This window comes from Pseudomonas sp. DCB_AW, assembly GCF_026240895.1.
GTDB classification, from domain to species: domain Bacteria; phylum Pseudomonadota; class Gammaproteobacteria; order Pseudomonadales; family Pseudomonadaceae; genus Aquipseudomonas; species Aquipseudomonas kermanshahensis.
The window spans coordinates 1-46,799 of the sequence record NZ_JAPFCE010000040.1; the positions used below are offsets into that span (position 1 = coordinate 1).

Annotated in this window: 45 protein-coding genes and 1 pseudogene; 20 read left to right on the forward strand and 26 right to left on the reverse strand. The window is 63.0% G+C overall.

Annotated elements, in window-relative coordinates; all coding sequences use genetic code 11:
* The 3 genes from OO306_RS19320 to OO306_RS19330 all read right to left on the reverse strand — a co-directional run.
* A partial coding sequence (locus OO306_RS19320) for a hypothetical protein (RefSeq protein WP_265969651.1) occupies window positions 1-103 on the reverse strand: 103 nt, incomplete at its 3' end.
* A gap of 103 nt (window positions 104-206) precedes the next feature.
* Window positions 207-1,103, reverse strand: coding sequence for a D-hexose-6-phosphate mutarotase (locus tag OO306_RS19325; RefSeq protein WP_265969643.1), 897 nt, complete (start codon window positions 1,101-1,103; stop codon window positions 207-209).
* A gap of 72 nt (window positions 1,104-1,175) precedes the next feature.
* Window positions 1,176-1,574 (reverse strand): acyl-CoA thioesterase, encoded by a 399-nt coding sequence (locus OO306_RS19330; RefSeq protein ID WP_003253317.1) that lies wholly within the window; start codon window positions 1,572-1,574, stop codon window positions 1,176-1,178.
* Window positions 1,575-1,930: 356 nt separating this feature from the next.
* Here OO306_RS19330 and OO306_RS19335 point away from each other — a divergent pair, with 356 nt between their 5' ends.
* From OO306_RS19335 to OO306_RS19370, 8 genes are all read left to right on the forward strand, one after another.
* Window positions 1,931-3,220: an MFS transporter gene (locus OO306_RS19335; RefSeq protein ID WP_027592124.1), complete on the forward strand. Its 1,290-nt coding sequence runs from the start codon at window positions 1,931-1,933 to the stop codon at window positions 3,218-3,220.
* Window positions 3,221-3,434: 214 nt separating this feature from the next.
* The gene (locus OO306_RS19340; RefSeq protein WP_027592125.1) at window positions 3,435-4,433 is read left to right on the forward strand and encodes a phosphate ABC transporter substrate-binding protein PstS; all 999 of its coding nucleotides are present in this window, start codon (window positions 3,435-3,437) and stop codon (window positions 4,431-4,433) included.
* 139 nt (window positions 4,434-4,572) lie between these two features.
* Entirely contained in the window at window positions 4,573-6,861 is a 2,289-nt protein-coding gene (locus OO306_RS19345; RefSeq protein WP_265969644.1) for an ABC transporter permease subunit, read from the forward strand.
* A gap of 17 nt (window positions 6,862-6,878) precedes the next feature.
* The gene (gene pstA / locus OO306_RS19350) at window positions 6,879-8,549 is read left to right on the forward strand and encodes a phosphate ABC transporter permease PstA (protein ID WP_265969645.1); all 1,671 of its coding nucleotides are present in this window, start codon (window positions 6,879-6,881) and stop codon (window positions 8,547-8,549) included.
* A gap of 72 nt (window positions 8,550-8,621) precedes the next feature.
* Window positions 8,622-9,455 (forward strand): phosphate ABC transporter ATP-binding protein PstB, encoded by an 834-nt coding sequence (pstB, locus tag OO306_RS19355; RefSeq protein WP_027592128.1) that lies wholly within the window; start codon window positions 8,622-8,624, stop codon window positions 9,453-9,455.
* A 94-nt stretch (window positions 9,456-9,549) separates the two neighbouring features.
* Window positions 9,550-10,320, forward strand: coding sequence for a phosphate signaling complex protein PhoU (phoU, locus tag OO306_RS19360; protein WP_027592129.1), 771 nt, complete (start codon window positions 9,550-9,552; stop codon window positions 10,318-10,320).
* A 165-nt stretch (window positions 10,321-10,485) separates the two neighbouring features.
* The gene (locus OO306_RS19365) at window positions 10,486-11,376 is read left to right on the forward strand and encodes a response regulator (RefSeq protein ID WP_027592130.1); all 891 of its coding nucleotides are present in this window, start codon (window positions 10,486-10,488) and stop codon (window positions 11,374-11,376) included.
* 235 nt (window positions 11,377-11,611) lie between these two features.
* On the forward strand, window positions 11,612-12,508 hold the full coding sequence (locus OO306_RS19370; protein WP_265969646.1) for a peptidoglycan DD-metalloendopeptidase family protein: 897 nt from the start codon (window positions 11,612-11,614) through the stop codon (window positions 12,506-12,508).
* Window positions 12,509-12,524: 16 nt separating this feature from the next.
* Here the strand turns inward: OO306_RS19370 and OO306_RS19375 are convergent, their stop codons facing one another.
* The 3 genes from OO306_RS19375 to phoB all read right to left on the reverse strand — a co-directional run bounded on the left by OO306_RS19375 (window position 12,525) and on the right by phoB (window position 16,047).
* Window positions 12,525-13,865: a hemolysin family protein gene (locus OO306_RS19375; protein ID WP_027592132.1), complete on the reverse strand. Its 1,341-nt coding sequence runs from the start codon at window positions 13,863-13,865 to the stop codon at window positions 12,525-12,527.
* A 139-nt stretch (window positions 13,866-14,004) separates the two neighbouring features.
* A complete protein-coding gene (gene phoR / locus OO306_RS19380) occupies window positions 14,005-15,312 on the reverse strand; it encodes a phosphate regulon sensor histidine kinase PhoR (RefSeq protein ID WP_027592133.1) in 1,308 nt (435 codons plus the stop codon).
* A gap of 45 nt (window positions 15,313-15,357) precedes the next feature.
* Window positions 15,358-16,047 (reverse strand): phosphate regulon transcriptional regulator PhoB, encoded by a 690-nt coding sequence (phoB, locus tag OO306_RS19385; RefSeq protein WP_003253341.1) that lies wholly within the window; start codon window positions 16,045-16,047, stop codon window positions 15,358-15,360.
* Between the two features lie 172 nt (window positions 16,048-16,219).
* On the opposite strand from phoB, the gene OO306_RS19390 reads away from it, so the two are divergent.
* Window positions 16,220-16,588 (forward strand): hypothetical protein, encoded by a 369-nt coding sequence (locus OO306_RS19390; protein ID WP_238210105.1) that lies wholly within the window; start codon window positions 16,220-16,222, stop codon window positions 16,586-16,588.
* 202 nt (window positions 16,589-16,790) lie between these two features.
* On the opposite strand, the gene ubiA is transcribed toward OO306_RS19390, so the two are convergent.
* Window positions 16,791-17,681, reverse strand: coding sequence for a 4-hydroxybenzoate octaprenyltransferase (gene ubiA, locus OO306_RS19395; protein ID WP_027592135.1), 891 nt, complete (start codon window positions 17,679-17,681; stop codon window positions 16,791-16,793).
* Window positions 17,681-18,238, reverse strand: coding sequence for a chorismate lyase (locus OO306_RS19400; RefSeq protein WP_027592136.1), 558 nt, complete (start codon window positions 18,236-18,238; stop codon window positions 17,681-17,683). Before OO306_RS19400 ends, ubiA begins: the two co-directional genes overlap by 1 nt.
* Window positions 18,239-18,407: 169 nt before the next feature.
* Between OO306_RS19400 and OO306_RS19405 the strand changes: the two genes are divergently transcribed.
* The 4 genes from OO306_RS19405 (at window position 18,408) to OO306_RS19420 (ending at window position 20,768) form a co-directional block, all read left to right on the forward strand.
* Entirely contained in the window at window positions 18,408-18,575 is a 168-nt protein-coding gene (locus OO306_RS19405) for a rubredoxin (protein WP_027592137.1), read from the forward strand.
* A 34-nt stretch (window positions 18,576-18,609) separates the two neighbouring features.
* The gene (locus OO306_RS19410) at window positions 18,610-19,758 is read left to right on the forward strand and encodes an NAD(P)/FAD-dependent oxidoreductase (RefSeq protein ID WP_099430808.1); all 1,149 of its coding nucleotides are present in this window, start codon (window positions 18,610-18,612) and stop codon (window positions 19,756-19,758) included.
* A 188-nt stretch (window positions 19,759-19,946) separates the two neighbouring features.
* Window positions 19,947-20,246, forward strand: a complete 300-nt coding sequence (locus tag OO306_RS19415; protein ID WP_265969647.1) for an HU family DNA-binding protein — start codon at window positions 19,947-19,949, stop codon at window positions 20,244-20,246.
* Window positions 20,247-20,393: 147 nt separating this feature from the next.
* Window positions 20,394-20,768, forward strand: a complete 375-nt coding sequence (locus tag OO306_RS19420; protein ID WP_027592140.1) for a helicase — start codon at window positions 20,394-20,396, stop codon at window positions 20,766-20,768.
* Window positions 20,769-20,899: 131 nt separating this feature from the next.
* On the opposite strand, the gene OO306_RS19425 is transcribed toward OO306_RS19420, so the two are convergent.
* The 6 genes from OO306_RS19425 to exbB form a co-directional block, all read right to left on the reverse strand.
* Window positions 20,900-22,303 (reverse strand): aminoacyl-tRNA deacylase and HDOD domain-containing protein, encoded by a 1,404-nt coding sequence (locus tag OO306_RS19425; RefSeq protein WP_099430806.1) that lies wholly within the window; start codon window positions 22,301-22,303, stop codon window positions 20,900-20,902.
* Between the two features lie 78 nt (window positions 22,304-22,381).
* Complete coding sequence (recG, locus tag OO306_RS19430; protein WP_027592142.1) at window positions 22,382-24,460, reverse strand: ATP-dependent DNA helicase RecG; 2,079 nt, start codon at window positions 24,458-24,460, stop codon at window positions 22,382-22,384.
* A gap of 3 nt (window positions 24,461-24,463) precedes the next feature.
* Window positions 24,464-25,390 (reverse strand): hydrogen peroxide-inducible genes activator, encoded by a 927-nt coding sequence (locus OO306_RS19435; RefSeq protein ID WP_027592143.1) that lies wholly within the window; start codon window positions 25,388-25,390, stop codon window positions 24,464-24,466.
* Between the two features lie 94 nt (window positions 25,391-25,484).
* A complete protein-coding gene (locus OO306_RS19440) occupies window positions 25,485-26,216 on the reverse strand; it encodes an energy transducer TonB (protein WP_027592144.1) in 732 nt (243 codons plus the stop codon).
* Window positions 26,213-26,641 (reverse strand): TonB system transport protein ExbD, encoded by a 429-nt coding sequence (gene exbD, locus OO306_RS19445; protein ID WP_013974803.1) that lies wholly within the window; start codon window positions 26,639-26,641, stop codon window positions 26,213-26,215. The genes OO306_RS19440 and exbD overlap by 4 nt, the downstream gene beginning before the upstream one ends.
* Before the next feature lie 3 nt (window positions 26,642-26,644).
* Window positions 26,645-27,616: a tonB-system energizer ExbB gene (gene exbB, locus OO306_RS19450; RefSeq protein WP_265969648.1), complete on the reverse strand. Its 972-nt coding sequence runs from the start codon at window positions 27,614-27,616 to the stop codon at window positions 26,645-26,647.
* 192 nt (window positions 27,617-27,808) lie between these two features.
* Between exbB and OO306_RS19455 the strand changes: the two genes are divergently transcribed.
* Entirely contained in the window at window positions 27,809-28,666 is an 858-nt protein-coding gene (locus OO306_RS19455; RefSeq protein ID WP_265969649.1) for an NAD-dependent epimerase/dehydratase family protein, read from the forward strand.
* 130 nt (window positions 28,667-28,796) lie between these two features.
* On the opposite strand, the gene OO306_RS19460 is transcribed toward OO306_RS19455, so the two are convergent.
* The 5 genes from OO306_RS19460 to OO306_RS19480 form a co-directional block, all read right to left on the reverse strand.
* Complete coding sequence (locus OO306_RS19460; protein WP_099430803.1) at window positions 28,797-29,522, reverse strand: hypothetical protein; 726 nt, start codon at window positions 29,520-29,522, stop codon at window positions 28,797-28,799.
* 55 nt (window positions 29,523-29,577) lie between these two features.
* Window positions 29,578-29,958 carry a RidA family protein gene (locus OO306_RS19465; RefSeq protein WP_027592149.1) on the reverse strand — a complete coding sequence of 127 codons (381 nt, stop codon included), beginning with the start codon at window positions 29,956-29,958 and terminating at the stop codon, window positions 29,578-29,580.
* Window positions 29,959-29,981: 23 nt separating this feature from the next.
* Window positions 29,982-32,090, reverse strand: coding sequence for a bifunctional GTP diphosphokinase/guanosine-3',5'-bis pyrophosphate 3'-pyrophosphohydrolase (gene spoT, locus OO306_RS19470; protein WP_027592150.1), 2,109 nt, complete (start codon window positions 32,088-32,090; stop codon window positions 29,982-29,984).
* 59 nt (window positions 32,091-32,149) lie between these two features.
* The gene (rpoZ, locus tag OO306_RS19475) at window positions 32,150-32,413 is read right to left on the reverse strand and encodes a DNA-directed RNA polymerase subunit omega (RefSeq protein WP_012312123.1); all 264 of its coding nucleotides are present in this window, start codon (window positions 32,411-32,413) and stop codon (window positions 32,150-32,152) included.
* Window positions 32,414-32,592: 179 nt separating this feature from the next.
* Window positions 32,593-33,465, reverse strand: a complete 873-nt coding sequence (locus OO306_RS19480; protein WP_027592151.1) for a LysR family transcriptional regulator — start codon at window positions 33,463-33,465, stop codon at window positions 32,593-32,595.
* Between the two features lie 205 nt (window positions 33,466-33,670).
* Here OO306_RS19480 and OO306_RS19485 point away from each other — a divergent pair, with 205 nt between their 5' ends.
* The 3 genes from OO306_RS19485 to OO306_RS19495 all read left to right on the forward strand — a co-directional run bounded on the left by OO306_RS19485 (window position 33,671) and on the right by OO306_RS19495 (window position 37,486).
* Window positions 33,671-35,053 (forward strand): glutamine synthetase family protein, encoded by a 1,383-nt coding sequence (locus OO306_RS19485; RefSeq protein ID WP_027592152.1) that lies wholly within the window; start codon window positions 33,671-33,673, stop codon window positions 35,051-35,053.
* A gap of 4 nt (window positions 35,054-35,057) precedes the next feature.
* Window positions 35,058-35,831 carry a gamma-glutamyl-gamma-aminobutyrate hydrolase family protein gene (locus tag OO306_RS19490; RefSeq protein WP_265969650.1) on the forward strand — a complete coding sequence of 258 codons (774 nt, stop codon included), beginning with the start codon at window positions 35,058-35,060 and terminating at the stop codon, window positions 35,829-35,831.
* A gap of 113 nt (window positions 35,832-35,944) precedes the next feature.
* Window positions 35,945-37,486: an APC family permease gene (locus tag OO306_RS19495; RefSeq protein ID WP_027592154.1), complete on the forward strand. Its 1,542-nt coding sequence runs from the start codon at window positions 35,945-35,947 to the stop codon at window positions 37,484-37,486.
* Window positions 37,487-37,599: 113 nt separating this feature from the next.
* Here the strand turns inward: OO306_RS19495 and gmk are convergent, their stop codons facing one another.
* Together gmk and OO306_RS19505 are read right to left on the reverse strand one after the other, a co-directional pair.
* Complete coding sequence (gene gmk / locus OO306_RS19500) at window positions 37,600-38,220, reverse strand: guanylate kinase (RefSeq protein WP_027592155.1); 621 nt, start codon at window positions 38,218-38,220, stop codon at window positions 37,600-37,602.
* A 13-nt stretch (window positions 38,221-38,233) separates the two neighbouring features.
* Window positions 38,234-39,097 (reverse strand): YicC/YloC family endoribonuclease, encoded by an 864-nt coding sequence (locus tag OO306_RS19505; RefSeq protein WP_085272162.1) that lies wholly within the window; start codon window positions 39,095-39,097, stop codon window positions 38,234-38,236.
* Between the two features lie 225 nt (window positions 39,098-39,322).
* Here OO306_RS19505 and rph point away from each other — a divergent pair, with 225 nt between their 5' ends.
* A complete protein-coding gene (gene rph, locus OO306_RS19510; protein WP_027592157.1) occupies window positions 39,323-40,045 on the forward strand; it encodes a ribonuclease PH in 723 nt (240 codons plus the stop codon).
* 61 nt (window positions 40,046-40,106) lie between these two features.
* Here the strand turns inward: rph and OO306_RS19515 are convergent, their stop codons facing one another.
* On the reverse strand, window positions 40,107-40,886 hold the full coding sequence (locus OO306_RS19515; RefSeq protein ID WP_003253401.1) for an exodeoxyribonuclease III: 780 nt from the start codon (window positions 40,884-40,886) through the stop codon (window positions 40,107-40,109).
* 80 nt (window positions 40,887-40,966) lie between these two features.
* Between OO306_RS19515 and pyrE the strand changes: the two genes are divergently transcribed.
* Window positions 40,967-41,608 (forward strand): orotate phosphoribosyltransferase, encoded by a 642-nt coding sequence (gene pyrE / locus OO306_RS19520; RefSeq protein ID WP_008091580.1) that lies wholly within the window; start codon window positions 40,967-40,969, stop codon window positions 41,606-41,608.
* A 178-nt stretch (window positions 41,609-41,786) separates the two neighbouring features.
* Here the strand turns inward: pyrE and argB are convergent, their stop codons facing one another.
* The 4 genes and pseudogenes from argB to coaBC all read right to left on the reverse strand — a co-directional run bounded on the left by argB (window position 41,787) and on the right by coaBC (window position 45,904).
* Complete coding sequence (argB, locus tag OO306_RS19525; RefSeq protein WP_027592158.1) at window positions 41,787-42,692, reverse strand: acetylglutamate kinase; 906 nt, start codon at window positions 42,690-42,692, stop codon at window positions 41,787-41,789.
* A 30-nt stretch (window positions 42,693-42,722) separates the two neighbouring features.
* Window positions 42,723-44,090, reverse strand: a pseudogene (locus tag OO306_RS19530) (phosphomannomutase/phosphoglucomutase); the annotation flags it as partial.
* Between the two features lie 141 nt (window positions 44,091-44,231).
* Window positions 44,232-44,687 carry a dUTP diphosphatase gene (dut, locus tag OO306_RS19535; RefSeq protein ID WP_027592160.1) on the reverse strand — a complete coding sequence of 152 codons (456 nt, stop codon included), beginning with the start codon at window positions 44,685-44,687 and terminating at the stop codon, window positions 44,232-44,234.
* Window positions 44,688-44,692: 5 nt separating this feature from the next.
* On the reverse strand, window positions 44,693-45,904 hold the full coding sequence (gene coaBC, locus OO306_RS19540; protein WP_027592161.1) for a bifunctional phosphopantothenoylcysteine decarboxylase/phosphopantothenate--cysteine ligase CoaBC: 1,212 nt from the start codon (window positions 45,902-45,904) through the stop codon (window positions 44,693-44,695).
* Between the two features lie 127 nt (window positions 45,905-46,031).
* On the opposite strand from coaBC, the gene radC reads away from it, so the two are divergent.
* A complete protein-coding gene (gene radC / locus OO306_RS19545) occupies window positions 46,032-46,712 on the forward strand; it encodes a DNA repair protein RadC (protein WP_186681492.1) in 681 nt (226 codons plus the stop codon).
* Window positions 46,713-46,799: the final 87 nt, after the last annotated feature.

A 46,799-nucleotide genomic window follows, 5' to 3' on the forward strand; every position in this document is an offset into this window, starting at 1 on the left:
GCACATAGCCGTCGAGGAACGGGCCACCGGCGGAATAGACCGTCAGTTTGCGATGGAACGCATTGAGTGGCGCATCTTCGACGGAGCGTTTGGGGACAGACATTGGACTTACCTCCTCCCACAGGTACTTCACCCATTTCGAATGCGGTGCAGTACCTGTGGGAGCGGGTTTACCCGCGAACAGGCCCGCAAAACCACTGCAAAACTCAGATCATTTCACAACCAATCTGCACGCCCAGCGAATGGCTCGCGCCAGGCTTCAATTCCACCACGTCATCCCACACATTCGCCGTCTCGATGCACAGCATCCGCTGCCAGCCATCATCCGCCATGTCCGGCAGCTCCCGCGCCCGCTCGGTCCACGGGTTCCAGATCACCGCCGAGCGCGAGCCACTGCTGGTCAGGGTAATCCGCCGCGCCCAGTGGGGGTCGACAATGCTCAGGGTTTGCGGGGTAGCCAGGTAGATCCGGTCAGTCTCCCCGGCAAATGCCAGCGCACCTTGCTGCTGGCGCTGCTCCCAGTCGGCCAAGGTCTCGATGTAGCTCAACCCCTCCACACCCTCGACCCGCGCCTGGCGCACGTCGCTGACGGCGAAGTAGCTGTGCAGGGCTTGGCTGATGGTCACACTGTCGTTGCCGAGGTTATAGCTGGTCAGCGTCACGTTCAGCTGTTCGCCCAGCTCGATCAGCAGCTTCAGCTCGACCTCATGCGGCCAGCCGGGCAAGTCACCTTGAGCCGCAGGCAGCTCGAATTCGATCTGAATTGTGTCGCCGACCTGCTCGGCCCTGTTCAACTGCCAGTCGCGACCCCGCACCAGCCCATGAGCGGGGGCTTGTTCGCCCTTGTACATATTTTGTACAGACGCGGGGTTGCGCTGCAGGTTGCCAAACCACGGCCAGCACACCGGTACCCCAGCGCGCACGGATTTGCCCTGGCGGAAAATGGCCTGGTCGCTCAGCCACAGCAGCGGCGGTTCGCCCACACGCTGGTAGCTGAGGATCTGCGCGCCCTGCTGGGCGATCAGTAGTTCGGCATGCTCGCTGGTGATGCGCCAGCAATTGAGTTCGCCGTGTTGCTCGGTGTCGACCTTGAAAGTAGCCATTGCACTCGTCTCATTGATTGCCCTGTGGGCCTTGGACCCGGGCACGTGCAATGAGTTTACCGCCGGCGTAGCTCAGCGACGAGGCACAGAGCGGGTGCGGCCACTGCCGTCGATGGCGACGAAGACGAATACCGCTTCGGTCACCTTGCGCCATTCGCTGGACAGCGGGTCGTCGCTCCACACTTCGACCATCATCTGGATCGAGCTGCGGCCGATTTCCAGGGTCTGGGTATAGAACGACAGCTGGGCGCCCACGGCGACCGGGACCAGGAAGGCCATGCGATCGATGGCCACCGTGGCCACACGGCCACCCGCGACACGGCTGGCCATGGCAGTGCCGGCCAAATCCATCTGAGCGACCAGCCAGCCGCCAAAGATGTCACCAAAGCCGTTGGTCTCACGAGGGAGTGCGGTGATTTGCAAGGCCAGGTCGCCTTGCGGGATTGGATCTTCTTGTTCGAGCTCAATCATGCGATGGGGCCTCTGACCCGTGACGCTTTCGTTGGTGTGGCGCAAAGGCCGGGTAAACGATTCAGCTGGAAACATACTACGCCGATTTCGTTTCACTGGGCGGCCGTAGGGAAACTCTGCGAAACCGCCTGACATGCAGACCGGCGTTTTCGCACAACATCCCACGCTAGGAGCAACCTTTTCCTACGAACGGCCAGTATATAGAGCATAACGGCCAGCGACGACCGCGCATTCATGAATATCTGTATGGTTTTTGTATCGCTTTCGGCGCGCCTCGGCAATTTGCTATCTTCGCTCGTCTACCAATCCAGAAGTCGCGCGCCAAGCGGCCTGCATGACCTACAAGAGAAAGATCGATGACCTCCGTGCCGAGCAGTATCGAGCAGCCTTCACGGCCGCTGACCCGCAGCGACTACAAGACCCTTTCACTGTCCGCCCTGGGCGGTGCACTGGAGTTCTACGACTTCATCATCTTCGTGTTCTTCGCCACGGTGGTCGGCAAGCTGTTCTTCCCTGCCGACATGCCGGAATGGCTGCGCTTGATGCAGACGTTCGGCATCTTCGCCGCCGGCTACCTGGCGCGGCCACTGGGCGGCATCGTCATGGCGCACTTCGGTGACCTGCTCGGGCGCAAGAAGATGTTCACCCTGAGCATCTTCATGATGGCGCTGCCCACCCTGATCATGGGCCTGCTGCCGACCTACGCGCAGATTGGCCTGTGGGCACCGGTTTTGCTGCTGCTGATGCGCGTGATTCAGGGCGCGGCGATTGGTGGCGAAGTGCCCGGCGCCTGGGTGTTCGTCTCGGAGCACGTACCAGCGCGCAATACCGGCTACGCCTGCGGCACGCTGACCGCCGGGCTGACCTCGGGCATTTTGCTCGGCTCGCTGGTCGCGACCCTGATCAACAGCATTTACACCCCAGGTGAAGTTGCCGATTACGCCTGGCGTATACCGTTTTTGCTGGGGGGTGTGTTCGGCCTGTTCTCGGTGTACCTGCGCCGCTGGCTGCACGAAACCCCAGTGTTCGCCGAGATGCAGCAGCGCAAGGCCCTGGCCGAAGAGCTGCCGCTGCGTGCCGTGCTGCGTGATCACCGTGGCGCGATCATCTTGTCGATGCTGCTGACCTGGTTGCTGTCGGCCGGCATCGTGGTGGTGATCCTGATGACCCCGGCGCTGCTGCAGAGCTTCTACCAAATCAGCCCAACCGACTCGCTCAAGGCCAACAGCCTGGCCATTGTGCTGCTCAGCCTCGGCTGCATCGGTGCCGGTAGCCTGGCCGACCGCATCGGCGCTGGGCGTGTGTTCATCGTCGGCAGCCTGCTGTTGCTGGCGAGCTCCTGGACCTTCTACCACAGCCTGCCGACCCGCCCCGACCTGCTGTTCCCGCTGTATGCGCTGACCGGCCTGTGCGTCGGTATCGTCGGCGCCGTGCCCTATGTGATGGTCAAGGCCTTCCCACCGGTGGTGCGTTTCAGCGGCTTGTCGTTCTCTTACAACGTCGCCTACGCCATCTTCGGCGGGCTGACGCCGATGGTGGTGACCGCGCTGTTGAAGGTCAGCCCAATGGCGCCGGCCTATTACGTGGCGGGGCTGTGTGCTGTCGGGCTGGCCGTAGGCGTTTATCTGTTCGCCAATAAGCGCTGATCGGCTTGCATCAATTGCCTCCCTCATTGGGGGAGGCGAAGAGCCTGAGCGGTTACCCCGCGCCTCCTTGCAACATCTTGAAAAGGCCATCCCCGGCACCCGGTGATGGCCTTTCATCCAATTGTCACATTGAAGTCATATCGTATTCATGCGGCCTGCAGATACTTGGGCCCGATCCATCCAACACCCCCAATATTCCTGCTAGGAGCAAGGCATGAAACTGAAGCGTTTGATGGCGGCCCTTACCTTCGCCGCCGCTGGCGTTGCAACCGCCAATGCGGTAGCCGCTGTCGACCCAGCAATCCCGACCTACACCAAGACCACCGGTGTTTCGGGCAACCTCTCCAGCGTCGGTTCGGACACCCTCGCCAACCTGATGACCCTGTGGGCCGAGGCCTACAAGAAGGAATATCCGAACGTAAACATCCAGATCCAGGCCGCCGGCTCCTCCACCGCGCCACCCGCGCTGACCGAAGGCACCGCCAACCTGGGCCCGATGAGCCGCAAGATGAAGGACGTCGAGCTGCAGGCCTTCGAGCAGAAGTACGGCTACAAGCCGACCGCCATCCCGGTCGCCGTTGACGCCCTGGCTGTATTCGTCCACAAGGACAACCCGATCAAGGGCCTGACCATGGCTCAGGTCGATGCGATCTTCTCGTCCACTCGCCTGTGTGGCGCCAAGGCCGATGTCAAAACCTGGGGCGACCTGGGCGTGACCGGCGACCTCGCCAACAAGCCAGTGCAGCTGTTCGGCCGTAACTCGGTATCGGGCACCTACGGCTACTTCAAGGAAGAAGCCCTGTGCAAAGGCGACTTCAAGCCTAACGTCAACGAACAGCCTGGCTCGGCTTCGGTCGTGCAGTCGATCAGCTCCTCGCTGAACGGCATTGGCTACTCGGGCATCGGCTACAAGACCGCTAGCGTCAAGACCGTAGCCCTGGCCAAGAAAGAAGGCGGCGAGTTCATCGAAGACAACGAAGAAAACGCCCTGAACGGCAAGTACCCGCTGTCCCGCTTCCTGTACGTCTACGTCAACAAGGCCCCGAACAAGCCTCTGGCCCCGCTGGACGCCGAGTTCATCAAGCTGGTGCTGTCGCAAGCTGGCCAGCAGGTCGTGGTGAAGGATGGCTACATCCCGCTGCCGGCCAAAGTGGTCGACAAGACCCTGGCTGACCTGGGCCTGTCCCACGCTGGTAACGTCGCAAAGAAGTAAGTAACTGAGGAAGCGGCCGGTGCCTAAGCCCGGCCGCTTCCACGAATTCTCAGTCCGAAGCCAGAACCCCTGAGCGTCGGGCTTTCTTGCGTCACTGCATTGTCATGTTTTTGTCATACGGGACCGCTAGGGTGTGCGCATGAATGATCTGGCCAACTCCACCATGACCCAAAATTCCCAACCCGTGCGGATTGACTTCAATACGCCCGAGTTGCAACGCAAGCGCCGCATGCGTGCGCTCAAGGACCGCCTGACCCGCTGGTATGTACTGGTGGGCGGGCTTGCCGTATTGGCGGCTATTACCCTGATTTTCTTCTACCTGGCCTACGTGGTGCTGCCGCTGTTCCAGGGCGCCGAGCTGACCAGCAAGAAGGCCCTGGAGCCGACCTGGCTGCAACAGGATGCCGGCAAGCCGCTGATGATCGCGCTTGAAGAGCAAAACCTGGTGGGCATGCGGGTTTCTGACAAGGGGCAGGCACTGTTCTTCGACACCAAGACCGGTGCCGAGCTGCAGCGCGTCGACCTGCCAGTGCCGGCCGGTACCCAGGTGAGTTCTATCAGCACCGATCAGCCGGGTAGCCCGCTGGTTGTGCTGGGTCTGTCCAATGGTCAGGCGTTGGTGTTCCACCACACCTACAAGATCACCTACCCGGACAACAAGAAGACCATCACCCCAGGCATCGACTACCCCTACGGCAAGGACGCGTTCGTGCTTGACGACCAGGGCCGCCCTCTGGAGCACGTGAGCGTCAACGTCAACGGCGAAACCCTGCTGCTGGCAGGTTCCACCGGTTCGCACCTGCAGGTCACCCAGCTGACCCGCGAAGAGAACATGATGACCGGCGAGGTCACCAGCGAGCAGAACCGTATCGACCTGCCGCAGATGACCGAACCGGTCAAGGCCATCTACGTCGACCCGCGCCAGCAATGGCTGTACGTGGTCAACGGCCGTGCCACCGCCGACGTCTTCAGCCTGCGCGACAAGAGCCTCAACGGCCGCTACAAGCTGCTGGAAGATGGCAATGCCGAGATCACGGCCAGTGGCCAGTTGGTGGGCGGTATCTCGCTGATCTTCGGTGACTCCAAAGGTGGCTTGAACCAGTGGTTCATGGCCCGCGATCCCGATGGCGAGTCGCGCTTCAAGTTGATCCGCAGCTTCCAGATGGGCACTGCACCGATCGTCCAGATCGATGCCGAAGAGCGCCGCAAGGGCTTCATCGCCCTGGACGCCGAAGGCAAGCTTGGTGTGTTCCACAGCACCGCGCACCGCACCCTGCTGGTCGAGCCGGCTGCAGAAGGCGCTGGTATCCTGGCCCTGTCGCCGCGTGCCAACCGCATCATCATCGAGGAAGGCGGCAAGCTGCTGCCGCTGAGCCTGAAGAACCCTCACCCGGAAGTCTCCTTCAGCGCGCTGTGGGGCAAGGTCTGGTACGAGAACTATGACGAGCCCAAGTACGTCTGGCAGTCGACTGCGTCGAACACCGACTTCGAGCCTAAGCTGAGCCTGTCGCCGCTGACCTTCGGTACCCTGAAGGCTGCGTTCTACGCGATGATCCTGGCCGCCCCGCTGGCCATTGCCGCCGCCATCTACACCGCCTACTTCATGGCCCCTGGCATGCGCCGCAAGGTCAAGCCGGTGATCGAGCTGATGGAAGCGATGCCGACGGTGATCCTCGGCTTCTTCGCCGGCCTGTTCCTCGCGCCGTACCTCGAAGGCCACTTGCCGGGTGTGTTCAGCCTGTTCCTGCTGATGCCGTTCGGCATCCTGCTGGCCGGTTTCGTCTGGAGCCGCCTGCCGGAGTCGATCCGCCTGCGCGTGCCGGATGGCTGGGAAGCGGCGATCCTGATCCCCGTGATTCTGTTCACCGGCTGGTTCGCCCTGACCATGAGCCCTTACCTGGAGACCTGGTTCTTCGGCGGCGACATGCGCCTGTGGATCACCAACGACCTGGGCATCACCTACGACCAGCGCAACGCCCTGGTAGTCGGTATCGCCATGGGCTTCGCGGTCATCCCGAACATCTACTCGATTGCCGAAGACGCCGTGTTCAGCGTGCCGCGCAGCCTGACCCTGGGCTCCCTGGCCCTGGGTGCGACGCCGTGGCAGACCCTGACCCGCGTGGTCATCCTCACCGCCAGCCCGGGTATCTTCTCGGCGCTGATGATCGGCATGGGCCGTGCGGTGGGCGAGACCATGATCGTGCTCATGGCCACCGGCAACACCCCGGTGATGGAGATGAACCTGTTCGAAGGCATGCGCACCCTGGCCGCCAACGTGGCGGTAGAAATGCCGGAGTCGGAAGTCGGTGGCAGCCACTATCGCGTGCTGTTCCTGGCGGCCCTCGTGCTGCTGATGTTCACCTTCATCATGAACACCTTGGCCGAGCTGATTCGCCAGCGTCTGCGCAAGAAATACTCGTCGCTTTGATAGAAAGGTAGAGATCCGTGAAAAAGGATTCCCTCAAAGGCTGGTTCAAGAGCGGCGCCCCAGGCGTCTGGATCAGCGGTGGCGCGGTTGCCATGGCGGTGATCATGACCATCGGTCTGCTGTCGGTCATCGCCGTGCGAGGCCTGGGCCACTTCTGGCCGGCCGACCTGGTCCAGGCCACCTACAAGGTGCCTGGCCAGGCTGATCACATCGTCGTCGGCGAAGTGGTGCAAAAAGAAGAAGTGCCCCGTGCACGCCTGAAGGGTGCCGGCTTGCCGGTACCTGATCAGGGCCCGGAGTTCATGACCCGTGAGCTGATCAAGGTCGGTAACCGCGACCTCAACGGCAGCGACTTCACCTGGGTGGTGGGCGACTGGCTGGTCGATGAGCAACGCCCGGTCGACCTGATGGCGTTGGAACGCCGCGAGTGGGGCAACTTCTACGGCTACCTGGTCAGCGTCAAGGAAGAAGGCCGCGTGGTCGCCGAAGGCCCTGCTGCCTGGAACGAACTGCAGGCCCGCCTCAAGCGCGCCAACCAGCTCAATGGCGAATTGCAGCAACTCGAGAAAAAAGACATCGGCGCCATCAACCATGGCCTTGAACGCCTGCGTTTGCATAGCCGCAAGCTGGAGTTGGAGGGCAAGCTCGACGCCGCTGCCCAGGCCGACATGGACGCCGAGCGTGCCGAGCTGAACAGCCGCTACAAGGCCATCGAAGACCGCCTCAGCGGCCTGCACCAGGCCTTCTCCCGTGACAGCCTGGTGGCACGTGATGCCAACGGCCGCGAAGTGGAGATCAACCTGAGCAAGGTGGTGCACGCCATCCAGCCGAACGGCATGTCCGGGCTGACCAAGATGGGCACTTACTTCGCCAAGGTCTGGGAGTTCCTCAGCGACGACCCGCGTGAAGCCAACACCGAAGGCGGCATCTTCCCGGCCATCTTCGGTACCGTGATGATGACCCTGATCATGGCCGTGATCGTGACCCCGTTCGGCGTGCTGGCTGCAGTCTACCTGCGCGAATACGCCAAGCAGGGCCCGGTGACGCGCCTGATCCGCATCGCGGTGAACAACCTGGCGGGTGTACCGGCGATCGTCTACGGCGTGTTCGGCCTGGGCTTCTTCGTCTATGTACTGGGTGGCTCGATCGACCGGCTGTTCTTCCCCGAGTCGCTGCCGGCACCCACCCTGGGTACCCCGGGCCTGCTGTGGGCCTCGCTGACCCTGGCGCTGCTGGCGGTACCGGTGGTGATCGTGGCCACCGAAGAAGGCCTGGCGCGGATTCCACGCACCGTGCGCGAGGGCTCGCTGGCCCTGGGCGCGACCAAGGCCGAGACCCTGTGGAAAATCGTCCTGCCGATGGCCAGCCCGGCCATGATGACTGGCATGATCCTCGCCGTGGCCCGCGCCGCCGGTGAAGTGGCGCCACTGATGCTGGTGGGTGTGGTGAAGCTGGCGCCGTCGTTGCCACTGGATGGCAACTACCCGTACCTGCACCTGGACCAGAAGATCATGCACTTGGGCTTCCACATCTATGACGTCGGCTTCCAGAGCCCTAACGTCGAGGCCGCACGGCCGCTGGTGTACGCCACCGCGCTGCTGCTGGTGCTGGTGATCGCCACCCTCAACCTCTCGGCGGTGTGGATCCGTAACCACCTGCGCGAGAAGTACAAGGCGCTGGACCACTGATCCTGATTACAAGCGTGCCGCCTGCAAGCCGGGCGGCCCTTTGAAACGAATTGATAGCGTATGGAGTTGACCATGCAGCACGAATCCCATACCCACGGCATCGACATGTCTGCCCTGGGCCGCGACAAGCAGAGCCTGCGCCTGGCCGAAGAGACCGTGGCCATCGAAGTACCGGGCCTGAGCCTGTTCTACGGCGACAAGCAAGCCTTGTTCGACGTCAGCATGAATATCCCCAAGCAGCGCGTGACCGCCTTCATCGGCCCGTCCGGCTGCGGCAAGTCGACCCTCCTGCGTACCTTCAACCGCATGAACGACCTGGTTGACGGTTGCCGCGTGGAGGGCGCCATCAACCTGTATGGCACCAATATCTACCGCAAGGGCGAAGACGTGGCCGAGCTGCGCCGCCGTGTGGGCATGGTGTTCCAGAAGCCGAACCCGTTCCCCAAGACCATCTACGAGAACGTCGTCTACGGCCTGCGCATCCAGGGTATCAACAAGAAGCGCACCCTCGACGAAGCCGTCGAATGGGCACTGAAGGGCGCCGCCCTGTGGGATGAGGTCAAAGACCGCCTGCACGATTCGGCCCTGGGCCTGTCGGGTGGCCAGCAGCAACGTCTGGTCATTGCCCGCACCATCGCCGTGGAGCCAGAAGTATTGCTGCTCGACGAACCGTGCTCGGCACTGGACCCGATCTCGACGCTGAAGGTCGAAGAGCTGATCTACGAATTGAAATCCAAGTACACCATCGTCATCGTGACCCACAACATGCAACAGGCGGCGCGCGTCTCGGACTACACCGCCTTCATGTATATGGGCAAACTGGTCGAATTCGGGGACACCGATACCCTGTTCACCAACCCAGCGAAGAAGCAGACCGAAGACTACATCACTGGTCGCTATGGCTAGTCGGTCTGCCAGCCGCAGGCCTGGGGCCAAGGGATAACACGAACGACTTGAAGCTTGCGGCTTGAGGCTTGCAGCTTTTTCGCGGAGCGAAACGATGATCAACAAAGAAAGCCTTACGCATCACATCTCCCAGCAGTTCAACGCCGAGCTCGAAGAGGTGCGCAGCCACCTCCTGGCCATGGGCGGCCTGGTCGAGAAACAGGTCAACGACGCGGTAACCGCGCTGATTGAGGCCGATTCCGGCCTGGCTCAGCAGGTGCGCGAGGTCGATGAGCAGATCAACCAGATGGAGCGCAACATCGACGAGGAGTGCGTCCGCATCCTCGCCCGCCGCCAGCCAGCGGCGTCCGACCTGCGCCTGATCATCAGCATCTCCAAGTCGGTGATCGACCTGGAACGCATCGGTGACGAGTCGACCAAGATCGCCCGCCGCGCCATCCAGCTTTGCGAAGAAGGCGAGTCGCCACGCGGCTACGTTGAGGTGCGCCACATCGGCGACCAGGTGCGCAACATGGTGCGCGATGCGTTGGACGCCTTTGCCCGCTTCGATGCCGACCTGGCGTTGTCGGTGGCGCAGTACGACAAGACCATCGACCGCGAGTACAAGACCGCACTGCGCGAGCTGGTGACCTACATGATGGAAGACCCGCGTTCGATTTCGCGGGTGCTGAGCGTCATCTGGGCCTTGCGTTCGCTGGAGCGTATCGGCGACCACGCCCGCAACATTTCCGAGCTGGTGATTTACCTGGTGCGCGGCACCGACGTCCGCCACATGGGCCTCAAGCGCATGAAGGCGGAAGTGCAGGGCACCAGCGGCGATGAGGCCGAAAGCGCTAATGTTCCGGGCCAAGCGGACGATAAATAGTATTGCTCCCGAGCCTCAACGCCCGGCTTAGGCCGGGCGTTTTCGTTTGCGGTCGAGCAGCCATCAGGCACCCGCGAACGGTGTGAAGAAGTCCCGCTCCACGCGCAGTTGTGGCAAGTAGCCATCACTTGCCGGTAGGCTAGTCGGGATTCAAGAGGAGTATCGATGAGTAAAGTCAATGTGCTGGTCGTGGATGACGCCCCGTTCATCCGCGATCTGGTCAGGAAGTGCCTGCGCAATGCCTTTCCGGGCATGGTCATCGACGATGCGGTCAACGGTCGCAAGGCTATGGCCATGTTGGGCAAGGAGCCGTTCGACCTGGTCCTGTGCGACTGGGAAATGCCCGAGATGTCGGGCTTGGAGCTGCTCAGCTGGTGCCGTCAGCAGCCCGCGTTGAAAAGCCTGCAGTTCATCATGGTGACCAGCCGTGGTGACAAGGAGAACGTGATCCAGGCCATTCAGGCCGGTGTGTCCGATTTTGTCGGCAAGCCGTTCACCAACGAGCAGTTGCTGACCAAGGTAAAGAAAGCCCTGACCAAGATCGGCAAACTCGACAGCCTGATGGCCACGGGGCCTGCGCGGGCGAATTCGGCGTTTGCCAACGATTCGCTGAGCGCGCTGACGGGCGGCAAGCCTGAAGCCGTCAAGGTCGCGGCGCCTGCTGCCGCGCCGGCCAAGCCGTTGATCAACGCACCGGCACCGCCTGCGGCTGCACCCAGTGGCCGTGGCCAAGGCCAGTTGCGCCTGTCTAGCGGCACACAGCCGTGCGTGATCAAGGCGTTGAGCCTGAAAGAGGCGCTGCTGGTGGTGCGCCGCAGCGAAGCGCTGCCGCAGGTGCTGGAGGGCGCGGTACTGGACCTGGAGCAAGGCGAAAACGCCGAAGTCGCGCGCCTGAACGGTTACCTGCATGCCGTTGCGGCGCTGGAGCCCAAGCCAGACAGTGACTGGCTGCAGCTGACCTTCAAGTTCGTCGATCAGGATGCGCAGAAGCTCGACTACCTGTCGCGGCTGATTGCCCGCGGCACGGCGCAGAAGCACTTCACGCCCGGCGCCTGATCCACGCTGCCACTTTGTAGGAGCGGCCTTGCGTCGCGAAAGGGCTGCGCAGCAGCCCCACGATTTCGACGTTGACGCAGATATTGTTGGGGCCGCTTTGCGGCCCTTCGCGACGCAAGGCCGCTCCTACAAGGGTTCGTATTTGGCGCGGAATAACCATCCGACCAACTGTCATATCCCCCGCCAAACCGGCTGCTAGGCTTCGACAGATCACAACTGTCAAAAAGCCACTATCATGCCCGCCCGCCTGCTGCTGTTTTGTGCATTGCTCATGGCCTCGGCGTCGAGCCTGGGCGTGACCCTCTACCCGATTACCGATGCCAACGGTGTGGGTGCCTATACCGACCGGCCAGGCCCCGGGGCCAAGCCGATCGAGCTGCATGAATCCATGGTCGAGCGCCAGGAAAGCCAGGTGCGGCTTAACGCAATCGTATTCCAGGGCGGCGTGAGCTTTTCTGCGCGCAATGAATCGCATGTGCCGGTGCAGGTCGAATTGCACCTGGACAAGCTGATCAACGCCCAAGGCGGCAATGCGCCGCGGATCGTGCGCAGGGTGCTGCCAGGGCGTTCAACTCAGTTGCTCAGCGTGCTGCGGGGCCGCCCTGGGACGTTGCTGGGCTATCGCTCGACGCTGCTGCAGGCAATGGGCGACCCGGGGCTGCGGCCTCAGGGTTATCGGTACGCCTTCCCCTGGCTGGGCGGGCCGTTTCGGGTGACGCAGGGGCCCAACGGCCGCTTCAGCCATTTTGGCCCCAAGGGGCGCTATGCCATGGATATCGCCATGCCTGAGGGCACGACCATCATTGCGGCCCGGGAAGGGGTGGTGGTGAATGTCGAGAACAGCCAGACCGGGCGTGGCAGCAACCCGTCGGGCAATTTTGTCAGGGTCCTGCACGCCGACGGCACCATGGGCGTGTACCTGCACCTGATGCGCGGTTCGGTGGTGGTGGCTGAGGGGCAGCGGGTGAAGCAGGGGCAGATGCTGGCCAAGTCCGGCAACACCGGCAACAGCACCGGCCCGCACCTGCATTTTGTGGTGCAGCGCAACGTGGGGTTGGCGCTGGAGTCGATACCCTATCAGTTCGACAGGCCGATCAGTGGGCTGCCCGACTTTACGGCGGGCAACCCCTGAACGAGGGACCGTAAGGTCAATCCAGCTTCAGCACCTTGGCCAGCACGATCTTCGGCCCTTTCATCTTCTTGATGATGATGCGCAGGCCTTCAACCTCAAGCACTTCTTCCTCTTCAGGGACGCGCTTGAGCGTTTCATACACCAGACCTGCCAGGGTTTCAGCCTCGATGTGGTCCAGGTCGATGCCCAGCAGGCGCTCGACCTTGAACAGCGGCGTGTCACCACGCACCAGCAGCTTGCCCGGCTGGTAGGCGAGGATGCCGCGCTCGGTCTTGCGGTGTTCATCCTGGATATCGCCGACCAGTACTTCCAGCACGTCTTCCATGGTCAGGTAGCCGATTACCTTGCCATCGGCTTCCTCGACCAGCACGAAATGCGCGCCGCCCTTGCGGAACTGCTCCAGCAACTGCGACAGCGGCATATGCCGGGAAACCCGCTCCAGCGGGCGGGCCAGGTCTTCGAGGTCGATGGTTTCGGGCAGGTGGTCGAGTTCGGCCAACTCCAGCAACAGGTCCTTGATGTGCAGCAACCCGGTGAACTCTTCGCGTTCGGCGTCGTAGACCGGGTAACGGCTGAACTTGTGGCGGCGCAGCAGGGCCAGGATCTGCTTGAGCGGCGCGTGCGCGTCGATGCTGACCATGTCCTCGCGGGAGTTGGCCCAGTCGACCACTTCCAGCTCGCCCATTTCCACTGCCGAGGCCAGCACGCGCATGCCCTGGTCGCTCGGGTCCTGGCCACGGCTGGAGTGCAGGATCAGCTTGAGCTCTTCGCGGCTGTAGTGATGCTCGTGGTGCGGGCCAGGCTCACCTTGGCCAGCAATGCGCAGGATGGTGTTGGCGCTGGCATTGAGCAGGTAGATGGCCGGGTACATCGCCCAGTAGAACAGGTACAGCGGCACCGCGGTCCACAGCGACAGCAGCTCGGGCTTGCGGATTGCCCAGGACTTGGGCGCCAGCTCACCGACCACGATGTGCAGGTAAGAGATGACGAAGAAGGCGACGAAGAACGAAATGCCCTTGATCAGCTCTGGCGTGTCCACGCCCATGTAGGCCAGCAGCGGCTCCAGCAGGTGGGCGAACGCCGGCTCGCCGACCCAGCCCAGGCCCAAGGAGGCGAGGGTGATGCCCAGCTGGCAGGCGGACAGGTAGGCGTCGAGCTGGTTGTGCACCTTGCGCAGGATGCTGCCACGCCAGCCGTGCAGTTCGGCGATGGAATCGACGCGGGTTGAGCGCAGCTTGACCATGGCGAACTCGGCGGCAACGAAAAAGCCGTTGAGCAGCACCAGGAGCAAGGCAAAGATGATCATGCCGAAATCGGCGAATAACGAGGTGAGGCTGATACCAGGGGAAGGGTCCATGATGGAGTTTTTACGGGGTCCGTCTTTGAGGAATGGAGAAAAAAAGTGCCAGCACAGGCTGGCACAGGGGATCCAATGTAGCGGTTGAAGCCGCAAAAGCAAAGGGTGATGGTCTTGATGGGGTTGCAGTGCAGCCTTCTCAACCCTTGCCGTTGGCCAATTGTGCCGGCGCAAAGTGACAGGTAAAGGTGCTGCCATGCCCCGGCACGCTGCTGATCTCCAAGCGCCCGCGATGGCGCAGCAGCACATGCTTGACGATCGCCAGGCCCAACCCCGTGCCCCCGGTATTGGACGCCCGGCTGGAGTCGACGCGGTAGAAGCGCTCGGTCAGCCGTGGCAAATGCTTGGCATCGATGCCGATACCCGAATCCTGCACGCTGAGGTGCGCACCCTGGGCATCGGCCCACCAGCGGATACGAATGCTGCCCTCGTCCGGGGTGTACTTGACCGCGTTGAACACCAGGTTTGAGAACGCACTGCGCAGCTCTGCCTCGCTGCCCTTGAGGCTGACGCCGGGTGCGGCTTCCAGGCTGATGCGCTGGTTACGGGGGCCGGACAGCGCCTGGGCATCGCCCTTGATCGACTGCAGCAGGGCATCGACGGGCACGGGCAGGTTGTCGGAGGGGTAGTCGGTGGCCTCCAGCTTGGCCAGCAACAGCAAGTCATTGAGCAGGGTCTGCATGCGTGAACCTTGCTGGCTCATCTGCTGCAGGGCTCGGGTCCAGCGCGGGTTCACATCCTCGACGTTGTCGAGCAAGGTTTCCAGGTAGCCGGTAATCACCGTCAGCGGCGTACGCAACTCATGGGAAACGTTGGCGACGAAGTCCTTGCGCATCTGTTCGAGCTGATGGATGCGGGTGACATCGCGCACCAGCATCAGGTGCTCGTTATTGCCGTAGCGGGTGATGTGCAGCTGCACACGCATCCGGTCATTGATCGGCGAAGGGATTTCCAGCGGTTCGACGTAGTTCTCCGCTTCGAAGTATTCCTTGAAGCGAGGGTGGCGCACCAGGTTGGTCACCTGTTGGCCGCCGTCCTGCGGGGTCTTGAAGCCCAGCAGGGTTTCGGCGGCGCGGTTCCACCATTCCAGGTTGCCGTCGCTGTCGAGCATGATCACCGCGTCGCGCAGCGCGGCAGTGGACTCCTGCACCCGGTCGATCACCGCCTGCAGGCGGCCGCGTACGCGTTGGTCGCGACGTTGCAGGTGGTAGATGCTGTCGAACACTTCGCCCCACAGGCCGTAGCCGTCTGGCGGGGCCTCGTCGGGTTGATGGTTGCGCAGCCAGTCATGCAGGCGCAGCAGCTGCTTGAGGGTCCAACCCAGGTACAGGGCCAGGCCGATGGCCAGGCTCCAGCCGTAATAACCGCTGACCAGCCCGCCGAGCAGGCAGACAGAGATAAGCAGCAGCAGGTGGCGAATCAGGGTCGCGTGCCAGTTCTGGTTCAATTGACGGTCCTTGTACAACGTCGTGCAGCCAGGCGTGCAGGCGTATCAGCTCTTGGTCGAGAAACGGTAGCCAGTGCCGCGGACGGTTTGTACCAGATTTTCGTAGGCTTCACCCAGCGCCTTGCGCAAGCGGCGGATGTGCACGTCGACGGTACGCTCCTCGACATAGACGTTGCCGCCCCAAACCTGGTCCAACAACTGGCCACGGGTGTAGGCGCGCTCCTGGTGGGTCATGAAGAACTGCAGCAGGCGGTATTCGGTGGGGCCCATCTCGGCCGGTTTGCCGTCGATGGTCACGCGGTGGCTGATCGGGTCAAGCAGCAGGCCACCGACTTCGATCGGCGCCTCGCTGTCGCTCGGGCCGGTGCGACGCAGCACGGCTTTCAGGCGGGCGACCAGCTCGCGGGGCGAGAAGGGTTTGGTGATGTAGTCATCGGCGCCCACTTCCAGGCCTTGGATCTTGTTGTCCTCTTCACCTTTGGCGGTGAGCATGATGATCGGGATGTCCCCGGTCAGCTCGTCACGCTTCAGGCGGCGGGCCAGTTCGATGCCCGAGGTGCCCGGCAGCATCCAGTCGAGCAGGATCAGGTCAGGCTTGCGGTCGACGATGATCGCGTGGGCCTGTTGCGAGTTCTCCGCTTCCAGGCAGTCGTAGCCGGCCATTTCCAATGCAACGGCGATCATCTCGCGAATAGGCGCTTCGTCGTCGACGATCAGAATGTTCCTGCCAACCATGCTCAAAACCTCTCCTGGAAAATCGTGTCTGGCCCGCATTAGATAACGGAATTATTGCAGCTGTGTGACAGAGCATTGGCTGTTCTGGCGACATTCCATGACTGGACTAGGCTTGAAAGGGCCGCTGCGGCGGCTATCAGAACTCATTTCCCCGGAAACAATGGTGAATCCAATGACACGACATACGCTGAGCTGGATGGCCCTTCTTGCTGCGCTGGCACTCCCGGGGGTGGCCTCAGCCCACCATGCGATGGAGAAGGATGGCATGTGGGTCGATCATGCCGGCATGACGCTGTACACCTTTGACAAGGACGCTGGGGGCAAGTCGATGTGCAATGGTGATTGCGCAACGAATTGGCCGCCGTTGAAGGTGATGGATGGGGAAAAGGCCGATGGCAAGTGGACAAAGATCAAGCGTGACGATGGCACGATGCAATGGGCCTATGACGGCAAGCCGCTGTACACCTTCGTCAAGGACAAGAAGGCTGGCGATACCACCGGTGACGGCATGAAAGACGTCTGGCACGTGGCCAAGCCGTGACATAGCCGGGGCCGCTGTGCGGCCCTTCGCGGCACAAGGCCGCTCCCACATTGATCGGCGTATGCAGGACTCTGTGTGGGCTTGCCAGCGATGCGGCCGGAACAAGCACCACAAGACAGTTGCTCCCACATTGATCGGCGTATGGAGGACCCTGTGGGAGCGGCCTTGTGCCGCGATGGGCTGCAAAGCAGCCCCAGAAGAGTCAGCGCAGTGCGTAATCCAGCACGACCCCAATGAACACCAGCAATCCCGCCCAGTGATTGTGCAGAAACGCCTTGAAGCACGACTCGCGGTCCAGTTTGCGCGTCGACCAGAACTCCCAGGCAAAGCACAACGCCGCCCCCAGCAGCCCCAGGTGGAACCAGCCGCCCAGCTCGAAGCGGCTCCCGGCCAACAGCAGGCAAGCCAACGACAGCAACTGCAAGGTCAGGATGATCACCCGATCGGCTTCGCCAAACAGGATGGCCGTCGATTTGACGCCGATCTTCAGGTCATCGTCGCGGTCGACCATGGCGTAGTAGGTGTCGTAGCCCACGGTCCACAGCAGGTTGGCGATGTACAGCAGCCAGGCACTGGCCGGCAGCTCGCCCCCGGCAGCGGTGAACGCCATGGGGATACCCCAGGAATACGCGGCGCCCAGCACCACCTGCGGGTAATAGGTGTAGCGCTTCATGAACGGGTAGCAGAACGCCAAGGCCACGGCGCCGAACGACAGCCAGACGGTCCGGCTGTTGGTACACAGCACCAGCAGGAAGCTCACCCCGACCAGGATCGCGAACAGTGCCAGCGCCTCGCGGGGCTTGACCCGGCCGCTGGCCAAGGGGCGGTCGGCGGTGCGTTTGACGTGGCCATCGACCTTGCGGTCGGCAAAGTCATTGATGCAGCAGCCTGCAGCGCGCATCAGCACCACGCCGAGGCCGAAGATCAGCACGTTGGCCAGGGTCGGCGAACCTTGCCCTGCAATCCATACAGCCGACAGGGTCGGCCACAGCAGCAGGTAAATGCCGATGGGGCGGTCCATGCGGCTGAGCTGGACAAAGTCCCAGGCGCGCGGGTGCACGCGGTTGAGCGACTTGAGCAGTTGCAGGTACATCAGCGGTTTTCCTCCTTGGCCGCTTGCCACAGGGCTGGCAGGAACACCTCGGCTACCAGCAGGTCCAGGCCGTCCCGCTCAAAGCGTGAGCGTCGGCCCCAAAGCGCATCATGGCGGGCCTCGGTCGGTAACCAGGCCTGTGGATAACTGCACACTTGCAGGGGGTGGCGAATGAACGCCTGGTCACAGAACAGCAACTCGCCCAGCGAGCGGCTGCCCAGGGTCTCGAGGTCCAGGCCACCGCGCTCCAGGGCACTGCGGCTGGCCACGCTGCGGGCGAACACCCAGGGCTGGCCGTGGCCACGCAGGTACACCTCGCGCACCCAGCCTTGCGCCCCCGGCGCGATGCCCAGGGCCAGGCATTCGTCATCACGCAGTGGCTGCCAGCCTTCCAGCAGCGGGGTGACGGAGAAATGATCGTGGGACAGGCGGGTCAGGCGGCGGGTCAGCGAGCCCTCGTCGAACAGCCAGTCCAGGGTCGGCTGGTCGATCTCGGTCGCCAGCTGTGAATACGGCAGCCACGCGACAGCGGCTGCTTGCGGGGATTCGTACGACACGTCGGTATGCTTGTTACAGCCAGAGAGGCGGCGAGCTTAGCATGATTGCCCCGACTGCTTGCATACTGCTGGCAGGGCCAGTAAAAAGCCCCCAAAGATTGCGCGGCGGCCCCCTGGGGGGCCATCAGCAGCGACACAAGCCCGAGCCTGAAACGAGGAATCCGTACCGATGAAAAAATGGCAATGTATTGTCTGTGGCCTGATCTACGACGAAGCCGAAGGCTGGCCCGACGACGGCATCGCCCCCGGCACCCGCTGGGAAGACGTGCCTGCAGACTGGCTGTGCCCCGACTGCGGCGTCGGCAAGAGCGACTTCGAAATGATCGCCATCGGCTGATCATCCCCTTTTACCACCCTGAGGTAAGCACGACATGACGTCCCCCGTAGTCATCATCGGTACTGGCCTGGCCGGCTACAACCTGGCCCGTGAATTTCGCAAGCTCGATGGCGAGACGCCGCTGCTGTTGATTACCGCCGACGATGGTCGTTCCTACTCCAAGCCCATGCTCTCCACGGGTTTTGCCAAGCTCAAGGATGCCGATGGGTTGTGCATGGCCGAGCCAGGTGCGATGGCCGAGCAGCTCAAGGCCGAAATCCGCACCCACACCCGTATCAGCGGCATCGACCCCGGCCACAAGCGCCTGTGGATCGGCGAAGAGGCCGTGGCCTATCGCGACCTGGTGCTGGCCTGGGGCGCCCAGACCGTGCAGGTGCCGATCGAGGGCGACGCTGGCGGGCAGGTATTCCCGATCAACGACCTGGAGGACTACGCACGCTTTCGCGCCGCCGCTGCTGGCAAGCAGCGCGTGTTGATTCTGGGCGCCGGCCTGATTGGCTGCGAATTCGCCAATGACATGAGCCTGGGCGGGTTCCAGGTCGAGGTGGTGGCCCCGTGCGAGCAGGTGATGCCGACCCTGTTGCACCCAGCCGCCGCCGCTGCCGTGCAGGCCGGGCTTGAAGGCCTTGGCGTGCGCTTCCACCTGGGCCCGGTGCTGACGCGCCTGCAGCAGGTTGCGCAGGGCCTTGAGGCGCACCTGTCCGACGGTAGCGTGATCGCCTGCGACCTGGTGGTTTCAGCCATCGGCTTGCGCCCGCGTACTGATCTGGCCGCCGCTGCTGGCCTGCAGACTAATCGCGGCGTGGTGGTGGACCGGCAGTTGCGCACGTCCCACGCCAATATCTTCGCCCTGGGCGACTGCGCTGAGGTGGACGGCATCAACCTGCTCTATGTGATGCCGCTGATGAGCTGTGCCCGCGCCTTGGCGCAAACCCTGGCCGGCAACCCCACGGCCGTCAGTTACGGGGCGATGCCGATCACCGTGAAGACCCCCGCATGCCCGCTGGTGGTCTCGCCGCCCCCGCAAGGGCACGACGGCAACTGGCAGGTGGAGGGGCAGGGCAGCGACCTCAAGGTGCTCTGCCACGATGCCGACGGCAAGCTGCTGGGCTATGCCCTGACCGGTGCGGCCGTGATGGAAAAGCTGGCGCTGAATCGTCAGTTACCCCCGGTAATGGCGTAAATAGCGGGCGTTCTGTCGGATTTATCCTGTTATTGCCCGCACAATGGCCGCCCAGATACTGGCGCGGCCTCGGTGAGCGTGCCATTCTCACTCCCGTCTGCCGCAGATTAGAGCCTGCGGTGCCTTGAGCGCTGCTCCCAGAGGCAGCACGGCATAACAACAAAAAATCCCGTCAAAGAGGCTTCACTATGCGCAAACCAGAACTCGCCGCTGTCATCGCCGAAAAGGCCGATCTGACCAAGGAAAAGGCCAACGTGGTGCTGAATGCGATCCTCGACAGCATTACCGGTGCGCTGGACAAGGAGACCGTGACCCTGGTCGGTTTCGGCACCTTTGAAAAACGTCACCGTGGTGCGCGTACCGGCAAGAACCCCCAGACCGGCGAGCCGGTGAAGATCAAGGCCAGCAACACCGTAGCCTTCAAGCCAGGCAAGAACCTGCGTGAAAGCGTCGACGTACCGGCCAAGCCAGCCAAGAAAGGCAAGTGATCGAATCCTGACATCCCCAGTGTCGGTTCAGCGGGCGCCCCAGGGCGCCCGTTGTGCTTTCTGTAGGGATATGTTTCGAACTTGCATAAATAGTTCTGGAAGAGGATAAACTGCGCGACTCAGTCATTTTTTATTCGAGGCGCGTTGATGAAGTTCCGCTTTCTTCTCTGGGCGATGGGGCTGTTGATGGCCAGGGCCAGCCGTAACAACCCGGCGTTCAAGCAGCAGCTCAAGGACAAGGATCTGGTATTCCAGATGCAGACCCTGGACGGCAAAATCGCCCGGCACTTCATCGTCAGCGACGAGCGCATCAGCAGCAAAGGTGGCGTGCACCCGCAGCCGGCGTTCGCCATTGCGTTCAAAGATGCCGCTTACGGGTTCGCCACGCTGCAGGCAAGCAACAAGCAGTTGGCCTTCATGCAGGGGATTCAGGACAAGCACATCCAGATCAAGGGCAATCCGGCGTTGGTGATGTGGTTCCAGGGCTTGATGAAGTACCTCAAGCCGAAGAAAAAGCGCTAAGCCTGGCCCTGTAGGAGCAGCCTTGTGCTGCGAAGAGGCCGGTGACTGCAGCGAAGATTCACTGTGTTTTCACCGGCCTCTTCGCAGCGCAAGGCTGCTCCTACAACGGGTGCGCAGGACGCCCCAAGCTATTAGTGCGGGGCGTGAAACTGCGATGCCAGTTCCCGCAGCAGGGTTTCGGCCTCCAGCACCTTGTTCACCACATCCTCGGCCTTCTCCCGAGTCACCCCCAACCGCTCCAGCAGTTCATCGGGTACCTCTTCCTGAGGCCCCGAGCCAATACCGCGCGAACGCAGCAGGCGCGTCGCCAGGCACACCAGGTTGGGGAACGCTGCATAGTCGCCGTCATAAGACGGGTCGTGCTGGAAGCGCAGCGCCGTCGAGAGCTCTTCTGGCATGTCCCACAGCTTCATCAACCACGCGCCGATCTGTTCGCGGTTGATGCCCAGCAGGTGCTGTTCCACATAGGTGTGGCACAGGTGCGGGTTGACCTCCAGGTGCCGGCAGATCAGCGAGAAGTGCGGCGGGAACACGTGCGCCAGCAGCAGATAGCCAAAGTTGTGCAGCAGCCCCGCCAGGTAGGTCAGGCCGGCTTCCGGGCGCTCTGCCCGCGGCATGGCGCGGGTCAGGCCTTCGATGATGGCTGCGGTGTAGATCGACTGCTGCCAATACGGAGTGGCCTGCTGCGGGTGGTCCTTGGGCAGGCTCAGGGTCTTGCCCAGGGCCAGCCCCAAGGCCAGGTTGATGACCAGGTCGAAGCCCAGCACGCGCACGATGGCGTCTTCCACTGAACGGATCTTGCCTGGCGAGGCGTAGTAGGGCGATGCCGCCCAGCTGACCACCTGCGCAGCCAGCGCAGGGTCGGTCTCGACCACGCCGGTGATGTCATCGATGCTGGCGTTGGGGTCTACCCGCAGCTTGATGATTTTCTGCGCCGTGTCGGCCAATGGCGGGATTTCGATGGTTTCTTCCAGGCGCTTCTGGATACGTCGCGCGGTAAAGGCCTGGACCGCCTGGGTGATTTCGTGGGAGTCGTCATCGGGCCGGTCGAGGTTCGGGCTGATGGCCTTCACCTCCTGGCCAAAGCTGCTGGCGCTGGCCTTGGCGAGCATGCGCTTGAAGTTCGCGCGGTCGATTTCCAGCAACAGGCCAGCTTCGCCGGACTGAATCAGCACCGTCTCGCAGTCGAGCAGGCTTTTTTCGTACTGGCACGGCGAGCTGGTCAACGCCGGAATGCCCGGCAGGCGCTTGAGGTGGTGCTTGTCGAGCATCTGCTTGAGCCGGGGGACCGATACGGCGGTCAGCTTGCGGCCGGTCAGCTCGGTCAGGCGATTCAGGTCAAGCAGCTGGCTCTGCGGGAACAACACCATCAGGGCGCCGACTTCGTCGTCGAGGAGCACCGCCTGCACCCGCGAGGCGGCAGGCAATTGCGCATGCTCGAGCACTTCGCGGTAGGTGACGCCAACCTTATCGAGCAGCAGCCGGATAACAGAGGGCGCGTGTGGGGTTGCGGTGTCCAGGGCAACTTCAGTCATGGTCCGTATCCACTAATTCTTTTAAACGCGAAGTATAACCAGTCCCGCCGCAAATCTGGATCCATTGTGGGACTGGCGTCACACTTGGCCGTATTGCTGGCCGTGCCGCAGCCAGCGGTCAAGCAACGGGCTGACATGGTCCGGCCAGCGCGCGATCAGCGCTTGGGCGGCATCACGTACGGCCGGCAGCAGGTCGGCATCACGCATCAGGTCAGCGACCTTGAACTGTAGCAGGCCGGTCTGGCGTGTTCCCAGCATCTCGCCGGGGCCGCGCAGTTCCAGGTCTTTTTCCGCGATGATGAAACCATCGTTGGTTTCACGCATGATCCCCAGGCGTTCGCGGCCGATCTGCGACAGTGGCGGGTGATACAGCAACACGCAGTGGCTCACTGCGCTGCCCCGGCCAACCCGGCCACGCAGCTGGTGCAGTTGGGCCAGGCCCAGGCGTTCGGGGTTCTCGATGATCATCAGGCTGGCATTAGGCACGTCCACCCCCACCTCGATGACCGTGGTTGCCACCAGCAGTTGCAGCTCACCGGCCTTGAACTGGGCCATGATCTCGGCCTTTTCCGCAGGCTTCATGCGCCCGTGGATAAGGCCGACGCGTAGCTCGCCCAAGGCGCTGCCAAGCTCTTCATAGGTGCTCTCGGCCGCCTGGCAGGTCAGCTCTTCGGATTCTTCGATCAGGGTGCACACCCAATAGGCCTGACGCCCCTCGGCACAGGCGGCGCGTACCCGCTCGACCACCTCGAAGCGGCGGCTGTCGGCCACCAGCACGGTGTTCACCGGCGTACGCCCGGGTGGCAGTTCGTCGAGGACCGAGGTGTCGAGGTCGGCGTAGGCGCTCATCGCCAAGGTCCGAGGGATCGGCGTCGCAGTCATGATCAGCTGGTGCGGGCACAGCTCGCCGGCCACACCTTTTTTGCGCAGGGCCAGGCGTTGCTGCACACCGAACCGGTGCTGCTCATCGATGATCGCCAGGGCCAGGTGCTTGAATTTGACCTCTTCCTGGAACAGCGCATGGGTGCCCACCACCATCGGTGCACCGTTGGCGATTTGCTCCAGCGAGCTGGCCCGGGCCTTGCCCTTGAGCTTGCCGGCCAGCCATGCCACCTCGATGCCCAGCGGTTCGAGCCAGCGCTTGAAGGTAATGAAGTGCTGTTCGGCGAGGATCTCGGTGGGGGCCATCAACGCCACCTGGTAACCAGCCTCCAGCGCTTGCAGTGCCGCCAGTGCAGCGACCACCGTTTTACCGGCCCCGACATCGCCCTGTACCAGGCGCATCATGGGCTCGGCCTGGGCCAGGTCGTAGGCAATTTCGTTGGCCACCCGTTGCTGGGCGCCGGTCGGCTTGAAGCCCAGGTTGGCCAGGTATTGCGCCGGCAACCGGCTGGCCTTGGGCAGTACGGGGGCACGCAGGCTGCGCAGGCTCTCGCGCAGGCGTTGCTGCGACAGCTGGTGGGTCAGCAGCTCTTCGAACGCCAGGCGGTGTTGAGCCCAATGCTGGCCTTCGGCAAGCTCGTCGAGGTCGGCATCGGCCGGCGGGTTGTGCAGGTAGCGGATGGCATCGTCCAACGGCGCCAACTGGTAGTCCCGGGCCAGCTCATCGGGCAGCCAGTCGGGCAGGCTGCGCGGGCCGAGCATGCCCAGGCTCTGCTGGCAGAGCAGGCGCAGGCGTTGCTGGGTGAGGCCTTCGGTGGACGGGTAGATCGGCGTCAGGGTCTGTTCCACCGGGGGCGGAGGCTCGTCGCCGTTGAGCGCCCGGTACTCCGGGTGGTAGATCTCCAGGCCAGAGGCGCCGGGGCGTGCTTCGCCATAGCAGCGCAGGTGCGTGCCGCGTTTCAGGCCTTCTTTTTGCGCATTGCTGAAGTGATAGAAGCGCAGGCTCAATACGCCGCTGCCGTCACCCAGGCGCACCACGAGGCTGCGGCGCTTGCCCATGGTGACGTCCGCACCGCTTACTACACCTTCGATCACGGCATCCTGCCCCGGGCGCAGCTCGCCAATGGGCACCACACGGGTGCGGTCCTGGTAGCGCAGGGGCAGGTGGAACAGTATGTCCTGCAGGTTCTCCAGGCCAACCTTGGCGAGTTTTTCCGCCATGGCATCGCCGACCCCTTTGAGCACCGTGACCGGGACCTTCGACAGCTCACTCATGACTCAGGCCGGCTGTTCCACAGGAGGTTTGGCGACCGAGCAGAGGCGGATCGAGTCAGCGAGGATCTCGATGGCCTTGGGCCGCGGGAAGCTGGCACGCCAGGCGATGGCCACGGTGCGGAACGGTGCTGGCGCAGTCAGCGGGCGCACTTCGATGATGCCTGGCGCGTAATGGTGGCTGTGCACTGCCGACAGCGGCAGGATCGAGACGCCAAGGCCCGAGGCAACCATGTGCCGAATGGTTTCCAGGGAGCTGGATTCCACCGTGGTGTGCCGGGAGCCTTCGCCGCCTTTGTTCAATGTCGGGCAGGCTTCCAGGACCTGGTCGCGGAAGCAGTGGCCTTCACCGAGCAGCAGCAGGCTCTTGTCGTTGAGCATGGCGGTGTCGATGGTCTTTTTGGCCGTCCATGGGTGGTCGGCAGGCATCAAAGCGCAGAATGGCTCATCGTACAGCGGCAGGGTCAGCACGTCGGCTTCGTTGAACGGCAGGGCGATGATCACTGCGTCGAGTTCGCCGTTGCGCAGTTTTTCGCGCAGTACGTGGGTGAAGTTCTCTTCGATGTACAGCGGCATCTGCGGCGCCACACGGTGCAGCTGCGGGATCAGGTGCGGGAACAGATAAGGGCCGACGGTATAGATGGCACCGACCTTGAGCGGGGCAGTCAGCTGGTTTTTGCCGGCCTGGGCCAGCTCGCGGATGCCTTGGGCCTGTTCCAGTACCTTCTGCGCCTGGGCGACGATGCTTTCACCGACCGGGGTCAGGCGCACTGCGCTCTTGCTGCGCTCGAAGATCAGCACGCCAAGCTCGTCCTCGAGCTTCTTCACACCGACCGACAGGGTCGGTTGGCTCACGTGGCAACGTTCGGCCGCGTGGCCGAAATGTTGTTCCTGGGCGAGTGTGACGATGTAGCGTAATTCTGTGAGGGTCATAACGTGCGTCCATGAAGTTGCGAGCCCAGCATAGCGGCTGCAATCGATAGACGCACGTTATCAGACTTGCCGATTTGTGACAGAAACAAAAGTCTCAGCGGCGGTCCAGCGAGTAGACGAACGGCGCCACGACTTCGATCGTGCCGTTGTTCAACAACTCGGGTGGCGGCTTGGGTACCGTGCCGGCACGACGGATCATTTCCAGGGTCGCCCGGTCCAGCGCCGCGCTGCCCGAACCACCGGCCATGGCGTACGACACCACCTTGCCTTCGGCATCGACCACGAAGCGCAGGCGGTTGATGCCCTGCAGGCCGCGACGACGCGCGTCTTCCGGGTAACGCTTGTACTTGGCCAAGTGGCGCAGCAGGTCACTCTGCCAGGTAGGCAGGGCGTTGCTGTTGGACGCAATGCTCGGTGCCGGTGCCGCGGACTTCTGCGGCGGCGTGTTGCTTGGCGGTGCGTCTACCACGCTTTCGGTCGGCGGCGCTTCCTTCGGCGGCTCAGGCTTTTTCTCGGGCTTGGGCGGCTGGGGCTTGGCCTTCGGCTTGGGCGGCTTGGCGATGGCGATCTTGGGTTTAGGGGCTTCCACCAGCTTGGGCAACGGCAGTTCTTCAACCGGTGCCGGCGGCTGTGGGACGGCTTTTGGAGGAGGTGGTGGCGCAGGCTCCGGCAACGGTGCCAGCTCGACCATCATGGCTGCCGGCGGCAGCTCGATGGCCTGAGGCACCGACCAATTGAGCGTGAGCAGCACAGCGACGGCATGGACACCCAGCACAAGTGCCAGGCTGCCGCTGTAACGCGCCAGATTGTGCCGCGTCTTCGTCATTTCTTGGCTGCCGTCTCGAGACCTACCAGACCGACTTTCAAATAGCCGGCCGCGCGCATGTTGTTCATCACTTCCATCAGGTCACCGTAATCCACGCCCTTGTCGGCCTGGAAGAAGATGGTGGTTTCCTTGTCGCCCTTGGTCTTGGCATCGAGCATCGGGCCAAGCTGGTCGGGGGCAGGGACCTGATCGTCGCCGACATACAGCTTCTGGTCGGCCTTGACGCTGACGAACACCGGTTTCTCGGGCCTCGGCGCTGGCTTGGCGGTCGAGGCCGGCAGGTCGACTTTGATGTCGACCGTGGCCAGGGGCGCCGCCACCATGAAGATGATCAGCAGTACCAGCATCACGTCGATAAACGGCGTAACGTTGATTTCGTGGTTTTCGGCGAGGTCGTCGCCACCTTCGTTGAGATGCAGGCCCATGGCTTACCCCACTTTCACCATGTGCGGGGCGGCGCGCTCGCTGCCTTGGTGGTCCAGGTCACGGCTGACCAGCAGCAGCACCTGGGCAGAAGCGTCAGACACCTGAGCCTTGTAGCCGGTAATGGAGCGGGCGAAGACGTTGTAGATGACCACTGCCGGGATTGCTGCAACCAGGCCCAAGGCGGTTGCCAGCAGGGCTTCGGCGATGCCTGGGGCAACCACTGCCAGGTTGGTGGTTTGGGTCTTGGCGATGCCGATGAAGCTGTTCATGATGCCCCACACGGTGCCGAACAGGCCGACGAAAGGTGCGGTCGAACCAATGGTGGCGAGCACGCCGGTGCCGCTGCTCATGTTGCGGCCGCTGGCGGCTACCAGGCGCTCAAGGCGGAAGGCGACGCGCTCCTTGATGCCCTCTTTTTCACGTGCATTGGTCGACAGGCGCATCTCTTCGAGCGCATCGTGGACCAAGGTGTGAGCCAAGGTGCCTTCCTTGTTCGAGACGTCGCTGGCTTCCTTGAGGCTGGCGGATTTCTTCAGCTGGGCGATCTCGCCGCGCAGACGACGCTTGGCGCCCATCAGCTCGAAGCCCTTGGCAATCCAGATGGTCCACGTGATGATCGAGGCGATGGCCAGGCCGATCATGACGATCTTCACCACGATGTCGGCGTTTTTGTACATGCCCCATGGGGACAGGTCGTGCGCCATGCCCAGGGACGTATCTTCGACCAGTGCTTCGACGCTTGGGTCTACAGCGGCTGGCGCATCGGCCGGGGCGTTGGCGACAGGTGCCGAGCCGTCTGCAGCTGGGGCAGCAGCGGTGTTAGCTGGGGCAGTAGCGGCAGCCGGGGTGCTGGCGTTGGCTGTTGGCTCATCGGCCATGGCCACTGGGGCCAGCACCAGGCTGAACATCAGCGCGGCAATGGCACGCCAGGCGCGCGACGGGGTTGGCGAAGCGGAGGGTTGAGTACGTGTCATGCTGGCCGGACCTGATGAAGAAAAAGAGTGAACGTTCTCCAAGGCCTCGAGATAGGCCGAGAACAGATAGGGGCGCCATTATTGCAAGTAATTCTTGTTAACAAAAGTAATCTTGTTGCTTTTTTCACCTAAGGTCTAGCCACTCATCGTGTAGCGTGGCGGGTTTGATCAACTGGTCTAGGGAGTTTTGAGATGTCAGACCTTTCAGCAATGGTCGTAGGTTGTGGTGATGTGGGCGGCCGTCTGGCCCAGCAATTGCTGGCCCGCGGCTGGCAGGTGAGTGGCCTGCGCCGCGCGGTCGAGCACCTGCCAGCGGGTGTTGTGCCGGTGGCTGCCGACCTGGCCGAACCCACCATCCCGCCAGCGTGGCCACAGCGAGCGCCGGACTACCTGGTGTACTGCGTGGCGGCCAGCCAGCACGACGAGGCGGGGTATCAGTCGGCCTATGTCGACGGGTTGCGCCATGTGCTGGCCTGGCTTGCCGAACGTGATCAGCACCCGCGTCGCTTGCTGTTTGTGTCCAGCAGCAGCGTGCTTGCGCAAAAAGACGGCGAGTGGGTCGACGAGACGGCTGCCACCGAGCCGGAAGGGTACTCTGGCCGGATCATGCTCGACGCCGAGCGCTTGGCGCTGGCCAGTGGTATCCCGGCAAGCGTGGTGCGCTTGACCGGCATCTACGGGCCGGGCCGTGAATGGCTACTGAGCCAGGTGCGTCAGGGCTACCGTGTGGCTGAAGAGCCGCCGCTGTATGGCAACCGTATTCATGCCGAAGACGCCGCAAGCTTGCTGGCTTATCTGCTGCAGGCCGATGCCGACGGCGTGGCGCTGGATGACTGCTATATAGGTGTCGATGACGACCCGGCGCCGCTGGCCGATGTGGTGGGCTGGTTGCGTGGGTACCTGGGCGTTACCGAGTGGTCGGATGAGCAGCGGGTACGCCGTACGGGCAGCAAGCGCTGCAGCAATGCCCGTGTGCGGGCGTTGGGCTGGGTGCCAGAGTACCCCAGTTACAAAGAAGGGTATGCGGCGATTCTGCAGGGTAAGGGGTGAGTCTACCGGCCTCTTCGCGGGTAAACCCGCTCCCACAGGGTGAGCGCTGATTCTGTTGTCAGCGGGGTACCTGTGGGAGCGGGGTTACCCGCGAAAGGGCCGGCGTGACGGGTAGAGATCCTGGCAGGCCTCAGTCCTTCTCCAGCACCCATTGCCGAGCACCGGCCGCCAATACCGGCATTTCATCCGGCTTCGCGCGGTTAACGGCCTGGAAAATCTCCAGCGTGTCGCCATCACGCTTGATGATAAACGGCGCGCCGCGCTGTTTGCGCTCTAGCCACAGGCTGTCGTTGCTACCGCCCATGGTCGCGCAATCGCCGGCCAGGCACAGGGCAAAACGGTCCGGGCCAGGCAGGCCACTGACGTTGCCGGTGTCGCTGAAGCGAACGGCGGTGCCTTTGCCCTGGCCGTCGATGATTTTCCATTCACCGCCCAGGTAGGCCTGGTACAGCGCCTTCTCGAAGCTGCCACCCAGCGGTGCATTGCCGGGTTGCTTGACGCGCACGAAGGTTTGTTCGGTACCGGACTGCGCGGTGGTTTTCAGCTCGTCGCCATCCAGCGCCAGCTGCTCGGTCTGGCCGTCCTGGAAGCTGGCCAGCCATTGCTTCTCGTTGGCGCTCAACTGGCCGTCGGCCGCCTCGAAGCCATTGCTGAAGCTGGCCTGTTGGTGAGCCACGTCGAGTTTCCACTCGAACACAGGGCCGTGCTCATTCAGTGCCTGACGCAGGCTGCCACTTTTGACGGCGGCTTTGATGGCGTCCTGGTTGATCCAGGTGCCGTTGAAGTCTTCGGGTTTATGGCTGGCGCAACCGCTCAGAAGCAGGGCTGCCAGCGCGAGGGGCAGTGCTTGACGCATGGTGGGTAACCTTGGGGAGAGAAGGTGACGGGCAGGGCGCCCGTCACCAGGGGCATCACTCGATGACCAGGATCGCGTCCATCTCGACCTGGGAGCCTTTTGGCAGCGCGGCAACGCCAATGGCGGCGCGGGCTGGGTAAGGCTGTTCGAAGTAACGGCCCATCACTTCGTTGACCTTGGCGAAGTGGCTCAGGTCGGTGAGGAAGATGTTCAGCTTGACGATGTCTTTGAACGAGCCACCCGCGGCTTCAGCCACAGCCTTGAGGTTCTCGAAGACCTGCACGGTCTGGGCCTCGAAGCCTTCGACCAGTTCCATGGTCTTGGGGTCCAGTGGGATCTGGCCCGACATGTACACGGTGTTGCCGGCCTTGATTGCCTGGGAGTAGGTACCGATGGCGGCAGGGGCCTTGTCGCTGTTGATGACGGACTTGCTCATGATGACTCCTTGCGGTTGGCGGACTACGTACGCATGCGGGTGATGCGGACCACACCGGTCAAGGTACGCAGCTTCTTGATCACTCGTGCCAGGTGCACGCGGTCGTGCACGCTGACCACCAGTTGGACCACGCTGATACGGCCGTCGCGTTCGTCCATGCTGATCTTCTCGATGTTGCCGTCGGCGGCATTCACGCTGCTGGCCAGCAGCGCAATCAGGCCGCGCTGGTGCTCCAGCTCGACACGCAGCTCGACATTGAATTCGCCAGCGATGTCCTTGGCCCAGGAGAGCTGCACGCACTTCTCTGGGTTGTGGCGAATTTCACTGATGTTGCGGCAGTTCTCCAGGTGCACGACCATGCCTTTGCCCGCCGACAGGTGGCCGACGATCGGGTCACCGGGGATCGGCGTGCAGCATTTGGCGTAGCTGAGCACCAGGCCTTCGGTACCGCGAATGGCCAGCGGGCCTTCCGGCGTTGGCAGTTGCTCGCCTTCGGCCGACAGCAGGCGCCGCGCGACCACATAGGCCATGCGGTTGCCCAGGCCGATGTCTTCGAGCAGGTCCTCGATAAGCTCCAGGCGGTACTCGGCGAGAATCGCCTGAATGCGCTCCTGCGGGATCTTTTCGAGGCTGCTGTCGAAGCCGGTCAGCACCTTGTTCAGCAGGCGTTCGCCGAGGCTGATGGACTCGGAGCGGCGCTGTTGCTTGAGGGCGTGGCGAATGTGCGTGCGTGCCTTGCCGGTGACCACGAAGTTGAGCCAGGCCGGGTTCGGCCGGGCGCCCGGCGCGCTGACGATCTCTACCGTCGAACCGCTTTGCAGGGGCTCAGACAGGGGCGCCAGGCGGCGGTTGATGCGGCAGGCGATGCAACTGTTGCCCACGTCGGTGTGCACCGCATAGGCGAAGTCGACGGCCGTGGAGCCTTTCGGCAGCTCCATGATCCGGCCCTTGGGCGTAAAGACATAGACCTCGTCCGGGAACAGGTCGATCTTCACGCTCTCGATGAATTCCAGCGAGTTGCCCGCGCGCTGCTGCAGTTCGAGGATGCCCTTGACCCACTGGCGTGCCCGCGCGTGGCTGCCTTTTGGCTGCTCGTCGTCGTTGGACTTGTACAGCCAGTGGGCGGCGATGCCGTTGTTGGCCATCTCTTCCATCTCGCGGGTGCGGATCTGGATTTCGATGGGCACGCCGTGCATGCCGAACAGCGTAGTGTGCAGCGACTGGTAGCCGTTGGCCTTGGGGATCGCGATGTAGTCCTTGAAGCGACCGGGCAGCGGCTTGTACAGGTTGTGCACGGCGCCGAGCACGCGGTAGCAGGTGTCGACCTTGTCGACGATGATGCGGAAGGCATACACGTCCATGATCTCGTTGAAGGCGCGGCGCTTGCCGCGCATCTTCTTGTAGATGCCATAGAGGTGTTTCTGCCGGCCGCTGACCTCGCCCTGGATGCCGTCGGCAGCCAGGCAGTTGGCCAGCGATTGTTCGATTTTAGCGACGATCTCTTTGCGGTTGCCGCGGGCGCTCTTGACCGCCCGGTGAATCAGCGACGAACGCATTGGGTGCATGGCCTTGAAGCCAAGGTCTTCGAATTCGACGCGCACGGTGTGCATGCCCAGCCGGTTGGCGATGGGGGCGTAGATTTCGAGGGTTTCCTTGGCAATGCGCCGGCGTTTTTCACCGGACAGCACTTCCAGCGTGCGCATGTTGTGCAGGCGGTCGGCCAGCTTGACCAGGATCACGCGGATATCGCGCGCCATGGCCATGGCCATTTTCTGGAAGTTCTCGGCCTGCGCCTCGGCCTTGGTCTCGAAGTTCATCTGGGTCAGCTTGCTGACCCCATCGACCAGTTCGGCAACCGTCTCGCCAAATTGCTGGCAGAGGGCTTCCTTGGCGATGCCGGTGTCTTCGATCACATCGTGCAGCATGGCGGCCATCAGGCTCTGATGGTCCATGTGCATGTCGGCGAGGATGCTGGCCACGGCCAGCGGGTGGGTCACGTAGGGCTCGCCGCTGCGGCGGCGCTGCCCGTCGTGGGCCTGCTCGGCGTAGAAATAGGCGCGCCGAACCAGGTTGACCTGCTCGGGGCCCAGGTAGGTCGACAGCCGTTCGGCTAAGGCTTCTATACCCGGCATGGGTTCACCTCTTGCAGAGGAAGAGGGCCTTGTGCCGCGCGACGTCGACCTGGCATCAATCAGACAGCCTCGTTGGACTCGTCCTCGAACGCGGCGAAGACCGGATCCTCGGTGACGATCTCTTCAGCAGCGATGAACTCGTTGGTGACGATGCCTTCGGCGATTTCACGCAGGGCAACAACGGTCGGCTTGTCGTTTTCCCACGCGACGCGTGGCTCTTTGCCGCCGGTCGCCAGCTGACGGGCGCGCTTGGTCGAGAGCATGACCAGCTCAAAGCGGTTATCCACGTGTTCCAGGCAGTCTTCAACAGTTACGCGGGCCATGGTCTTCCTCAGTAGCAATTGCGGTGGGCGTGCAGCCCAATATGGGCAGGCGGACTCGATAGTATAAAAATTCACCAGCCAATAGGGAAGCGCTGTTTTGCCACGCGCGGATCAGGCCAGCCCCTGTGGGGGCGGGTTTAGCCGCGAAAGGGCCGCAACAGACACCCTCCTCTTGTATCTCACAACATCGCGTCGCGCAACCGCGGGGTCAATTCCTCGAACAATGTTTGCACCGAGCGCAACGCCCGGCAATCGGGCCGGGTCAACAGCCACAGCTGGGTGTCGCAACCGGGCAGCGGGCCGCTCAGCGCATCGACGCCAGGCAAGGCATGCACCATGTAGTCGGGCAGCGCCGCCACGCCCAGCCCGGTGCTGACCAGTTGCGCAATGGTCGACATGCCGCTGCATTGGTAGCGCGGGCTCAACCCAGGGTATTGCTGGTTGCGCCAGACCACGGTCGGGTGGTCCTGCATCGAGTCGTCCGGGGCAATCCACGGCACGCTGCTGGCCGACTCGGTCAGCCGTTCGCGCCACTGCGGCTGGCCGCAGATCACGTAGGAGGTCGAGCCCAGGCAGCGGCCTACCAAGTGTTCGGGGGGCGTATTGGTCAGGCGCAGGGCGATGTCGGCATCGCGCCGGCTGAGGTTGGCGAAGGTGTTGGAGGTGCCCATTTCCAGCGACAACGCCGGGTAATTGGGCATGAAGTCGGCCAATGCCGGCAGCAGCAGGCTGTGCATTACCGCCTCGGTGCAGGTCAGCCGCACCGTGCCGCTGACCACCTGTTCGCCGCTGGTCATGGCGATGCGCGCGGCTTCCAGGGCCTGTTCGGCGCGCTCGGCCTGCTCAGCCAGAGCCTGGGCGGTGTCGGTGGGCAGGTAGCCTTTACGGCTTTTGACGAACAGCGCGGTGCCCAGTGCCGACTCGAGGCGACGGATCGAGCGGAACACCGTCGAGACGTCCACCTTGAGCAGTTCGGCAGCCTTGGCCAACGAACGGCCGCGTTCCAGGGCCAGGACCAGGGAGAGGTCGGCGTGGGTAATCTGATATTGCATTGATGCACGCTCTGCTTGCCGAAATGCCAATGTCTGTTGCGTTGAGGCCATTTTATAGTGGAACCGCCCCTGGGAATCAATGCGCCCGGTCGGGCAACCAATCCCCACGATGGGAAAGTGAAAAAAACAACAGCTGCAACCATCGTCGCCCGTGAGGCGCCAGCCGTATCCCCACATCGCCGCAGCAAATCAAAGGATGTACACCATGACGTCGGTCACCCCGTGCGCCAGTTCTTCCAGCGAGATGAAAGACTTCCTCCAGGCCCATCCGGATACGCAGTATGTCGATCTGCTGATCTCCGACATGAATGGCGTGGTACGCGGCAAGCGCATCGAGCGGGCCAGCCTGCACAAGGTGTACGAAAAAGGCATCAACCTGCCGGCGTCACTGTTTGCCCTCGACATCAACGGTTCGACCGTTGAAAGCACCGGCCTGGGCCTGGACATTGGCGATGCCGACCGCATCTGCTACCCGATCCCCGGCACCCTGTGCAACGAGCCGTGGCAGAAACGCCCGACCGCTCAACTGCTGATGACCATGCACGAGATCGAAGGCCAGCCTTTCTTCGCCGACCCGCGCGAAGTGCTGCGCCAGGTGGTAAGCAAGTTCGACGACCTGGGCCTGGATATCTGCGCCGCGTTCGAACTTGAGTTCTACCTGATCGACCAGGACAACCTCAACGGCCGTCCGCAACCGCCGCGCTCGCCTATTTCGGGCAAGCGGCCGCAGTCGACCCAGGTGTACCTGATCGACGACCTCGACGAATACGCCGACTGCCTGCAAGACATGCTCGAAGCGGCCAAGGAGCAAGGCCTGCCGGCCGATGCCATCGTCAAGGAAAGCGCCCCGGCGCAGTTCGAGGTCAACCTGCACCACGTTGCCGACCCGCTGAAGGCCTGCGACTACGCGATCCTGCTCAAGCGCCTGATCAAGAACGTGGCCTACGACCATGAGATGGACACCACCTTCATGGCCAAGCCCTACCCGGGCCAGGCGGGCAACGGACTGCACGTGCACATTTCGCTGCTGGACAAGAAAACCGGCAAGAACATCTTTGCCAGCAGTGACCCGCTGGAAAGCGACGCGCTGCGCCACGCCATCGGTGGCGTGCTGGAGACCATGCCGGCGTCGATGGCCTTCCTTTGCCCGAACATCAACTCGTACCGCCGCTTCGGCGCGCAGTTCTATGTGCCCAACGCGCCGAGCTGGGGCCTGGACAACCGCACCGTCGCGGTTCGCGTGCCGACCGACAGCAGCGAGAACGTGCGCATCGAGCACCGTGTGGCCGGCGCTGACGCCAACCCTTACCTGATGCTCGCGGCCATTCTCGCCGGTATTCACCACGGCCTGACCAGCAAGGTCGAGCCGGGTGAGCCGATTGAAGGCAACTCGTACGAACAACTGGAACAGAGCCTGCCGAACAACCTGCGCGATGCCCTGCGCGCGCTGGATGACAGCGAAGTGCTCAATCAATACATCAGCCCGGATTACATCGATATCTTCGTCGCCTGCAAGGAAAGCGAGCTGGCCGAGTTTGAAGTGTCGATCTCCGACCTCGAGTACAACTGGTACCTGCACACGGTGTAAGCCCATGAGCGCAAATGCGGTCCCCTTGATCGGTATCAGCGCCTGCCGCCAGCAGGTGGGGAAGAACTCGTCGCACACGGTGGGCGACAAGTATGTCGAGGCGGCCGGCTTTGCCGGGCTGCCGCTGATTTTGCCGGCGCGCGACGGGGGCAGTGATACCCCCGCGCTGCTGGCCCAGCTCGACGGCATTCTTTTTACCGGCTCGCCTTCAAATATCGAACCGCATCATTACAATGGCGCCCCCAGCACGGAGGGTACCCGGCATGATCGCGCGCGCGATCGCCTGACCCTGCCGCTGCTGCAGGCGGCGATTGCCGCCGGTGTGCCGGTGTTCTGCATTTGCCGTGGGTTCCAGGAATTGAATGTGGCCCTTGGCGGCACCTTGCACCAGCGTGTGCAGGAGCTGCCTGGCTACCTTGACCACCGCGAACCTGAGGACGCACCCCTGGAGGTGCAATACGGCCCTCGTCACCCCGTTGGCATCGCGCCTGGCGGGTTGTTCGAGCGCCTGGGCCTGGCTGCGCAATTCGAGGTCAACTCGTTGCACAGCCAGGGCATCGACCGCTTGGCCCGTGGGCTGCGCGTCGAGGCGCGGGCCCCGGATGGCCTGATCGAAGCGGTGTCGATGCCAGATGCGCCGGGCTTCGTGCTTGGCGTGCAGTGGCACCCCGAATGGCGTTTTGCCGAAAACCCGGTCTCCCGGCGCCTTTTCCAGGCGTTTCGCGAGGCCTGTATTGCCCATGCTGCACGGGAGGGTACGCGCCAGAAGGCATTCTGACGTCACCCGAAGGTCTCGGATGACGCACCCCCTGTTGCAAGCTTTCAATGAGTGAAAGCGGGCCTTGTACACAAGGCCCGCGAAAACAATTCCAAAATTTACGGCACATACTCATGAGCGATTACACAGAAGCCGGCCGCCCACCCGATGTGGCGGCCGACGCGGGCAACACCCAGCGCAGCAAGGGCTTGGCCAAAGGCCGCCTGGGCTTGTTGGCCAGCGTGGTGCTGGGCATTTCCACCATCGCCCCGGTCTATACCCTGACCGGCGCGCTTGGCCCAACCGTGCGAGAGGTCGGTGCCCACCTGCCTGCGGTATTCATCGTCGGCTTCCTGCCGATGCTGCTGGTCGCCCTTGGCTATCGCGAGTTGAACTCGGCAGAGCCGGACAGCGGCACCTCGTTCACCTGGTCGGCGCGCGCCTTTGGCCCGATGATCGGCTGGATCGGGGGCTGGGGGCTGGTGGTCGCCACCACCATCGTGCTGTCGAACCTGGCAGGCGTGGCGGTCGACTTCTTCTACCTGTTCCTGGGGCAGATCACCGGCAACCATGGCCTGGCGGCCTTGGCGGATAACCTGCTGATCAACATCAGTACCTGTTGCGTGTTCATCGCCCTGGCGGTGTGGATATGCTGTCGCGGCATAGCCACCACCATGACGGTGCAGTATGGCCTGGTGGCCCTGCAGTTGCTGGTGTTGATCGGCTTTGCCTTCGCCGCCTTCGGTGGCACCACTGCGCCGCCACCGCTGGAATTCGATTTCGCCTGGTTCAACCCGTTCGGTGTCGAGTCGTTCTCGGCCTTTGCCGCGGGGCTTTCACTGTCGATCTTCATCTTCTGGGGCTGGGACACCTGCCTGACCGTCAGCGAAGAGTCGGTGGGCAGCGAAGAGGTGCCGGGCAAGGCCGCCACCTGGACCGTGATGTTGATCCTCGGCCTGTACCTATTCACCGCCATCGCCACCCTGCAGTTTGCCGGTATCAGCGAAACGGGCCTGGGCCTGAACAACCCGCGCATCCAGGAGAACGTCTTTGCCCACCTGGCCGGCCCGGTCATGGGGCCGCTGGCGATCCTGATGTCCATCGCCGTGCTGGCCAGCACCGCAGCGTCGCTGCAGTCGACCTTCGTGGCACCGGCGCGCACCCTGTTGGCCATGGGTTACTACGGTGCGGTACCGCCTAAGTTCGCCAGCGTTTGCCCGCGTTCGCAAACCCCGCGCTATGCCACCATCTGCGCCGGCCTGGCCGCCGGCCTGTTCTACGTGACCATGCGTACCCTGAGCGAGAACGTGCTGGCCGACACCATCACCGCGCTGGGCATGATGATCTGCTTCTACTATTCGCTGACTGCGTTTGCCTGCGTCTGGTACTTCCGCGACAGCCTGTTCGACAGCGTGCGCCACTTCGTCATGCGCGGCCTGTGCCCGCTGGTCGGTGGGGTCATCTTGTCGGTGATCTTCGCGCGTACCGCGATCGACAGCGCCTCGCCAGACTTCGGCAGCGGCTCGCATGTGGGTGGGCTGGGGCTGGTGTTCGTGATTGCCGCGATCATTTCGGTGCTTGGCATCGGGCTGATGCTGCTGTCGCGGATGCGGGCGCCGGCGTACTTCCTGGGGGCGACCCTGCGTCAGCAGGCGACCCTGCCGCTGGCGGAGTAATGCAGAGGGGCGCTTTGCGCCCCATTCGCAGCACAAGGCTGCTCCTACATCCTTGCCTTTGTAGGAGCAGCCTTGTGCTGCGAATGGGCTGCAAAGCAGCCCCGCTCCGTCTCTCAGGAAAGCAGTTCTTTCAGCAGCCCACCGTGGCGCTGCTGTTGCTTCTTCAACTGCAGGCGGTTCGAGCGGAACACCGCCTTCAACTCCTCCAGCGCGACGCCGAAGTCATCATTGATGATCAGGTAGTCGTACTCGTCGTAGTGCACCATCTCGCTGACCGCTTCTTTCATGCGCCCGGCGATGATCTCCTCACTGTCCTGCCCACGCCCATCCAGGCGCTGACGCAGCGCTTCCTGGCTGGGTGGCAGGATGAACACCGAGAGTGCCTCGGGCATCAGCTTGCGCACCTGCTGGGCACCTTGCCAGTCGATTTCCAGGATCAGGTCGAAGCCCTGGTCGAGGGTCTGCTGCAGCGCGCTGCGCGAGGTGCCGTAGAAGTTGCCGAATACTTCGGCATGCTCGAGGAAGTCGCCTTGCTCGATCAGTGCCTTGAATTCTTCGTGCACGACGAAGTGGTAGTTCACCCCGTGCTGCTCACCCGGGCGCATGGCGCGGGTGGTGTGCGAGACCGAGACGCGGATTTGCTTGTCGTCCTGGGTCAGGGCCGTTACCAGGCTGGTCTTGCCGGCACCCGAAGGGGCCGAAACGATGTAGAGGGTGCCGCTGCTGTGATTCATGGTCGGGGTGGCCTTACTCGATGTTCTGTACTTGTTCACGCATCTGTTCGATCAATACCTTCAGGTTGACCGCCGCTTGCGTGCTACGCGGGTCGAATGCCTTGGAGCCGAGGGTATTGGCTTCGCGGTTGAGTTCCTGCATCAGGAAGTCCAGGCGCCGGCCAGCCGCGCCGCCCGACTTGAGCACGCGGCGCACTTCGGTGACGTGGGTGGCGAGGCGGTCGAGCTCTTCGGCGACGTCGCTCTTTTGCGCCAGCAGCACCATCTCCTGCTCCAGGCGTTGTGGGTCGAGCTCAGCCTGCATGTCGCCGAAGCGGTCGAGAATTTTCTGCCGCTGGGCCGCCAGCATCTGCGGCACCAGGGCGCGCAGGGTGGTGACCTCGGTGGTCATGTTGTCCAGGCGTTCGTTGATCAGCCGGGCCAGCTCCTGGCCTTCACGCAGGCGCCCGGCCTTGAGTTCGGCCAGCGCGTCGTCGAACAGCGCCACGGCCTCGGCGTTCAGCGCCTGCGGGTCGCTGGCGTCGGCGACCAGCACGCCCGGCCACGACAGCACTTCCAGGGGGTTCAGCGGGGCCGGCTGCTTGATCAGGCCAGCCACCTCTTCGGCGGCGGCGACCAGCTGTGCGGCGCGCTCACGGTCCACTTTCAGTGGCTTGCCGGTGCTGTCTTCATTGAGACGCAAGGTGCATTCCACCTTGCCGCGCGACAGCCCCTGGCGCAGGCCTTCGCGTACCGCGCCTTCGAGGTCGCGCAGGGCCTCCGGCAGGCGCAGGTGCGGCTCCAGGTAGCGGTGGTTGACCGAGCGCAGCTCCCAGACCAGGGTGCCTTGGCTGCCGGCGCGCTCGACACGAGCAAAAGCGGTCATGCTGTGCACCATGGGGAGTACCTCGCGTAGATGAATGAACAGGGAAGCCTCTCGGCTGCAAGGCGCAGGATTGTAGCGCAGTGGGGCCTCGGCGCCCAATCCAGCCATGTTACAGAGGGCGAAATGCGCAGTGGGAAAAGGCGACAGGCTGTCAGGGGCGCGACAATAGGCGTGTCCTCCCGCAGCTGCGAGCTCTATAATGCTCGGCAGATTCAAGTCCCAGTACAGGTATCCCAGATGAAACGTCCAAGTGGTCGCGCCGCCGATCAGCTCCGCTCGATCCGCATCACCCGCAACTACACCAAGCACGCCGAAGGGTCGGTACTGGTCGAGTTCGGTGACACCAAGGTCATCTGCACGGTCAGCGTGGAGAATGGTGTGCCCCGCTTCCTCAAAGGCCAGGGCCAAGGCTGGCTGACAGCCGAATACGGCATGCTGCCGCGCTCCACCGGCGAGCGTAACCAGCGCGAAGCCAGCCGTGGCAAGCAGGGCGGCCGCACCCTCGAAATCCAGCGCCTGATCGGCCGCTCGCTGCGCGCCGCGCTGGACATGAGCAAGCTCGGTGACATCACCCTGTACATCGACTGCGACGTGATCCAGGCCGACGGTGGCACCCGCACCGCGTCGATCACCGGTGCCATGGTCGCTCTGTGCGATGCCCTGGCCGTGATCAAGAAGCGTGGCGGCCTCAAGGCTGGCAACCCGCTCAAGCACATGATCGCCGCGGTTTCCGTGGGCATGTACCAAGGCGAGGCCGTGCTCGACCTGGACTACCTGGAAGACTCTGCCGCCGAGACCGACCTGAACGTGGTCATGACCAGCGCCGGTGGTTTCATCGAGGTACAGGGCACCGCCGAGGGCGCGCCGTTCCAGCCTGAAGACCTGAATGCCATGCTCGCCGTGGCGCAGAAGGGCATGAACGAGATCTTCGAACTGCAGCAGGCCGCCCTGGCCGACTGACTGTTTCTATAGATACGAAAAAGCCGACATTGATGTCGGCTTTTTCGTATCTGAATACAACTCAGATGGTCAACGTCCAGTCATAGTCCACAATCAGCGGCGCATGCTGCGAGAAGCGCGGCTGACGCGGCAGGCGGGCGTTACGCACGAAGCGGCGCAGGCCTGGGGTGAGGATCTGGTAGTCGAACCGGTAGCCCAGGTTGAGCATCTCGGCCTGTTCGTTGTCCGGCCACCAGCTGTACTGGTCGCCTTCACGGCTGACTTCACGCAGGGCATCCACGTAGCCCATCTCGCCCGTGATCGCGTCCATCCAGGCACGCTCCGGTGCCAGGAAGCCAGGCGATTGCTGGCTGTCGCGCCAGTTTTTGATGTCGAGCTTCTGCTGCGCCACGTAGAACGAGCCGCAATAGATGTACTCGCGACGCTTGCGCCGCTGTTTGTCCAGGTACTTGGCGAAGTCGTCCATCAACTTGAATTTCTGGTTCAAGTCTTCGTCGCCGTTCATGCCCGAAGGCAGCAGCAGGCTGGCAATACTGACTTTGTCGAAATCTGCTTGCAGGTAACGCCCGTAACGGTCGGCTGTCTCGAAGCCCAGGCCGGTGATGACTGCCTTGGGCTGCATGCGCGAGTAAAGGGCTACGCCACCTTGGGCGGGCACCTCCGCGTCGCAGGCATAAAGGAAATAGCCATCGAGCTGGAAAGCTGGGTCGTCGAGTTCAAAGGCCGAGGCGCGGGTATCCTGAAGGCAGATGACGTCGGCATTCTGGGCTTGCAGCCAGCTGAGCAAACCACGCTCGGCCGCAGCCTGAATGCCATTTACGTTCACACTGATGATCCGCATAAATGGCCCCAAAAATCTCGTGCGTGTATGATACCCGAGCTCAACTCATTTAGCTAAATCCGTGGTGTCCGGGACTTTCCATGCAGCCGTATCAGCGCGACTTCATTCGTTTTGCCATCGACCGCGGCGTTCTGCGCTTCGGCGAATTCACCCTGAAATCGGGGCGTACCAGCCCGTACTTCTTCAATGCCGGCCTGTTCAACACAGGTTCTGCACTGGCGCAGTTGGGCCGTTGCTACGCGGCGGCCATCGTCGACAGCAAGATCCCGTTCGACGTGCTGTTTGGCCCAGCCTACAAGGGTATCCCCCTGGCGGCGACCACCGCCGTGGCCCTGGCCGATCAGCATCAGCTCGACGTGCCATGGTGCTTCAACCGTAAAGAAGCCAAGGATCACGGCGAAGGCGGCAGCCTGGTTGGCGCGCCTTTGGCGGGTGACGTATTGATCATCGACGACGTGATCACGGCCGGTACTGCCATCCGTGAAGTCATGCAGATCATCAATGCCCAGCAGGCCAAGGCCGCTGGCGTGCTGATCGCGCTTAACCGCGAAGAGCGCGGCAATGGCGAGCTGTCGGCGATCCAGGAAGTGGAGCGTGACTTCGGTATTCCGGTGGTCAGCATCGTTTCGCTGACCCAGGTGCTGGAGTTCCTGGCCGATGATCCGCAGCTCAAGCAGCATCTGCCTGCTGTTGAGGCGTATCGGGCGCAGTACGGGATCTGATTCCGGCTCGGTAATAAAAAAGGCGACCTTTGGATGAAGGTCGCCTTTTTTTGTGTCGCCTGTCCTGGCCTCTTCGCGGGTAAACCCGCTCCCACAGGATCTGCGCCAACTTCAAGTCTGGCGATGTACCTGTGGGAGCGGGTTCACCCGCGAAGAGGCCAGCAGGCTAACAAGTCACTCAGCGCGGCTTGCGGTTGGTGATCAGGGTACCCACGCCGCTGTCGGTGAAGATCTCCAGCAGTACCGCGTTCGGCACGCGGCCGTCGATGATGTGCGAGCTGTTCACGCCGCCCTGCACCGCATCCAGTGCGCACTTGATCTTCGGCAGCATGCCGCCGTAGATGGTGCCGTCGGCGATCAGTTCGTTGACTTGCTCAGTAGTCAGGCCGGTCAACACCTGGCCCTGCTTGTCCATCAGGCCGGCGATGTTGGTCAGCAGCATCAGCTTCTCGGCTTTCAGTGCCTCGGCTACCTTGCCCGCCACCAGGTCGGCGTTGATGTTGTACGACTCACCGTTGGCGCCCACGCCGATCGGCGCGATCACCGGGATGAAGTCACCCTTGACCAGCATGTTCAGCAGGTCGGTGTTCACGCTCACGACTTCGCCGACGTGGCCGATGTCGATGATTTCCGGGGTGGTCATCTCTGGCGTTTGGCGGCTGACGGTCAGCTTCTTGGCGCGGATCAGCTCCGCGTCCTTGCCGGTCAGGCCGATGGCGCTGCCGCCGTGGCGGTTGATCAGGTTGACGATGTCCTTGTTGACCTGGCCGCCCAAGACCATCTCGACCACGTCCATGGTGGCCGAGTCGGTCACGCGCATGCCGTCGATGAAGTGGCTTTCGATCGACAGGCGCTTGAGCAGGTCACCGATCTGTGGGCCACCACCGTGGACCACCACCGGGTTGATGCCCACAGCCTTCATCAGCACGATGTCACGGGCGAAACCGGTTTTGAGCTCCTCGCTCTCCATCGCGTTGCCGCCGTACTTGATCACCAGTGTCTTGCCGACAAAGCGGCGGATGTAAGGCAGTGCTTCGGACAAAACTTCGGCTACATGGGAAGCGGCATCGCGATCGAGGGTCATGCAGGGCTCCTGTAAGGAACAGATAGTCGGTCAGAACGGCAGTTGCAGCTCAGGGGCAACCCGCAGCAACTGGGCGCGGAAAACATCCTTGATACGTTGCAATTCGGCGTCGTTGTCGGCCTCGAAGCGCAGCACCAGCACCGGCGTGGTGTTGGAGGCGCGTACCAGGCCCCAGCCGTGGGCGTAGTCGACCCGCACACCGTCGATGGTGGTCAGGTTGGCCGCGCCCCAGTCGGCGTCGCGTTGCAGTGCATCAATGATGCTGAATTTACCCTCGTCGGTCACATCAATATTGATTTCCGGCGTGGAAATATCGTTCGGGAACGCTGCGAACAGGCTTTCGGCGTCTTGCCCGGCCTTGCTGAGGATCTCCAGCAGGCGTGCGGCACTGTAGATGCCATCGTCGAAACCGTACCAGCGTTCCTTGATGAAGATGTGCCCGCTCATCTCGCCGGCCAGCAACGAACCGGTCTGTTTCATCTTCTTCTTGATCAGCGAGTGGCCGGTCTTCCACATCAGCGCGCGGCCGCCATGCTGTTCGATCAGCGGGGTCAGGCGACGGGTGCATTTGACGTCGAAGATGATCTCGGCGCCCGGGTTGCGCGACAGCACGTCCTGGGCAAACAGCATCAGCAGGCGGTCGGGGTAGACGATGGTGCCGGTGTTGGTCACCACGCCTACGCGGTCGCCGTCACCGTCGAACGCCAGGCCGATGTCGGCCCCGGTTTCCTTGACCTTGGCGATCAGGTCCGCAAGGTTTTCCGGCTTGCCTGGGTCTGGGTGGTGGTTGGGGAAGTTACCGTCCACCTCGCAGAACAGCGGGATAACGTCGCAGCCCAGGGCTTCGATCAGCTGCGGGGCGATGACGCCGGCAGCGCCGTTGCCGCAGTCCACCACCACCTTGAGCTTTTTCGCCAGCTTCACGTCGCCGACGATTTGCTGGTAATAGCGCTCGAGGATTTCGACCTTTTCCACGCTGCCTTCGCCACGGCTCAGGTCGTTGGTTTTCAGGCGGGTCTGCAGGGCCTGGATCTGTTCGTTGGCCAGGGTGTCGCCTGCGATGACAATCTTGAAGCCGTTGTAGTCCGACGGGTTGTGGCTGCCGGTGAGCATCACGCCCGATGTGCCGGCCAGCACGTTGGCGGCGTAGTACAGCGCCGGGGTCGGGACCAGGCCGACATCGCTGACCTGGCAGCCAGCGTCGGCCAGGCCTTTGATCAGCTGTTCCACCAGCATTGGGCCGGACAAGCGGCCATCGCGGCCAACGGAAATCTTGGGCTCGCCCTGGGCAAGGGTCTGCGCGCCGATGGCGCGGCCGATCCAGTAGGCGGTTTCGGCATGGAGGGTCTTGCCGACCACGCCGCGAATGTCATAAGCGCGGAAAATGCTGTCCGGCAGTGCGGGGACCAGGTGGGCCATTTCGTTCATCTCTGGAAGCTCCATTAGTCAAAGGCTGTCTGGGCAGGCGCAAACTGAACGCTTGGACGGTGGTTTCGCCAGAGAGTTCGCCATCCTTGGCCTGAACGGTCAGCTGTCGGCTCAGTGGCTGCCGGAGTGGCCGAAGCCGCCAGTGCCACGCTGGCTTTCGTCGAAGGCTTCGACGATGTCGAAGTGCGCCTGCACCACCGGCACCAGCACCAACTGGGCGATACGCTCGCCAATGGCGATGGTGAACGGGGTGTTGCCGCGGTTCCAGCACGACACCATCAGCTCGCCCTGGTAGTCCGAGTCGATCAGGCCGACCAGGTTGCCCAGCACGATGCCGTGCTTATGGCCCAGGCCCGAGCGCGGCAGGATCATGGCTGCCAGGCCCGGGTCGCCGATGTAGATCGACAGGCCGGTGGGGATCAGCAGGGTCTGGCCGGGCTCGAGGACGGTGTCCTCCTTGAGCAGGGCGCGCAGGTCCAGGCCGGCAGAGCCTGGGGTGGCGTACTGCGGCAGGGGAAATTCGGTGCCCAGGCGTGGGTCGAGGATCTTGGCTTGAAGAGCGTGCATGTAACTTATTGAACCTGGTTGAGCCGTTCGGCGATGAAGGCGACCAACTGCCGGGCGATCTTGCCCTTGCTGGTCTGCGCAAAGAGGGTCTGGTGCTGCTGGCGGTCGATCACGGTCAAGGCGTTCTCTTCGCTGTTGAAGCCGATGCTGGGGTTGGCCACATCATTGGCGACGATCAGGTCGAGGTTCTTGTCCTTGAGCTTGCGTGTGGCGTAATCGAGCAGGTGTTCGGTTTCGGCGGCGAAGCCGACGCTGAACGGGCGGTCGCCACGGCCAGCGATGGTCGCAAGGATATCGGGATTACGCACCATCTGCAGCAGCATGCCGTCGCCGGTCGTAGGATCTTTCTTGAGTTTTTGCGTGGCAACTACCTCTGGGCGGTAGTCCGCGACCGCTGCCGAGGCAATGAACAGGTCGCAGGGCATGGCCGCTTCACAGGCCGCGAGCATGTCCCGCGCGCTGACCACGTCGATGCGGTTGACCCGGTCGGGGGTCGGCAGGTGCACCGGGCCGGTGACGAGGGTCACCCGAGCACCGGCTTCGGCAGCCGCTTCGGCGAGGGCGAAGCCCATCTTCCCGGAGCTATGATTGGTGATGTAGCGGACCGGGTCGATGTTTTCCTGGGTTGGGCCGGCAGTGATCAGTACGTGTTTGCCGGTGAGCGTCTGGCGCTTGAAGCTTTCGGCGGCGCACCAGGCCAGGTCGGTGGCTTCGAGCATACGGCCAAGGCCTACGTCGCCACAGGCTTGGCTGCCGGAAGCTGGGCCGAACACCTGGATGCCGCGGCTTTTGAGCAGGTCAAGGTTGGCCTGGGTGGCCGGGTCACGCCACATCGCCTGGTTCATGGCCGGGGCGACGGCAACGGTGGCGTCGGTGGCCAGGATCAGGGTGGTCAGCAGGTCGTCGGCCATGCCTTGGGCCATGCGCGCCATGAGGTCGGCCGTGGCGGGGGCGATGAGGACCAGGTCGGCCCACTTGGCCAGCTCGATATGGCCCATGGCCGCTTCGGCGGCGGGGTCGAGCAGGTCCATGTGCACCGGGTGGCCGGACAGCGCCTGCAGGGTCAGCGGGGTGATGAACTCTGCACCGCCACGGGTCATGACGACGCGCACCTGCGCGCCGTGCTCCAGGAGTCGGCGGATCAGTTCGGCGCTTTTGTAGGCGGCAATGCCGCCACCGACGCCGAGGACGATGCGCTTGTGATACAGCCGCTGCATAGGCTTTTGCCTTTTTCCAGTGAAAGCGGGCGGCGACAAGAACTGCCTGCGGCAGAACGTCGCATGTACGAGGCGAAATAGATTAACACAGGGCCCAAACGTGCCGCAGCAGGACCAAGGAGTGGGGATGAGTATCAGGGAATGGCCGGCTGAAGAACGGCCGAGGGAGAAGTTGTTGTTGCGGGGGGCTGCGGTGCTGTCGGACGCCGAGCTGGTAGCGGTGCTGCTGGGCTCGGGCGTTGCCGGGCGTAACGTGCTGGAGCTGGCGCGGGGGTTACTGGTTCGCTTTGGGGGCCTGAGGCCATTTCTGGAGGCTGATCGCCAAGCCATTTTGCGCGAGCCAGGTCTTGGGCCTGTGAAGTACGCCCAGTTGCAGGCACTTCTGGAGATTGGCCGGCGCTACCTGGATGAGACGATCGAGCGCACGCCGGCGCTGGAGAGCCCGGAGGCGGTGCGGCGCTACCTCAAGGCCATGCTGCGCCATGAAGCCAGTGAAGTGTTTGGCTGCCTGTTTCTGGATACCAAGCACCGGCCGCTGGCGTTCGAGATCCTGTTCAGGGGGACGATCGACCGGGCCAGTATCTACCCGCGGGAAGTGGTGCGCCGAGCGTTGCTGCACAACGCAGCGGCGTTGATCCTGTGCCATAACCACCCGTCGGGCAACAGCGAGCCCAGCCAGGATGATGTGCACATGACGTTGGCGCTAAAGCGCGCGTTAGGGCTGATCGATGTGCGGGTGCTCGACCACATCATCGTGGGCGATGGCGAGCCGTTGTCGATGGTGGAGGAGGGGTGGATCGTTGCTTAGCGGTGTACATGTGCCGGCCTCTTCGCGGGGCAAGCCCGCTCCCACAGGTACCGCACAGCATTCAAAGGCTGTGAGGTCCTTGTGGGA

Coding starts and splice junctions, on each gene's coding strand:
- OO306_RS19505 (WP_085272162.1), bottom strand. CDS start 39,097: ATGGTGCACAGCATGACCGCTTTTGCTCGTGTCGAGCGCGCCGGCAGC.
- OO306_RS19465 (WP_027592149.1), bottom strand. CDS start 29,958: ATGAGCAAGTCCGTCATCAACAGCGACAAGGCCCCTGCCGCCATCGGT.
- OO306_RS19345 (WP_265969644.1), top strand. CDS start 4,573: ATGAATGATCTGGCCAACTCCACCATGACCCAAAATTCCCAACCCGTG.
- OO306_RS19365 (WP_027592130.1), top strand. CDS start 10,486: ATGAGTAAAGTCAATGTGCTGGTCGTGGATGACGCCCCGTTCATCCGC.
- exbB (WP_265969648.1), bottom strand. CDS start 27,616: ATGACACGTACTCAACCCTCCGCTTCGCCAACCCCGTCGCGCGCCTGG.
- ubiA (WP_027592135.1), bottom strand. CDS start 17,681: ATGTACCTGCAACTGCTCAAGTCGCTCAACCGCGTGCACCCGCGCGCC.
- OO306_RS19490 (WP_265969650.1), top strand. CDS start 35,058: ATGAGCGCAAATGCGGTCCCCTTGATCGGTATCAGCGCCTGCCGCCAG.
- OO306_RS19460 (WP_099430803.1), bottom strand. CDS start 29,522: ATGCGTCAAGCACTGCCCCTCGCGCTGGCAGCCCTGCTTCTGAGCGGT.
- recG (WP_027592142.1), bottom strand. CDS start 24,460: ATGAGTGAGCTGTCGAAGGTCCCGGTCACGGTGCTCAAAGGGGTCGGC.
- coaBC (WP_027592161.1), bottom strand. CDS start 45,904: ATGCAGCGGCTGTATCACAAGCGCATCGTCCTCGGCGTCGGTGGCGGC.
- argB (WP_027592158.1), bottom strand. CDS start 42,692: ATGACCCTCGATCGCGATGCCGCTTCCCATGTAGCCGAAGTTTTGTCC.
- OO306_RS19455 (WP_265969649.1), top strand. CDS start 27,809: ATGTCAGACCTTTCAGCAATGGTCGTAGGTTGTGGTGATGTGGGCGGC.
- OO306_RS19390 (WP_238210105.1), top strand. CDS start 16,220: ATGACACGACATACGCTGAGCTGGATGGCCCTTCTTGCTGCGCTGGCA.
- exbD (WP_013974803.1), bottom strand. CDS start 26,641: ATGGGCCTGCATCTCAACGAAGGTGGCGACGACCTCGCCGAAAACCAC.
- OO306_RS19485 (WP_027592152.1), top strand. CDS start 33,671: ATGACGTCGGTCACCCCGTGCGCCAGTTCTTCCAGCGAGATGAAAGAC.
- OO306_RS19495 (WP_027592154.1), top strand. CDS start 35,945: ATGAGCGATTACACAGAAGCCGGCCGCCCACCCGATGTGGCGGCCGAC.
- OO306_RS19375 (WP_027592132.1), bottom strand. CDS start 13,865: ATGGACCCTTCCCCTGGTATCAGCCTCACCTCGTTATTCGCCGATTTC.
- OO306_RS19340 (WP_027592125.1), top strand. CDS start 3,435: ATGAAACTGAAGCGTTTGATGGCGGCCCTTACCTTCGCCGCCGCTGGC.
- radC (WP_186681492.1), top strand. CDS start 46,032: ATGAGTATCAGGGAATGGCCGGCTGAAGAACGGCCGAGGGAGAAGTTG.
- OO306_RS19415 (WP_265969647.1), top strand. CDS start 19,947: ATGCGCAAACCAGAACTCGCCGCTGTCATCGCCGAAAAGGCCGATCTG.
- rph (WP_027592157.1), top strand. CDS start 39,323: ATGAAACGTCCAAGTGGTCGCGCCGCCGATCAGCTCCGCTCGATCCGC.
- OO306_RS19425 (WP_099430806.1), bottom strand. CDS start 22,303: ATGACTGAAGTTGCCCTGGACACCGCAACCCCACACGCGCCCTCTGTT.
- pyrE (WP_008091580.1), top strand. CDS start 40,967: ATGCAGCCGTATCAGCGCGACTTCATTCGTTTTGCCATCGACCGCGGC.
- rpoZ (WP_012312123.1), bottom strand. CDS start 32,413: ATGGCCCGCGTAACTGTTGAAGACTGCCTGGAACACGTGGATAACCGC.
- OO306_RS19335 (WP_027592124.1), top strand. CDS start 1,931: ATGACCTCCGTGCCGAGCAGTATCGAGCAGCCTTCACGGCCGCTGACC.
- OO306_RS19405 (WP_027592137.1), top strand. CDS start 18,408: ATGAAAAAATGGCAATGTATTGTCTGTGGCCTGATCTACGACGAAGCC.
- OO306_RS19330 (WP_003253317.1), bottom strand. CDS start 1,574: ATGATTGAGCTCGAACAAGAAGATCCAATCCCGCAAGGCGACCTGGCC.
- OO306_RS19325 (WP_265969643.1), bottom strand. CDS start 1,103: ATGGCTACTTTCAAGGTCGACACCGAGCAACACGGCGAACTCAATTGC.
- OO306_RS19420 (WP_027592140.1), top strand. CDS start 20,394: ATGAAGTTCCGCTTTCTTCTCTGGGCGATGGGGCTGTTGATGGCCAGG.
- OO306_RS19435 (WP_027592143.1), bottom strand. CDS start 25,390: ATGACCCTCACAGAATTACGCTACATCGTCACACTCGCCCAGGAACAA.
- OO306_RS19515 (WP_003253401.1), bottom strand. CDS start 40,886: ATGCGGATCATCAGTGTGAACGTAAATGGCATTCAGGCTGCGGCCGAG.
- OO306_RS19440 (WP_027592144.1), bottom strand. CDS start 26,216: ATGACGAAGACGCGGCACAATCTGGCGCGTTACAGCGGCAGCCTGGCA.
- spoT (WP_027592150.1), bottom strand. CDS start 32,090: ATGCCGGGTATAGAAGCCTTAGCCGAACGGCTGTCGACCTACCTGGGC.
- dut (WP_027592160.1), bottom strand. CDS start 44,687: ATGCACGCTCTTCAAGCCAAGATCCTCGACCCACGCCTGGGCACCGAA.
- gmk (WP_027592155.1), bottom strand. CDS start 38,220: ATGAATCACAGCAGCGGCACCCTCTACATCGTTTCGGCCCCTTCGGGT.
- phoU (WP_027592129.1), top strand. CDS start 9,550: ATGATCAACAAAGAAAGCCTTACGCATCACATCTCCCAGCAGTTCAAC.
- OO306_RS19370 (WP_265969646.1), top strand. CDS start 11,612: ATGCCCGCCCGCCTGCTGCTGTTTTGTGCATTGCTCATGGCCTCGGCG.
- pstB (WP_027592128.1), top strand. CDS start 8,622: ATGCAGCACGAATCCCATACCCACGGCATCGACATGTCTGCCCTGGGC.
- OO306_RS19410 (WP_099430808.1), top strand. CDS start 18,610: ATGACGTCCCCCGTAGTCATCATCGGTACTGGCCTGGCCGGCTACAAC.
- phoB (WP_003253341.1), bottom strand. CDS start 16,047: ATGGTTGGCAGGAACATTCTGATCGTCGACGACGAAGCGCCTATTCGC.
- OO306_RS19480 (WP_027592151.1), bottom strand. CDS start 33,465: ATGCAATATCAGATTACCCACGCCGACCTCTCCCTGGTCCTGGCCCTG.